Source organism: uncultured Psychroserpens sp. (genome assembly GCF_947492715.1).
In the GTDB taxonomy this organism is placed as follows: Bacteria; Bacteroidota; Bacteroidia; order Flavobacteriales; family Flavobacteriaceae; genus Psychroserpens.
In genome coordinates this window covers 1-57,671 of the sequence record NZ_CANLNS010000011.1, presented here as the reverse complement: position 1 = coordinate 57,671, position 57,671 = coordinate 1, and the positions used below count along the sequence as shown (strand labels likewise).

Below are 57,671 nucleotides of genomic sequence, written 5' to 3'. Positions count from 1 at the left end.
ATCGTCTACACCAATAACATCAAATGCAACCATAGCCACTTGAAAAGCCGTTTCTAAAGCCACCATTGTTGTATGCCAAACAAACATAAAACTACCTGATAACTCTCCCGAAGTTTGACCTTCTATTCTACCGTATCTCACATTGTTGGCATTAGTAAACGACAAGAAATTATTTCCACTATTTGGCGTTCCTCCAGAAATTCCAGTTAACTCAATTGAAATACCTTGTCTACTTCCTTTTACACGTAATGGATGAGCCGCCGAAAACAAATCTCCTCCAACTGCATCCATATTAGCATCAACAATAACTTGTCCGTTCAAGTTACTATTTGAATTCACCGTAAGCGTATTACTTAATGTGGAAGTCCCTGTAACCGCAAGCGTACTATTTAATGAAGTACCACCATCAACACTTAAATTCCCAGATAAACTAGCGAGGTTTCCATTATTCACATTAAACGCGTTATTAATATTTGTTACACCATCAACATCTAGGACATTTAAGGCAGAGTTCTGTGTTACTGAAATATTTTCGAAAATGCCATCACTAAAATTAGAGATCCCTAATACATTTAAATTTCCCTCAAGCAAAGTATTCCCAGATACTGTCAAATCTGAATATAAATTAGTATCTCCTCCAACTGCCAATTCGCCATCAAAACTCACCAAGCCATCAACTGTCAAATCTCCTGTAAGATATGTTGGGCTTTGATTGTTAACCGTTAAATTACTATTAAGGTTAGTGTCATTATCAACAGTTAAAGTTCCCGATAACTCTGTAGGACTCTGATTATTAACAGACAAGCTATTATTTAAATTGGTTGCTCCATCAACATCTAATGTTGAAGTCGCAATAATTTCTCGATGTCTAACGTAAGGAATATACGTTAGTTTTTGATTACTAAACTCTACCAGACCATTGCCATCAAAAAGATCTATCTCAACCTTTAACTGCTTAGGGTTATTCCAATAAATTTGTCCAAATAGTGTTGGGCTTTGTGATGTAACTGCACCTTGGCCAATCATGAGGTTAATCATTCCAAAAGGATCGGTTTCCGTTTGATGAGTTTCCTGATAAATAACTGAATTTGAGTCATCTAAAATAGTAAAGCGCACCTCTAGTGGGGCATTTGGCAAGTTGTTACTTTGAATATCTACTCCTGGAATCTCTTGAGGATTATTGTCAATAATAACCGCTTGATAATTGATTCCATCTGTTTGCGCAAATACAATAACGTGTAACATTAACATTAATAATAGTGTGGTCTTCTTCATGACGTTTTAATTTAAAATGAGCAGTTACAATTAGGCAGACTTATGATAATACCAAATCCAAATTGATGTGCCGTGAGTTTTAATTCTTCTTTATCTATAGCATTACCTTGGTCTAATAATGCCGTTTTTCCAATGGAATAATTTGCTGTAATAAGGGTGTTTCTTGAAATTGGATAGGTCATCATTAATCCGCCTCTTAAGAAAAAAATATGATTATTAAATTCTTCCTCTCCTACAAGATTGAATACCTGATTATTAACCGTTTGATTGCCCTGTATTAAAAATTCTGCTGAAACGTTTCCTTTCAGAAAAAAGGAAAAATCCCGAACTCTAAATAATCTAAAATCGAGACCTGCTTCCAAACCTATATAGGTAACATCCCATTCAAAGAAATTATCAAGGGTTCTATCACTTCCAATGGCGCCATATCCATTGTATGTCGCACCAATTGAAAAAAAGAATGTCTCTTCATTATTAATCACATCTCGATACCCCATTTTCAAATATGTATTGGATTTAGATTGCAAGTTTTCTAATCCCAATCCTAAAGAGTTTTTATAATCAAATGCTGAAATGGTCTTACCCAATTCTAGATAGAGTTGCTGCGTATAACCTAAGAATGAATTCGCTATTACTAATAAAAAAACAATACGTTTCATACCCTTATTTCCTAATCAGTTTAGCCACAAATAACTCGGTACGCATTTGTATTCGTAATAGATATTGACCAGAACTTAAATCTCCAAAATTTAAAACTAAGGTCTGAACTGGATTAAAAATTTCGTTATAAACTAGTCGCCCTAAGATATCATGCATGGTTACATTAACACGATCGAAAACCGGTTCTTGAAACTCTATACTAATTTGATTTACGAAAGGATTCGGATAGGTAAATCCCAATAGACTACCATCTAAGTTTTCTGAAATCAAAGACACGTTTACGGGCTGCAAAAACCCTTGACGTAAGCTATAGTTGCTAGCGTCGTAGGTTCGTATAACACTTTGTTGACCAATACTCTCTTGAATATAATAGCTTTTAGCATTAGCATAGACAACATGAGATGACCCTTGAATTCCTAGCGATTCTCGTTTTAAAGTTTGAGCAGATCCCAATGAAAAGATGAGCATTAAACTTGTAACAATCCAGTTTTGATGTGACATAATTAACATGTTTAATTTCATCTAAGGTAGGACAGCAAATCACTAAAAAAAAGCAAAAAAGCTCATGTCCACTCTTTGTCCACCCCTTAAATTTTAAATCAATGTGTACGGATTGTAAGTTTACAGTGTCATTAACTTGACAACCAGTTTTGTGGTGCCTTGCTCTGGTTAGACTTGTCGTTTCGCCAGTAGCAAGTCGCTACAAAAACCAATGACAACCAATTCATTATAAAAAATCTAATGATGGGATTGGCCAAATCCCATTAGTTTGTTTAAAAGAGTAAGTTCTCCAAATGCTTGCTCTTTTTTTTGTTGGTTTTTCTGAAATATTATAAACTTCCTTTATCTTTAAAAGCAATAAACTTCAATACTCAATTACGCTATGGACAAAGCACTAGAAACCATGATTAATAACATGCCTGAGAAAACTGGCAAATCACTAGAAGAATGGAAATCGATATTAAGAAGTAAAGCCTTTGCGAAGCATTCTGAAGGTGTCAACTTTCTAAAAAAAGAACATGGCGTTACTCACGGTTTTGCCAATACCATAGTCACACTATCTAAAGAAGAACAGCACACAGCTGATGATTTAGTGAGCAGTCAATACAAAGGCAAAGAGGTTTTATTTCCGATCTACGAAAAATTACTAACAGCGGTAAAAGATTTTGGAAATGATGTCACTGTTACACCTAAAAAAACAAGTGTTAGTGTTATTAGAAAACGTCAATTCGTACTCATAAAACCAGCAACAAAGACACGTATAGATTTAGGATTAAAACTTCCAGACAAGCCAACTACAGATCGTTTGGGGAACTCTGGACCGTTTGGTACGATGTGCACTCATCGTGTACAAATCACTTCTGAGAATGATGTAGATCAAGAACTTATTGACTGGATGAAAGAGGCCTACATAAAAGCGGAGTAATGATATGAGTTAACTAAATGCTAATGAAAAAAAACAAATCCATAGCAATACACGAAACTGCATTTGTAACATCAATGTTTCGATCATCCAATGAACAATTGAGTCAAGATCGCTTCGCTAAACTATGGAACAATCCGAAAACCGAAAAATGGATAAAGAACTATCTTAATGATGTGTCTACTGAAGAACCACTAACCCACTGCTTAAGGAATAGATATTTTCTTGACACACTCAAAACATTAATAGAAACACATCATATTGAAGTACTCATTAATTTTGGAAGCGGTTTTAGCATGTACCCTTTTCTTTTGAATGAGAATCTCGTCAACATAGAAATTGACAAACACGAAGTCATACGGTTTAAAACAAAAAAAATAAACGATTGGCAAAATAAAAACGTACTTCCTAAACGTCAAATCTACTCTATTGGTGTAGATTTTAGTGACCATTATGAAGATGATTTAAAAACGCAAATAGAAACTATCAAAGATGGTCGTAAATGTTTTATTCTTCTCGAAGGTGTTTTGTTTTTTTTAGACAGACCCTCTACCAATAGGTTATTTAACTTCTTTGATGCGATTCAAACTTCTGGAGATTTTATTGGAAGTGGTTCTTTTAGGGGTGAGCTTAAATCTACAATGGCCTATAAAAGATTGTTGAAATTTTTCGATAAACAGATAATAAACACAGGCAAAAATGAATACCAAACTATTGAAGATGACTTTTATAAAAGCATAAAGAATTATGAGCTTATAGATCATCAGGATTATTTCAGTTTATCTAAAACTTATAATAATTCTGTACAACTGAAACACGATTTAATTTTAAATGAGCATTTTTATTTACTAGAAAAAGAATACCAATAACATCTTAAAACTAAAAAAACAGCTTCTAGTTAACAACCTCTGCATACAAATCAAAATCTTCGGCTTCAATTACTTTAATTGTTGTAAACTCTCCTGTTTTTAAATAGGTTGATGTTGCATCAATTAAAACCTCATTATCTACATCTGGAGAATCATACTCTGTACGTCCCACGAAGTAATTTCCTTCTTTTCTATCGATTACTACTTTAAACTCTTGTCCGATTTTCGCTTGGTTCAATTCCCATGAAATCTGAGACTGAATTTCCATAATTTGATTTGCTCTATCAATTTTAACATCTTCAGGAACATCATCTTCTAAATTATAAGCATGAGTATTTTCTTCATGAGAATAAGTAAAGCATCCTAAGCGTTCAAAACGCATGTCCTTAACCCATTGCTTAAGTGTCTGAAAATCCTCTTCTGTTTCACCAGGATAACCAACAATAAGGGTGGTTCTAATCGTCATTTCTGGCACTTTAACTCTAAATTCATTGAGTAGTTTAGTTGTTTTTTCTTTGGTTGTTCCACGACGCATACTTTTCAGAATAGCATCTGAAATATGCTGTAACGGAATATCGAGATAGTTACATATTTTTGGCTCCCGATTCATAATGTCTAATACATCCATAGGAAACCCAGTTGGGAATGCATAATGCAAGCGAATCCAATCAATCCCATCTACTTTGACTAAGTGCTCCAATAGTTCGGCAAGGTTTCTTTTTTTATATAGATCCAAGCCATAATATGTCAAATCTTGAGCTATCAAAATAAGTTCTTTAACACCATTGGCCGCCAACTTTTCGGCTTCGATAACTAATTCTTCTATTGGTGTACTTTTATGTTTTCCACGCATTAAAGGAATAGCACAAAAACTGCAAGGTCTATCACAACCTTCTGCAATTTTTAAATAAGCGTAATTTTTAGGTGTCGTTGTTAAACGCTCTCCTATTAGTTCGTGTTTATAATCGGCTCCTAAAGCTTTTAATAATTGAGGTAATTCTGTTGTCCCAAAATATTGGTCCACATTCGGGATTTCTTTTTGAAGATCTGGTTTATAACGTTCACTCAAACAACCTGTCACAAATACTTTATCTACATCACCTGCCTCTTTCTTTTGCATAAACTCCAAAATGGTGTTAACGCTCTCTTCTTTTGCATTATTAATAAAACCACATGTATTAATTACAACGACGTTTCCTTCTTCTTCATGAACGACATCTTTTCCATTGGCTTTAAGTTGCCCCATCAATACTTCGCTATCGTATACATTCTTACTGCAACCTAGGGTTACGACGTTGATTTTGTTTTTCTTAAGTGATTTAGTTCTCATAGTCAAATTTCAGGCTGCAAAGATACATCTAAAATTGGTCTAATTGTAATTTTTAGGCGCAACTCGCATTTTAGATGCTTGTTCATACACATAAGCCCATTCTAGTAGTTGTTTTTCACGAAGGCGAGAGCTAATAAATGTTAATCCCTCTGGCTCACCTTCTTCATTATACCCCATAGGTACAGTTAGGGCAGGATATTCTGCTACTGCCGCATAACCTGCATGATAATTATTTATAGATAATATACCATCTAAGTTGTGAGTTTTCATTGGTTCATCGAAAAAGCGTTTTCCATTTGCTTTTAAAACCGCTTTTATTTCTTTAAATTCTTCATCAGTTGCAGCATCGTCAGAAACACCTTGAAATAATCGTTGTCCATAAGGCATAACACTAAGACTATCCTTACGATTAAAATCCATAATATCTTCGATTGATGTATACTCTAAATAAGGATTTCCGTAGTCTTTAAGATAGCTTACTAAATCTGTTTTCATATCGAGATTAAGTAATCTCAAAAATCCTGGAAGATTAATATCAAGGGCTTTAATTTCAACAATTTCTGCACCTTGTTCCTTTAACACTTCAACCGCCTTAGCATAAAGCTCATCCTCCATTAGACCTTTAAAGGCGCCAAAGCGTTTCCCTTTAACTTCAAATTCTTTCCAAGCATCTTTCCAATAAAATCCAGGTTCCCACAAGGCATAAATAGACTTTGAATCTGATTTATCTTCTCCAAAAATTGCATCTAATAGAATGGCATTGTCTATAACATTTTTGGTCATTGGTCCAGCCGTATCTAATGTTGATGAAATTGGTACGATACCTCCTCTACTCACCAAACCAATAGTTGGTTTCAGTCCTACTATAGAATTTTGGCTCGCAGGTGATAGAATAGAACCCGATGTTTCACTTCCAATAGCTGCAACACAAAAATTAGCTGCCACAGCAACACCACTTCCAGAACTGGAGCCTCCTGTATCCATGATTCTTCTACCATACGGATTTAAAGTTTGCCCTCCAACAGCACTATAACCACTTGGACAATCTCCACAAAAGAAGTAAGCCCATTCGCTTAAATTGGCCTTTCCAAGAATTAGTGCTCCCTTCGATTTCAATTGTTTAACAATAAACGCATCTTCCGTAGTATTATCTTTTAAGGCTACTGCACCTGCCGTTGTAGGCATCTCGGCTGTATTAATATTATCTTTTAAAAGAATAGGCATTCCATAAATTGGATGTCTGTCTTGCCTTTTGTTTTGTTGAAATGCTTCATCTATAGCTTTTGCTTGGGTAACAACATTAGCGTTAATAGCAATTACAGCATTTAATGATAGATCATTTTCTCTATCAAATTTTCGAATACGATATAGATAGAATTTAGTTAATAGTTCATAGCTAAGTTGTCCTTCTGAGATATACTTTTGAAGCGCAGGAATATCCTGATCAATAACAAAGGGTTTCAATGTAAAGTAATCATCTTCAGTAAAATCTTTTAAGTCTTCATCGATTACATCCCATAATTCTGCATTATTGATGTATTTTGAATCTAAAACTTTGAATTCTCTAAAATCTTTGGTTGAAATCGCGCTAAGATCATTAGCGTCTTCGTCTGTTTCGATCGTTTCAACATCAGGAGAGCTGTCTTTTTTTTCTTCGGAAGGTTTGCAGTTGTAGGTTATAAAAAGGAGGCAGAAAAGAAGTATATATCGCATGGTTTGTATTTTTAATAAAAATACGGAAAAATCAGCTGCGTTCTTCAAATGAAATAATAGTTCCTTTTTCGATATAATTTTTTAAACCTTGTAGTAGTTGAGACCAGCAAAATGAAGAATTTCTAAATTCATGATTATTCTCTGGCCAATTGATATGAGAAAACTTAAACAAGGTCTTATTGTCATGCGTTTCTAAAGTAATCCCAAAGGTTGTTGGATTCCAGTCGGCATCGGCCTTAGTTAATTTTAAATAAAAATGATTATTAGTTTCAACTTTTGACACTTCAGCAAACCAATTATAATCATCTGTGAAGTTAAGATTATAAGTTGCTCCTAGTTCTGGTTGTCCAGACGATTTAAGCGTCCACCAACGATCTAAATGTTCAGGTAATGCAAACGATTCAAAGACTTTTTGCTTTGGTGCATTAATATAAAAATCGAAATAAATACTATGCATAAGGATTAAAACTATTTATGAATTCATAAATATAACCTCCTTTAAAGATAAACAAAACGGAATAGATAAATAATTTACGAACAACAGAAGGGTTATAGCTGTTGCTTTTTAACTCCTATAACTTAAGTGTACGCTACATTTTGTAAATAATACAGAACATGAATAAGGGCCAGAGCAAATGTCGCAATCAACAACATTCTCAAAACTTTTTCGCTTTTCATGCATTAGCTTTTTACTTGAAAAAACTATCTACAAACTCATACTTATTAAAAACTTGTAAATCCTCAATACCTTCTCCAACGCCTATATATTTAACTGGAATTTGAAACTGATCACTAATACCAATAACAACACCGCCTTTAGCAGTTCCATCTAGCTTCGTAACAGCCAATGTAGTCACTTCAGTTGCCGCCGTAAACTGTTTGGCTTGCTCGAATGCATTTTGACCTGTAGAACCATCTAAAACTAATAACACATCATGAGGCGCATCTCCTACTACCTTTTGCATTACACGTTTCACTTTACTCAGCTCGTTCATTAAGTTTACTTTATTATGCAAGCGTCCGGCTGTATCAATTATAATCACGTCGGCATTCTGGTTAACTCCAGATTGCAAAGCATCAAAGGCTACACTTGCAGGATCACTGCCCATTTCTTGTCGTACCATTGGTACGTCTACGCGATCTGCCCATACCTGAAGTTGATCAATCGCAGCTGCTCTAAAGGTATCTGCTGCTCCTAAAACAACATTTAGTCCTTTCTTTTTAAATTGATAAGCCAATTTACCAATTGTTGTTGTTTTCCCTACTCCATTTACTCCTACCACCATTAGAACATAAGGTGTTTTAGAGCCATCTTCTTGTCTAGGAAGTTCCGGAATGGTATAATCTGTGTCTTCACCAGAATTAGTTTCAGATAGCAGTCCTGCTATTTCTTCACGTAAGATTTTATTTAATTCTGATGTTCCTAAATACTTATCTTTAGCAACGCGATCTTCTATGCGTTCGATAACTTTGAGGGTTGTGTTCACCCCAACGTCACTTGTTACTAATACCTCCTCTAGATTATCTAATACGTCATCATCTACTTTAGATTTACCAGCAACCGCTTTATTTAGTTTCGAGAAAAACGATGTTTTCGATTTCTCTAACCCTTTATCTAGGGTTTCTTTTTTTTCCGAAGAAAATATTTTTTTAAAAAAACTCATTCGTTATACTTATTTATAAGTTCTAGTCAAATGTCACGCCGAAAATTTTTACTGCTATTTTGGCAGAAAACTGATCAAATATAGACATAAAAAAACTGCTTTCAAATATGAAAGCAGTTCATCATTAAACATGATATGTTTAAATTATTTTTTCTTTAAAAAATCATTGACAAACTCAGGTGCCATTACTGACTCAACAAACATGTAAGCACCTGTTTTTGGTGATTTTACCATTTTAATTGCTTTTGTAAGTCTTTTAGATCCTGTTTGTAATGATGCTACTGCTTTCTTTGCCATGACTCTATATATTTTGAGAGATAACTCTAATTTATGTATTAATTGAGTTTTCTTACGAAAATCTCTTATTATTTAATTTCTTTGTGAACTGTCATACGCTTAAGAATTGGATTAAATTTCTTAATCTCCATTCTATCTGGCGTATTCTTTTTATTTTTTGTAGTAATGTAACGAGAAGTTCCTGGCTTTCCAGATTCTTTATGCTCTGTACATTCTAATATAACCTGTATTCTATTTCCTTTTTTTGCCATTGTACGTGTCTTTAACGCGTTATGCTATTATTTTAAAAATCCTTTGGATTTAGCTTCTTTGATTGCAGCAGAAATACCTACTTTATTGATAGTTTTTAATGCTGAAGTTGATACCTTTAAAGTTACCCACTTATCTTCCTCAGGAATATAAAAACGTTTTTTGATTAAGTTAGCGTTAAATTTACGCTTCGTTTTATTCATCGCGTGAGATACGTTGTTCCCAACCATCGCTTTCTTTCCTGTAAGTTCACAAACTCTTGACATTTCTTTCTAACTTTAATTATGTTTCTTTAAAACAGGGTGCAAATTTAGTAAAACTTTGTAATATCAACAAACTAAAACTACTACTTTTTTAAAATTTCTTTTTGTAGCATTTCAAAAGCCTTATTTGCCGCTTTATTTATGACTTTTATACGATGATTTCCGAAGCTAAATTTTTCGGAATATACGGCCTCTTTTGTTGCAATTGCGATATATACAATCCCTAGATCTTCAGCTGTATCATCTTTCGTAGGACCAGCGTTACCCGTTGTTGCCACAGCAAAATCTGTTTGCAACTGCTCTCGAACATTCATCGCCATTGTTTCGGCAACTTGAGCGCTTACTACAGAAAACTCATCTATAATATGTTCTGGAACCTTGAGCAAATTAACTTTAACTTCTTTGGTGTAACTTACTATACTTCCTTTAAAATATTTTGATGCGCCTGGATTTGCTGTAAAACGTTCAGCAATTAATCCTCCTGTACAACTCTCGGCAGTCGCTACAGTTTTTTCTATTGTCGTGAGCTGTTTACCAATAACAGCTTCTATAGATAAATCTTCTTCAAACCCAACAAAAATGTCTTTAATTTGAGGCAATAGTGTTGCTATTTGATTTTCCATTTCTGTTTCAATGGTTCTTTTTTCAACTCCCTTAGCCGATAAACGCAATCTTACACGACCCAAACTTGGTAAATAAGCCAGTTTAATAAACTCTGGCAATTCATTTTCAAAAGTTTCAATGCGTTTGGCCAACGCGCTTTCGCCCATTCCGTAGGTTAAAAAAGTTTTATGCTGAATATATGGGAATTGAAATCGTGTTCTTAATTTGGGGATAACTTCATCTTTTATTAAGGCTTCCATCTCATAGGGCACACCTGGTAATGATATAAAAACTGTATCATTGTGTTCTAACCACATTCCTGGCGCACTGCCATACCTATTCATTAATACGTCTGCTTTGGAAGGCACAAGAGCTTGATCCAAATTGACCTGCATAATAGGCTTCTTTACATAAATTTCCCAAATTTGTTCTATGTTCTTTCTAACAGAAAGGTCTTCAACCAAGGTATCATTGAAATAATCGGCTAACGTTTTTTTCGTGATGTCATCTTTTGTCGGTCCTAATCCTCCAGTAATAATAACAATATCGGCATTTGCTTCGGCTTCGGCAAGCGACTTTAATATATGGGTTCGGTCATCTTGTACGGAAGTAATTTGATAAACCGAAACGCCAATGGCGTTTAGTTGTTTTGCTATGAATGCCGAATTTGAATCTACAATTTGACCAATGAGAATTTCATCACCAATGGTAATAATTTCTGCCTGCATTACAAACTGAAGTCTTGTTTGAGTTCTGCTGTAGCATTTTCTACTGCAGTTAATACATGCTGTAATTCTGTTGAGCAATCTTCTCCTACTCTTTCAAATTTCCCCCAATCTTGCACAACAATAAGATCTTGAAGTACGCCTAGTTCGAATAAATCTATTGTTGGTTTCATTTTATGAGCAGCCTGATAGGTATTGAAAAAATCCTGTTCTGAGACTGCTTTTTTTAGCCTTTCGGCATCTTCAGGTACTTCATCTAAAAATGCTTCGGCTAATGATTTGATAAAATCGGCATCATTATCTGCCAATTCACGTACTCTATCTAATTTGTAATGTTGTTCCATTTATTTTACTGTAATTGAAAACAATTGCTTGTCTTCTATATATCCCTTTAATTTATCGTTAGCAAGAACTTTGCCAACTCCTGCTGGCGTTCCTGTAAATATAATATCTCCAATCTTTAAAGTAAAATATTTAGAGACATATTCTATGATTTCATCAATTTTCCAAAGCATCAAACTGGTATTTCCTTCCTGTACGATAGCATCGTTTTTATACAAGCTAAAATTAATATTGTCAACACTTTCAAAATCTGACTTTGGCAACCAGTTACCAATGACAGCCGCTCCATCAAAGCCTTTAGCTTTTTCCCAAGGCAATCCTTTTGATTTCAATTGTGTTTGCAAATCTCGAGCTGTAAAGTCAATACCTAGTCCGATTTGATCATAATATTTATGAGCAAATTTTTTGGCAATGTGCTTCCCTACTTTATTAATCTTAACTAAAATTTCGACTTCGTGATGAATATCATTCGAAAAATCTGGAATAAAAAAGGGTTGCTTCTTTAATAAGATAGACGTATCTGGCTTTAAAAAGATCACAGGATCTGTAGGTCTTTCGTTTTCTAATTCTTTAATATGTTCGGTATAATTTCGACCTATACAAATGAGTTTCATTAGAATCCTTTAAAATAATTTATTATTAAACCCTCTAAGTTTTATTGCAGTAAGTACCTTTTTAGTATATAATGGGAAATCGGCATTAAGAAGCCATCCAAAATATCCTGGTTCGGTTTCTAAAACGTCTGTTACGCGTTTTCCTTTATGTTTTCCAAAAGAAAAGCATTCTTGTCCGTCTTTGTCAAAAGCAATAAATCCTGCAAAATCTGCAAATTTCTTTCTCGAACTAAATTCGGCAAGAAAACTTGTATCATTTTTGAGTTCATCGTAGCGATCTAACTGTCCTTTTAAAACTTCATAAGTGGCTAAAGTGTCAGCTTCAGCAGAATGTGCATCTTCTAAATCTTTGCCACAATAGAACTTATAAGCTGCGCTCAATGTTCGCTTTTCCATCTTATGAAAAATGGTTTGTACGTCAATCGACTGTGTGTTTTTCATATCAAAATCCACATCGGCACGCAACATCTCTTCAGCCAATAATGGAATATCAAATCGGTTAGAATTAAAACCTCCCAAATCGGAATCCTTTATCATATTGTGTACAATTTTTGAGATATCCTTAAACTCAGGTTTATCTGCAACATCTTCATCTGAAATCCCATGTACTAAAGTGACATGAGGAGGAATTGGAATAGTTGGGTTGACACGTTGGGTGTAGGTTTCCTCCTTTCCATCAGGATAAACTTTCAGAATAGAAATTTCAACGATACGATCGTTGGTAATATTTATTCCAGTTGTTTCCAAATCGAAAAAACAAATAGGTTTTTTAAGGTTTAACTGCATGTCATCAATTTTTGGGTAAAGATAAATAGAATAAGTGGAAGAAGATATTTTGACCTTAAACCTTTTAGTGAAAATTGAATATTATTAAAAAAATTTGCGTAACCAAATAGTTACACTTATATTTGTAACCAATCGATTACATATAAATATGAGAAGAGACGTTTTTCAAGCCATTGCAGATCCAGTAAGAAGAGATATTATTGAGTTAGTATCTAATGGGTCATTAACTGTAAATGATGTCGCACAGCAATTTGAAATTAGTAGGCCTGCTATTTCAAAGCATATAAAAATTCTTAGTGAATGCGGGATTATTGACATTAATCAAAAAGGCAGAGAGCGCTTTTGTCTCATACAGCCTCAAAATTTATTGCCTGCCTTTTTATGGATTGAACAATACAAAAGATTATGGGAAGATAAAATCGACTCATTTGAAAATTACTTAACAACATTACAATCAAAAAACAAACAGAATGAATGATCCTAACAAAACCGTAACCATACAGCGAACATTTAATGCACCTATAGAACTTGTGTGGGAAGCTTGGACCACGCCCGAGCATATTGCTAAGTGGTGGAGTCCTAAAGGAATGACTACAAAAATTATTGAACACTCATTTACAGTAGGCGGAAAATGGAAATATATTATGCCTATGCCAAATGGCAACGAATTTACGGCCGAAGGAATATATACTGAAATTGTCGAGCTAGAAAAGATTTGCTCTTTAGCCAATTTTAAACCAATGACCGAGGGCGTTGAAATTCAATCGATTTTCAAAAAAAATGGACAAAAAACCGAGTTCACTTTCCATGTAATACATCCTACAGAAGCCTATAAAATTGCGCAAGAAAAAATGGGCATTCAAAATGGATGGGGATCAGTGTTTAATAGATTAGATGAATTTTTAACCGATAAAAAATAGACGCAAATGAAAACAATGAATTGTAAACAATTGGGAGGTGCATGTGAGAAAGAGTTTCATGCCGATACATTTGAAGCTATTGCCGAACAAAGTAAAAAACACGGCATGGACATGTTTCATGAGAAAGATGAACCACATTTAAAGGCAATGAAAGATATGCAAGAACTAATGAAATCACCTGAAGCTATGAAAGTCTGGCTTGACAGCAAACGAAAAATGTTCGAAGAACTTCCTGACAGCTAATAAATAACATGCCTTAAAAAGAAAAGCACAATCTTAAGATTGTGCTTTTTATATTCAGGTTCCTATTATAAATAGGAAAATTAAATCTCTCTATTTGGGTCCCAAGCTTCTAAATAATCTTTAACCGCTTTTACAAATTGGCCACCTAATGCACCGTTAACAACTCTATGATCATAAGAGTGCGACATAAACATGCGGTAACGAATGCCTATGAAATCACCTTCAGGTGTTTCTACAACAGCTGGTACTTTTCTAATAGCACCTAAAGCCAATATACCCACTTGAGGTTGATTAATAATTGGAGTTCCCATAATACTTCCAAAAGTTCCAACATTAGTCACTGTATATGTTCCTCCTGCAATATCATCTGGTTTTAGTTGATTCTCTCTTGCACGACTAGCCAAATCATTTACTTTTTTGGTCATTCCAACCAAGTTTAATTGGTCTGCGTCTTTAATAACTGGCACAATAAGATTTCCATCTGGTAAGGCTGCTGCCATCCCCAAATTAATATGTTTTTTCTTGATTATTGAATCACCTTGAACCGAAATATTCATCATTGGAAAATCTCGTAGTGCTTTTGCTACGGCCTCCATAAAGATTGGTGTAAACGTTAAGTTCTCTCCCTCTCTTTGTTTAAATTCGTTCTTAACTTTATTACGCCAGTTCCAGATTTTAGTGACATCGGCCTCTATAAAACTTTGAACATGTGCCGATGTTTGTACAGACTCAACCATATGATGTGCAATAAGTTTACCCATTCTGGTCATTTCTATAATTTCGTCATCACCGCTTGCAACAATTGGCGCAGGAGCCGCTTTTTTAGCTACACCGTTAGCCTGTGCTGCCACAGGTTTTGAAACCTCTTGAGTGGCTACCTTAGCAGGAGCTGGTTGAGAACTTCTATTATCTACATAAGAAAGAATGTCATTTTTAGTCACACGTCCATCCTTACCAGAACCAGCAATAGTATCTAATTCGGTTTGAGAAATCCCCTCTTGCTTAGCTATATTTCGTACCAAAGGTGAATAAAAACGATCGCCCGTACTAACAATGGGAGCCACAGCCTCTTGAGCGGCAGTAACCGCTTGTGAAACCTCTGCAACAGCTGCAGGTTCGGCAACTTCTTGTTTTACTGGCTCGGTTTGTGTCGCTTCTGAAGAGCTAGCAACATCAGCTTCAGTTTCTATTACGGCAATGGTTTGCCCTACTTGCACAACAGCATCAACGTCAAATAATTTTTCTACCAAAACACCATCTACTTCACTAGGCACTTCACTATCAACTTTATCTGTTGCAATTTCGAAAACAGCTTCATCTGCTTCAATAGTGTCACCTACGTCTTTCAACCAAGATGTTATTGTTGCCTCTGCAACACTCTCTCCCATTTTTGGAAGCTTAAGTTCAAATTTTGCCATATCTGTAATCTAAGGTCAATAATTGGTTTGTTGATTGCAAAATTAATGAAAAATCAATACAATTATTGAGATTATTTCAAATAATTATTCTCTAGAAGTTTATCACCTCGCCTCTACTTTTAGAGTGGTCACTTCCAATGATAAAGTTAGAATTTTTTGGTAGAATTTTAAACGTGGTCGTACAATTTTTAGGAGCATTAGACAAGATATCTATGATATCCTTAAAACTCAGGAGGTTATTGTCTAATATATATTCTGTTTTCTCTTCATATAATGAGAAATGAGGCTGTACTTTTAAATCGGATTTTAAAACAGTATCCAGATCTGTATTCATTTCCGAAGACACTAATATTGTCTGATCTAACTTGGCTTTCCTTGCTTTGGTGGTACGACCAAATAACGGACTTAACTTAATTCCGAACCACACCAAGGTATCAAAAAATAGATTTGACTTAAAGTGCTTATTATAAAATATTTGCATGGCTCCATAAAACCGTTTAGCATAGACCTTATCTTTAAGTGTGCTTTCACCTTTAAAATGGACTATTGCAACGTCTCCGTGATAGCTATTAAAATATCCTGCTTTCTGTACTTTATAAGACAAATCAATATCCTCTCCATACATAAAATAGTCCTCATCAAAACCATTAACATTAGAATAAACTACTTTGCGCATTAACATAAAAGCACCTACAAATACAGAAACTTTAGCCGATTCTTTTTCATCGACATGTGAAGCATAATAGGATGTTGACCAACCTAACATCTTTTTAATAGCTACAGAAGGTGTTGGAATATTACGCTTACTTTCTGGTAAGAACTGCCCTTTACCATCTATGAGTCTGCATCCTAAAATACCTTGTTTGAGTTGGTCATCAAACTTATTAAGTAAACGTTCGAAAGTATCTTCGGCAACTATAGTGTCTGGATTAAGAATACAAACATAATCTCCTTTAGCCTTGGCAACACCGATGTTATTTCCTTTTGAAAACCCATAATTTGATTGATTTTCAATAAGGGTCACTCTGGGAAAGCGCTTTTTTATCATCTCGCAACTATCATCTGAGGACTGATTATCAACCACAATGATTTCGCTATCAATATGCACCAATGCCGCTTCTACACTTTTTAGACAGAGCTCTAAAAAATAACGTACATTATAGTTTAATATGACAACAGATAGCTTCAAATAGTAATTAAGATTTTAAAGAGACCTCGAAGGGAATTCTGTTAATAATACTACGACCAAGTGTAACCTCATCTGTATACTCTAATTCGTTTCCTACAGAAATCCCACGAGCAATCGTGGATGTCTTTACATCGAAACCTTGAATTTGCTTATAGATATAAAAATTGGTTGTATCGCCTTCCATAGTGGAGCCTAAAGCAAAAATTAATTCGTTAATTTTTCCTTGTTTTATCTTTTCAACTAATGACTGGATATTTAATTCATTTGGTCCGATACCATCCATTGGAGAGATCTTTCCACCTAAAACATGATATAAGCCTTTAAACGAACTGGTATTCTCTATAGCCATAACATCTCTAATATCTTCAACAACACAAACCACATCATTAATACGATTAGGGTTAGCACAAATTTCACACGTTTCAGTATCACTTATATTATGACAACTTTGACAAAACTTGATTTCGGTACGCATATCACTTAATGCTTTAGCAAAATTTAAAGTATGTTCTTTAGGCTGACGTAAAAGATGTAAAACTAAACGTAATGCTGTTCGCTTACCAACTCCTGGTAATTGTGACATTTCGTTAACAGCGTTTTCAAGTAATTTTGAAGAAAATTCCATAACGGCTAATTTACAATTTGTAAAGTAATTTTAAGTCTGATTGCATAAAAAAACCACTACAACAAAATCATAGTGGTTTTTTTATTTACAATACATTTTGCTTAATCGATAACAAGTTTTTTGGTGACAAACCCATTAGCATTATTAACTTTTACAAAATAAAGTCCTGAAGCATAGTTTGAAACATCTATTGATGTTGGTTCAGAAATATTTTTGTTCTTAGTAAAGTACATCAACTTACCAAGTGCATCGTATATTCTAACTGAAACAGGTTCATTTTTATCCCAGCTTAAAGTTACGTTGTTTTTAGCGGGATTAGGGTGCACTTTAAAGGACTCTAATTCAAATTCTGAAACGCTAAGCGTTGCATCAAAAACTTCAGATCTCCATAATCCACGACCATAAGTTCCTGCATAGATTTTATTATCTGCAGCATTGATTTCTAATTCACTGATACGTACATTAGGCAAACCATTATTAAAAGGCACCCAAGTATTACTCGTTGTATCGTCTATGTAGTAAACACCATAATTCATCCCTACATAAACTCCGTTATCATCATTATCCTGAAACTCAACAGCTAATGCTACAAAATTAGGCAACCCTGTTCCTAAGGCATTCCAAGACACACCATTATCTGTGCTTAAAAACACTTTTTGAGAACCAAATCCAGAAGAAGACACTGCTACTTTGGAAGGATCTGTAGGATGTACTGCTATATCTGTAATAGACCCTGTAAACCCAAGATCTAAATTGGTAGATTCTAACCAAATACTTCCTCCATCTGTAGTTCTATAAAATGTATCATTAATTGCTATATACATATTGTCGTTGTTGGCAGGAGAAATTTTTAAATGATCAATATCTAATCCATAATTTGGAGATATTGAATTCCACGTTCCTCCACCATCTGTAGATTTATAAACCTCATCAAAAGCGGCATAAATAACATCTGCGTCAATTGGATCTTGTTCAAAAGGTACAATCCAATTCCAGTTATTTTGACCTCCTTTCCCGTCTGGTTGAGAGATTCCAACTAAATTTGCGCCTCCATTAAGTGTTTTATAAAACGTTCCAAACTGACTTGTTCCGTACATAATCTGAGAGTTGTTTTTATCTATAAAACTCTCCATTCCATCTGCCCCAAGCCAATCTGTCCAATTTCCGTTAACATCCATTACAGAAGACCCATTGTCTTGTGCACCTCCTGTGACTACCACAGGATCTGTTTGGCTTATTCCTATTTTATAAAACTGACGTATACCAATTCCTGTTGTTAAATCTGTATAGTAATTACTATTAAGGTTTCCTGTATCATTTGCCACGAAACATCCACCATCGGTTCCTGCATATAATTTATATCCATCTGTTGCATTTCCTATAAATTCTAGAATATCTACATCGGCATGACAATATCCAATGTTTGCAAACTGCGCACCTCCAACTGTCCATTGTGATGAAATAGAGAAAGAAATGCCGCCGTTTGTAGATCTCCAAGTATTAACTCCTGCAATATGAACTTCATCAATATTACTAGGATTAATAGCAATATCCATATCTCTAGGAGCTTGACCAACACCAGCATCATTAACATCGTTAGGATCTGAGCTGTAACCAAAGTAATTTTTACCAGAATGATTTAGTGTTGAAAATGAAATTCCAGAATTTGAAGACTTATACAAATTACTGAACGCTCCTCCACCAGATTCTAACACATAAACAACAGAAGCATCTGCTGCAGATACTCCAATCATTTTAGGTCCGGTAGTTGCAACGGTAGGAATTTCTGTAAAAGTACCTCCTCCGTCACCAGACCTGTATAAACTAGACCCAGAAGCAAATACGATATTTGTATCACCAGGTTTGAATTCCACGTCATAAGCGCTACCACCAAAAACTTGAGTCCAATTGAGTCCATCATTTGTTGATTTATGAAATCCACCTCCTTGAGCAGTACAGTACATTTTAGTACTACTTGGTGTTGGGTCAATTAATATTTTGTTTACGTTTCCGTTTCCTATATCAGAATAAAAATTCCATGTTGCCCCAGAATCTGTAGATCTAAAAATTGTACCTCCAGTAGATCCCCAATAATAATGTGTTGGGTTTTTTGGATCTATAGCTAATGCATATACATCAATGTTAGACAGGTTATCTGTTAAAACCGTCCAGTTTTGTCCACCATCTGTAGAACGCCAAATACCACCGGTTTCTGCACCAACTATAATAGTTGTTACTGATGATGGATCTACAGCAATTGAAGTTACTCTACCAACACCTGGATTCCATCCAGAAGTCGCATTCCACGATGTAGGTCCCATTTCTTCCCAGGTTCCAACCGTTGTTCTTGCCAATTGATTTTGATTGGCATTTTGCGATGCAATGTAATTTTCTAATTCTTCCTGAAAATATTCAGGTGATTTAAGTTTTCCTGTGGCATCCATATTACGTTCTGCATTATAGAGCCACCTGCGGTAAGATTTGTATCCTGTTCCTCGTCCTGTGCCAGCATTCTCAAAATGAGATTCTGCAGCCGAAACGATTTCAGCAACAGTGTAGGTACCTTCAGCAATCATGTCTTTATAGTCTTGTGCAACTGCTGTAATGGAAAAAGAAGCGATAGTTAAAAAAGTAAGTATCTTTTTCATTTCAAATAAATTTAGGTTAAAATTACCCTAAAAAAAAAGTCATCCATGTCAACTTTTATTTACGTTTAATTTTAATTAGTTAATATTGTTTGCAATTTTTTAGCTAAAATAAGATATTTCGGCCAAAAACCTGTTAAAACCTCAATTATGTCGACGAACGCCATCATTTTTCTCATCCTAGCCTATTTTGGCGTACTTATTCTAATTTCTTATTTTACTGGGAAAGAAGATTCAAATGATGCCTTTTTTAAGGCTAATAAATCGGCTCCTTGGTATTTAGTGGCTTTTGGAATGATAGGGACTTCATTATCTGGTGTGACCTTTATTTCGGTTCCAGGTGCTGTTGAAGCGAAACAATTTGGGTATTTTCAAGTAGTTCTAGGGTATTTTTTTGGTTATTTGGTTATTGCCTATGTATTGCTTCCGTTATACTATAAAATGAATCTCACCTCCATTTATACGTATTTAAAGGAACGTTTTGGAAAAGTAAGTTACAAAACAGGATCGATAGCTTTTTTAATCTCTAGAATCGTTGGTGCATCACTTCGATTATTTTTAGTAGCAAAAGTACTTCAATTGCTTGTTTTTGATAAAATTCTAATTTTCGATCAATACACTATACCTTTTCCTATAACGGTTGTAATTACGGTCGCTCTTATTTGGCTTTACACTTTTAGAGGTGGTATTAAAACTATTATTTTTACTGATACTCTTCAAACACTATTCATGCTAATTTCTGTGGTTGTTACCATTTCATTTTTAGCAAATGCCTTAGATCTTAATAGTATTTCTGAAGTCTATAATAATGTAAAAGCTAGCAAGCTAAGTAAAGTCTTCTTTTTTGATGATTTTAATGATGCACAATACTTTATTAAAAGCTTTTTAGCCGGTATATTTATAACCATTACAATGACAGGTTTAGATCAAGATATGATGCAAAAAAACTTAACCTGTAAGAACTTAAAAGATGCACAAAAAAACATGGTTAGTTTTAGTGTAATTTTAATATTTGTAAATATTCTATTTTTAGTTTTAGGGCTTTTATTAACTCAATACGCACAACAACATGGCGTCACTGCAAATAAGGACGATTTGTTTCCAACTATTGCAATGTTACCAGAAATTGGTGTTATCACGTCTGCTTTCTTTTTACTAGGCTTAATTGCTGCGGCATATTCTAGTGCCGATAGTGCTTTAACTTCATTAACAACATCATTTTGTATTGATATTATTGAATTAGATAAAAAGCCAAAAGACAGTCAAAAAAGAGTTCGAAAACAAGTACATATACTTTTTAGTTTCATTCTAGTATTGGTCATTATTTTATTCGACCTCCTATTTACTGATGTTTCTGTAATATGGGAATTATTTAAGGCAGCTGGATATACTTATGGTCCATTACTTGGTCTCTTTGCTTTTGGAATTTTAACCAAAAAGCACCTAAAAGATAGTTATGTATGGATAATTGCTTTAATAGCTCCTGTAGTTTCTTATTTAATAAATATGTTCTCGGTAGACTTATTAAATGGTTATCAAATTGGATTTGAAATTTTAATAATTAATGGACTTCTAACCTTTTTAGGATTATTGTTTATTACTAAAAAATCTCAACTTAATACTGATTAGTTGAAAGTAAAACCAGAGTACAGGCTTCTTCAAAATAAATACCTGCCTGTCTTAATACATTCTGAAATTCTGAGTTCTCAGTCCCAGGGTTAAATATAATACGTTCGGGTTGTAACGATATGACGTAATCATAAAATGCTTTTTGACGCTCAGGATTAAGATAAAGCGAAATAGTATGAATATCTTTATAAGGCATCAAATGTGTATCTATTGTTACCCCTGCAACTATCCCATCACGTAAACCCAAGGCAACAACATCTAGACCGTAATTAACTAATCTGTTAATTGCGATGTTAGAATAACGTGCTGGTTTTAACGATGCTCCTAGCACCAAAGTTTTTTTATTCATAGCTCTATAATTTGGTACAAAAATAAAATACCAGAATTTAATGCGTCTTCTCAAATGTTAAAAAGATGTTAACTAGTGTTAAAAAAAGTAACACCTCACCAAAGTTGTCGTCTATGAGATAACAACCGTTTTATTTAAACAAAAAAGACTAATCAATCAAATCAATCAAAAAATGAAAAAAATCACGCAATTGTGCATTTTTCTATTCACTGTAATAGCATTTGCAACACCATCAAATTTAGACTCAAACCTAAGAGATGGAACCGTATCCGGAAGAGTAATGGATGCGCAACTTAAAGAACCGTTACCCTATGTAAATGTCGTTATTAAAAGTGCTTCAGGAGAAACGATAACTGGAGGAATAACAAAGGATAATGGTACATTTGAAATCGAAAAAATCCCTGAAGGAAAAATCGTTGTAAGTATTCAATATATAGGATACAAAACGGTATCAAAAGACGTTACCATTGGTAAAGGAAACTACAAAGTTAAATTGGGAGACATTTTCTTAGAGGAAGATGTTGCTGGTTTAGACGAGGTTACCGTAATAGCAGAAGTATCGACCATTCAACAAAAGGTAGACCGTAAGGTAATTACTATTGGAAAAGATTTAGCGGCCACTGGTACTGCATCAGAACTTATGGTAGGAATTCCTTCTGTGAGTGTAGATTCTCAAACAGGTGACATTGCACTAAGAGGAAATCAAAACGTTCGTGTTATGGTTGATGGGAAACTATCAAATATACCAACAGCTCAGTTACTAAAGCAAATTCCATCAAGTGCTATTAAATCTATTGAATTAATTACTAATCCATCTGCAAAGTATGATCCAGATGGTATGAGTGGTATTATTAATATTGTACTCCATAAAAATACCATGGTTGGATTTAATGGTAGTGTAAGTACTAACTTTAGCTACGAAAGACGTCCAAAGTTCAATAGTGCTTTAAATATGAATTACAGAAATGGTAAATTCAACTTATATGGGAACTATAGTAATAACATTTCGAAGAATTTCAATTTCGGTTTTATTGATAGAATAGACCAAAACACACTTCAAAATGTGACCGTTCTTGATAACAGAAAATCTCATGTATTTAAAGTTGGAGTTGATTTCTATATCAATGATAAGAACACGCTTTCAGTATTTACCAATCAAAATTTATTTGATGGAGGAACGGATGCTGAAACTGGTATTCTTTTTGGTAATAATACATTCCAGAATCAACTTATTACCAATGACGGAGACAATACATCTCAACAATACAATTTCGATTATAAATTAGATTTTGACAAAGAAGGGCAAAACATAGAGTTAGAAGTTGATTATAACATTTTTGATGGGGATGCCAACACAAATAACCTCTTTTCTGGAAGTGCTAATAATAGACCAAACTTCTTTGAGCTTACAGATACAGAAAGAGAACGTACATCGATTAATCTTGATTATGTAGACCCATTATCTGAAACAACAAAACTTGAAGCCGGATTACAGGCTAGGTTATTTAATAGTGCTATTGAGTACGAATCTGATGGTCGTTCGCAAAACGCAAATGGCGATTACATTCCTTCTTTAACTAATTTTGATTATAGTAGAAATATCTACTCTGCCTATGTAAATTATAGTAAAAAAATCAACAAATGGAGCATCCAATTAGGTTTGCGTGCTGAAACTGTTAATGTTGAAACCTTAGCTGAAGAAACAGACTTACAAACAAACTTAGTTACCCTAACTCCTTTTGACAATGATTATTTTGAATTGTATCCTTCGGCGTTTGTAACATTACAAGCTTCAGAAAAGAACTCATTTCAGTTTAGCTACAGCAGACGAATTGATAGACCTGGTGTTGGCCAAGTGAATCCATTACCAGAATTTAATACACCTTTAATTTCTAAGTTTGGTAACCAAGACTTATTACCTCAGTTTACAAATTCATTCGAAACGAATTACACGAGAAGATTAAAGAAAGGAACCATTACAGCTGGTGTATTTTACAGAAGAATTAAAGACGAAATTTCAACAATAGTTTTTGTAGATAGAGCAGATTTTAACCGATTAATTTTAACAGATGATAATTTCCAAAATACATCATCTTATGGTTTAGAAATCTCTTCTAACTATCGTCCAACAAAATGGTGGTCTATTAATGGAAGTTTTGACCTCTATGCGCAAACACAAAAAAGCATTAGTGAACGTTTAACTGCTCCTGCAGAAACGGCAACAGAGGCCGATATTGTATTAGAAACTGTAGAAGTTGATAACGTCGCTTATAACTTTAGAATCTTCAACAACTTTAGAGTTAGTCCAAAATTATCATTTACTGCTTTTGCTTTTTATAGAGGCGCAAATGAAAATATCCAATTTGATCAGGATGCGATGCATTTCGTAAACCTTGGAATGCGTTATAGCTTCTTAGAAGGCAATAGAGCAACCTTCAACTTTGGTTACAATGATGTGTTTAATACTATGAAATTCTCTGCAGATTCTGGAAGACCTTTTAGACAAAATGTAGAATTCAACTGGGAAAGCAACACATGGAATCTTGGATTTAGCTACCGATTTGGTGGCGGAAAATATCGTGCTAAATCTCGTAAAAACAGAGATAACGATGAGAAATCTGGAGGAGGTTTCTTATAGAGAACAAGTAAAGTTTAGTAACCTACATATAATAGTTGATGGTTAGTGTTAATGTTTGGTTATTAAATAAGAAAACCCAAGGCTTTTGTCTTGGGTTTTTGTTGTTATAAAGAATTTCGAATGCTACTGTAATGTTTTATCTGTATCTACGACTTAACACTTGTAAACAACATAAAGTTAGTTTTTTACATGTTAGAATTTTAGAGAAACAAAATTGATTAGTAGCAAAAAAAATCCGAAGCCTAAACGTTTCGGATTTTTTTATGAATCATCGTTTTGTTAATTGATGTTAAAAATGTTAATAGATAAAATAAAACACACTTTTTAGCGTCTATAGGTTGTGATAAGTTTTAAAGCTAATCAGTTTAAAAAAATCACTCTTTTATAGTTTTAGTGTTTTTAGTAAAATTGGTTAATAGCAGAAAAATCCCAAAGCAATAGCTTTGGGATTTTTTGTATTAAGATTGTTTCTTGGATCGCCTAGCTATTCCTAAAATTATTAAAATCGCTCCACAAGCCAGTCCAATATACTTATATTGAGTAGCATCGTAAAATTTAAATAGTATTAAAAATCCAAAAATAATGGCAGCGAGTCCACCTCCTAAAGGTCCTCTTTTAAAGAATTCGACATGATGTTTTTTATATGATTAGGTATTGAATATAGTCAGAAGTTCTAAATACACCTAATATCTAATCAAAAGACTTCATAAACGCTTTAATCTATTTCATATTTAAAATCCCAAAGCTGTGCTTCGGGATTTCTTTTATTATAATTATCAAAAACAATGCTTAACCCTTGTTTTATTAGTCCGAGAGAAAGACCTGTTTCTTACTAGATGTAAAAACAAACAAAAGGTTGCTTCAAAACACAATTATTTTTTTAATTACCATTTCATAATAACACTTCCCCATGTAAAACCGCTACCAAAAGCTGCCAACACAACTGTATCTCCGTCTTTAATTTTACCTTCTTCCCACGCTTCGGTTAAGGCAATAGGAATTGAAGCGGCAGTCGTATTACCATACTTTTGAATATTATTAAATACTTGATGATCTTCTAATTTAAATTTACGTTGAATAAATTGAGCAATGCGTAAATTGGCTTGATGTGGAATTAGCATATCTACATCATCTACTTCGAGTTGATTTTTCATCAAACCTTCCATAATAACTTCACTAAAACGAACAACGGCATTTTTAAACACAAACTGCCCATTCATATATGGGAAGTAACTCTCATCATTAGGATCACTTTCGGCGATAATATCATTCACCCAACGCTTACCCATTCCTGGTGCAATTAATACCAATTCTTCGGCATGCTCACCTTGCGAATGCAAATGTGTTGATAAAATCCCTTTAGTCGTATCTTCTTCCCTAGTTAATACTGCGGCACCAGCACCATCACCAAAAATTACAGTGACCCCTCTACCACGCGTTGTTTTATCTAAACCATGAGAATGTAACTCACTTCCAATAACTAACACGTTTTTATACATTCCTGTTTTAATAAAATTATCTGCAACAGAAACAGCGTATACAAAACCAGAGCATTGGTTACGCACATCTAAGGCACCAACTGTTTTAATATCTAAGGCATGTTGTACTTGAACACCAGGACCTGGAAAATACATGTCTGGACTCAAGGTTGCAAAAATGATAAAATCAATATCATCTTTATCAATACCTGCACGCTCTATAGCAATTTTGGCAGCCTTCACTCCCATTGTTGCCGTAGTATCACCAGAGCCTTTAACAACCCAACGACGTTCCTTGATTCCAGTTCGTTCCTGAATCCATTCATCGTTTGTATCCATCATTTTGGATAAATCATCATTGGTCACCACATTGTCAGGAACATAATGTCCCAAACCTATTATTTTGGAATTGTACATAGTAATCTTAATATTAAATAAGTCTTGCAATTTAACCATTTCAGTAGTACCATCTTTTAAACTCAAACCTAATTCGTTATGCATGCATAGTATCTCAAAAATGTCAGTTTGTCACCTTAATGTTCTTGGTACTTTTTTTGTCTTAGACATAATGAACATAAAAATTAAACATTGTCATTTCAAAGTGACACTTAAATTATAATTTATCATGACAAAAGGAAACATTAATGTATCGGTAGAAAATATTTTCCCGCTCATTAAAAAATTCTTGTATAGCGATCACGAAATCTTTTTACGTGAGTTAATAAGTAACGCCACAGATGCTACACTTAAGTTAAAACACTTAACAAGTATAGGTGAAACAAAAAGCGAGTATGGAAATCCGCAAATTGAAATTAAAATTGATAAGGACGCAAAAAAATTGCACATTATTGATCAAGGTTTAGGGATGACTGCCGAAGAGGTTGAAAAATACATCAATCAAGTGGCATTTTCTGGAGCCGAAGAATTTTTAGACAAGTACAAAGATTCTGCGAAGGACTCTGGAATTATTGGACATTTCGGACTAGGATTTTATTCTGCCTTTATGGTTGCCGAAAAAGTAGAGATTATTACTAAATCTCACAAAGATGAACCTGCAGCTCATTGGACTTGCGATGGTTCTCCAGAATTTACTTTAGAAACAGCCGATAAAACCGAAAGAGGGACTGAAATTATTTTGCATATTGCAGAAGACTCTACAGAATTCTTAGAAGAAGGACGCATTAGTGAACTCTTATTAAAGTATAACAAGTTTATGCCTGTTCCAATTAAATTTGGAATGAAAACTGAAACACTTCCAAAACCTGAAGATGCAAAAGAAGAAGATGCCACGCCAACTCAAGAAGTAGATAATATCATTAATAACCCTAATCCTGCTTGGACAAAACAACCCACAGAATTAGAAGAAGATGATTATAAAAATTTCTATAGAGAATTGTATCCAACACAGTTTGAAGAGCCATTATTTAACATTCATCTTAATGTAGATTATCCGTTTAATTTAACAGGAATCTTGTATTTCCCTAAAATGACGAATGATCTAAACGTCCAAAAAGATCGTATTCAACTTTACCAAAATCAAGTATTTGTAACCGATAACGTTGAAGGTATTGTTCCTGAGTTTTTAACAATGCTTCGCGGTGTAATTGATTCTCCAGACATTCCATTAAATGTGTCTCGTAGTTATTTACAAGCCGATGGTGCAGTGAAGAAAATTTCATCATACATCACTCGTAAAGTGGCAGATAAATTGAAATCTCTGTTTAATGCTAATCGCGAGGATTTCGAAAAGAAATGGGACGACATCAAAATTGTTATTGAATATGGAATGCTTTCTGAAGAGAAATTCTTTGATAAAGCAGATGCCTTTGCTTTATATCCTTCGGTTGATGGTACCTACTATACGTACGAAGAATTATATAATAAAATCAAAGCGAAGCAAACTGACAAAGATGACAAACTTGTGATTTTATATGCTTCTGATAAAGATACTCAGCATTCGTATATAGAAGCTGCAAAAGCCAAAGGTTATGAAGTATTGCTATTGGATTCTCCAATTGTGTCACACCTCATTCAGAAACTAGAAACAACTAAGGAAAAAATTTCTTTTGCTCGTGTTGATGGTGATCATATTGATAATTTAATTAAGAAAGATGATACCACAATTTCTAAATTATCTGAAGAAGAAAACACCAAATTAGATGAATTGTTGAAAGCAGTTATTCCTGCCGAAAAGTTCACAGTACAGTTAGAAGCTATGGATAGTGATGCATCGCCATTTATAATTACGCAACCAGAATTTATGCGCAGAATGAAAGAGATGCAGCAAACTGGCGGAGGCGGTATGTTTGGTATGGGTAATATGCCAGAAATGTATAACCTTGTTGTGAATACTAATTCTGAATTGGTTGGTGAAATACTAAACACAAAAACCAAAAAGAAACAAGAACGTTTAATCAATCAAAGTTTAGATTTAGCACGTTTATCTCAGGGCTTATTAAAAGGCGAAGAGTTAACTAACTTTATCAAGCGCAGTTATGATATGATTAAGTAAACATAAAGTCATTTACAAATAAAATATCAAAACCATCTTGTTTCGTCAAGATGGTTTTTTTTTCTAACTAAACAAAAACTAGAGTTTACTCATTAAAAGGTAGCGCTCGCTAAACACCTGTTTTTTTACATACTTAGTATCCATAGGTTTGAATGTATAATAACATTTAAAGACGACACCATGATTAAACCATTCAACTTAGAGATTAAAACACCTTGTTCTGAAAATTTCAACCAATTTACAGCAACTCAAAAAGGTGGATTTTGCCAGTCTTGTGAAAAAGAAGTTATTGATTTCACAAAAATGAACGCTCAAGACATCAAAACTTACTTTAAAAATAAAAGCAATCAGAATACTTGCGGAAGATTTAACAGCAACCAATTAAAAACTTACAATCAAGCGCCTAAGCAAGAAAAAAAACTAAGTTTTATTAGTGCTATTGGTCTTGCGTGTTTATCATTTTTTTCATTTGGCACACTACAGGCTCAAGACATCAAAAAGCAAACCCCCAACACAAAAACCGATGATTCTAAATTTACGGTTAAACAACAAGAAAAAGAGTTTTTTGTAAAAGGAACTGTTTTTGACGAATCTTATCCTTTACCTGGCGCAAGTGTTATTTTACAAGGAACTACAAAGGGCGTACAAACAGATTTTAATGGTAATTTTAAGTTTCCGGATAAACTAAAAAAAGGAGATGTGCTCGTTTTTACTTATGTAGGCATGAATTCCCAAAAAGTTGTTATTACAGATAAGCACACAGCATACAATATTACATTACAAGTAGACATGACTGCTACAGAATGTGTTCTTATGGGGAAAGTTGCTGTAAAAGAGGTCTACAAGTCTAAGAAAAACTAATAGTGTACAATTAAATAGGTATTCATGAAAAGGCTCATTCCCACTTTAATTTTTATTTGTCATATATCTTACGCTCAAGTTTCAGATTTTAAAAACATAGATTTCACAAGAGCAGACAATATTGCAAAACTTAATAAAGGTGCGAACCTAGATAATTTGGCAATACTTGCGCATAATCTTACCTCAACGCTTCCAACTCAAGTTGAAAAGTTTAGAGCTATTCATACTTGGGTTTGCCATAATATTAAGGCCGATTCTAATCAGCATGATATTGTTGCCAGAAAAAGAAGAACCCTAGAAAATGACAGTATTGCATTTATGAAATGGAATAATTCATATAAAAAAATAGCATTTCAAAAATTATTAAAGCGTAAAGAAACCATGTGTACAGGCTATGCTTACCTCATTAAAGAATTGTGCTTTTTAGCAAATTTAGACTGCGTTATAGTTGATGGTTATGCAAGAACAATTGACTCTAACATTAAGAAACTCGAATCGCCTAATCATTCATGGAATGCTGTTAACTTAGGTGGTAAATGGTACTTAAGTGACGCCACTTGGTCTAGTGGATATATTAAATCTGGAAATGTTTTTGTGAGAGATTATAATGAAGGCTACTTTTTGGCAGACCCCATATTATATGCAAAAAGCCATTATCCGTTAAACAAAAAATGGCTGTTAGATGATTCACTCATCAATAGTAAATTTGTGGCAGGACCTTTAGTTTATGCCGAAACTTTTAAACAACATATTACACCTTTATATCCAAAGAAAATGAATGTTGATATAAACAAAAATACAGAGATTAGTTTTAGCTTCAAATCTGAAAACCCAATCTCAAATAAAAAGATAGCCTTAGTAAAAATTAATAGAACCCATGAAACGTCTTTAACTATTTCCGATTTAAAAAATGAAAACGGATTAATCTCATTTAAACATCTATTTAAACATAGAGGCACTCACGATGTTCATTTAAAAATTAACAATGATATTGTAGCCACGTACACAATACATGTTAACAAAATGAAATAGTTAAATCGTTATGTGTTATTTACTAAAAAAAGCCAAAACACATGTTTTGGCTTTTTAGTGCAAATACTCCAAAGCTATTAACCAACTTTAGATTTAACGTAGTCTTCTACTTGGTCTGATGGTATTTCCTTTACATCTACAATAAAATCACCATTAGCACCAGAGATGACAATCTTTGGGGTAAATTGCCCAGGAAACGATCCATGCACTTTATAAGGTGTTGTTCCTTGTCCTATAGGCCCTGTCCAACCCATAGAATCAATTTTAAGTCCACCAACAAAGTGCTCATCACGCTTTAAGGTAAATCCGTACGAAAAATTTTGAGCGTCACCTTCAACTTCAATAACAAAAATTCCAGGTGTGCGCAAACCTGTCCATAAATACGTTGCTGTTGTCTTACTTGCATCTACTGGTTGTTTCATATAAAATCCCATAATATAATATTTTAGAGTCACCTACTCTATTGCATTGGCTTTTCGGTTATCGCCAGTATTAAATACTAAAAACAGCTTTTAATACAATTCAAATTTCCAAAATCACCTGTCTAGATTTTAGAGCGCAATCACTTATTTTTCAAATGAGTAATATTACCTACAAACAAAAAAGATATACGCGGTTTTTAATTCAATTCTACGCCATAAATTGTTAGTATTATGCATCTGTATTTTAAGTTATATTCAGAAAAAACTTAACTTGTTTCCAGCAAACATGTTATAAATGTCGAAATTACCATTAAACACTTCTTATAAATACCATCTACTTATTGGTTTAATTATTAGCTTATGGCTCGTTCTATTTTTAATTCTTATTGCGCCTTTTGATATTGCCGAGCTCACTTTTGCTGCCCGTTTAGAAATTTTACCAACTTATGGTCTCATAAGTTTTCTTGCCTATACTATATTGATTCCTATTCAAAATTGGATATTCAAACGTTTTAAGACTTGGACCATTGGTACTGAATGTATTTTTATTGTCCTATTCAATATTATTCAAATCTTTATCTGTTATGGATATTATAAGTCTAGCATTGTTAATGGCAACTATGATTTTCAAAAATTCGGACTTGAAATTTATCTTCCCATATTTTTTATTCTACTGCCTATAATTATTTTTTTAAGATGGTTTTTAAACAAAAAAGTTCCTAATCAAACACACAAAAAGCTCATTTTAAGAGGTGATAACAAACATGATGTTATACAATTGTTACCGGAAGAACTCATCTGTATATCAAGTGCAGATAATTACATTGAAATTAATTATGCAAAGCATGGAGAATTGCACAAGAAGTTATTACGTAATACATTAAAATCTGTTCAAAACGACATTAATGGTTTATTAAAAGTACATCGTTCTCACCTCATTAATCCTTCTCATTTCATAGAATGGAAAGGAAACAACACTATAATTTTAACACTTATGGAAGTCCCGGTGTCAAAACGTTATAGAGACGCCATTTTAGAAATGAATCAATCGTCCCTAAAAACGAATACTTTGTCCCAAAGTCAATAAATATGTGGCTTAAGGTTAAACGACTTATTAATTTTGATTTGAATTAATTTTTAAACTTCACATCATGACAAAGACATTTTATATAACAATTTTCATAGCATTCCTATCATATTACTCTAGTACTCAGGAAAAAATTAAAGCATCCAACGCTTTATTAGAATCATTAATAAACGATAATGTTGTTGTTGGTGCCTCTGGAGGGTTTTCAATTGATGGTAAAACCCAATGGAAATCTGCCGTTGGTTATTCTAATAAAAACGAAAAAATCGATTTTAATTCGGGCAGCCGAGTGAGAACGGCTTCAATCGCAAAATCGATGACAGCAGTTGCAATTATGCAACTTGTTGAAAAAGGACTCATTGATTTAAATGCGCCATTAGATCGTTATATTCCTGAGTTTATTCAAAACGGTAAAACCAAAATCACAACAAAACACTTATTATCACATACATCTGGAATAGGTGATTACAAAAATGATAGAGAAATTGAAAACAAAATTAATTACCAAACACTCTCGGAAGCCTATGATGTATTCAAAAACCGCAAATTACGTTTTGAACCTGGTACTGAGTTTTACTATACCAGCTATGGTTATGTTGTTCTTGGTATGTTAATCGAAAATATATCTGGACTATCTTATAAAGATTATATGCAACAGCACATTTGGGACGTACTAAATATGTCCAATACAGGCATTGAAATGGTAGATACAAATGAAGAAAAATCGAGAGTGATATACCATCGTGATAACAGAGGAAAGATTAAAAGAGCCAAAATTAATAATCTAAGTAATCGCACTCCAGCTGGAGGTTTATATTCTACAGTAGACGACCTTATTTTATTTGGCAATGCGCTCTTAAACAACAGTTTAATTAGTGCTGAAACGTTCAAACTCATGACGCAACATCATAGTCTAGAAAAAATAAATAATGGTTACGGTCTTGGATTTTACCTGTATGGAAAACAACCAGAGGAAGGCAGTATTATTGGGCATAATGGTGCTCAAAGAGGGACGTCTACACAGTTATTTGTTGTTCCAAGTAAGAACGTTGTTATTGTTGTGGTATCTAATACATCTGGCGCAATTAAAGAGGTGCAAACCGTTGCAGGAAACTTAATCAACATTGCACTTCGAGAAGAATAATTATGTCATGTCATGCGAAATCTCATAACAAAACGAAAAAAAGCATGCCTAGATAAAGTTACTTTTCTTGTTAATATAGACCGATTAACTAATATTTAGAGAGAATATCGACTCTAGCATACACATCTTAAAGGTTTTACGTAATTTAATGTGACCAACAACAGTATGAGTGCGAAGTGATAATTCAAAAATCAACGACATTTTTAAAGATCTTTCTTTTTCCGAAGAAGAAATTAAGATCATAGAATCTGTATTCCATAAATCCACCTATAAAAAAGGAAGTATTCTTTTAAGCGCGAATGATATTGTAGACAAACAATACTATATTTATAGTGGTTGTTTAAGGTCTTATCATATTGATTCGCACGGAAAAGAGCACACTGTCCAGTTTGGAGTTAAAGATTGGTGGATCAGCGACTATACAGCTTTCTTTTCTACATCCAAATCAATATTGAATATTGAAGTTTTAAGAGATGCCACACTGTATAGGCTCTCCAAAGAAGACAAAGAATATTTATATGCAAAAATCCCTCAGGTCGAATCGTTTTTTAGAAAAAAACTAGAACGTGCTTTCGCTGCTTTCCAAAAGCGTATACTATCCAACCTATCACAAACGGCCACAGAACGTTATATAAGTTTCATCAATAAGTATCCTAACATTGAGCGCAGTGTAAAAAATTATCATATTGCTTCTTATCTAGGAATTACCACAGAAAGTTTAAGTAGAATAAGAAAAGAATTACTCGCAAATTAAATTTCTTATCATACATCAATTTTTTTAAACATTTTTCATTCTAATTTTGCACAAATAGTAAGATTGACATAACCCTATTGTAGATCCCTATGATTAATAGCTATGAAAGCACAAGTAGAAGACACTTGTGCTTTTTTTTTATAACTTTAGATACTACATACTAAAAGTTTAAAAGCCAGCTATAGATGAAAACATCAAAATCGAGACGTCAGTTTATTAAAAAAGGAGCTTTAGCTACTCTGGCTATACCTGCATTTAGCACAGGTTTATTGGCTTGCAATTCTAAAGAACAAAAGGCCATTACTAATATAGCTAAATCCGAGAAAAAACTCAATATTCTAATCTTAGGAGGAACGAGTTTTTTAGGACCTCATCAAATTGCTTATGCCATCTCACGCGGACATAAAGTATCTACATTCACTCGAGGAAAAACCTTACCGACAGTCCATAAAGACGTATTTAAACACGTAGAGCAACTTGTTGGTGATCGAGAAGACAATCTTAAAGCATTAGAAAACAGAACATGGGACGTCGTCATTGATAATTCTGGTCGAAAAGTAAAATGGACAAAAGACACTGCTAATCTTTTAAAGGATAATGCAGGTTTATATATGTATACCTCTTCTACAGGTGTGTATTATCCCTATAAAGGAAATCGCATTACTGAAGACACAAAACTTGTTCTTGAAATGCCAGAAGGTCTAACTCCAGACGAAAAGTATGAGCAAGATTATGGGATTATGAAAGGAAATTCTGAGCTCGAAGCGATTAAGGCCTTCGGAAAAGAACGGGCTATTATTATAAGACCCACGTATATGGTTGGACCTGCAGATCGAACCAATCGTTTTCTTCATTGGCCACTACGTTTTGCTAAAGGAGGTGACATATTAATTCCAGGGAAACAAGGAGATTTTGTACAATATGTTGATGTAAGAGATGTTGCCGAATGGTATATTAGATTGGCCGAAAACAAACAATATGGAACCTACAATGCCGTAGGTCCAGAGGCATCTCAAAAAATGATTGAGTTTGCAAAGCAAGCATCAAAAACTTTTGATGTCCAATCATCGTTTACTTTAATAGACGATTATGAGTTTTTAAAAAATAATGGAATTTACTATATGATTCCTTGGGTAATGCCAGAAGGGGACCATTACGGGTCGGCAAGAATTGCACACCAAAAATCAATAGATGCTGGGCTCACCTATAGAGATTTAAAAACAACGATTAAAGATACATACGACTGGTGGAAATCTGATGCTGTATCGCAAGAACGTAGAACGGCATATGAGAATGATGTTAATTCTGTTTTAAATAAAGAAAAGAACTTATTATCGGAGTGGAGTCTAATTAAGAATTAATAATTCGCTCGCCAATAAAAATCTATTAAAAAACCACCTCGCATTTCGCAAAGGTGGTTTTCTACTTAATACTAACTAATTTATCAAGCTCTGTTATTTTCTATTTTGTTTTCAGATAGTTTAGCCAAAGAGAACGCTCCTACTGCCATAACTAAATCTCTAACTGCCACGTCTATGTAATGCCCACTAAATACTAATGTCAATGCTATTACGATTAACCAGCCCATAACCACCAAAGCACCAATTTTTGGCTTTAAGAACACCAAAATTCCTGCGATAATTTCGATGATTCCTACAATCATCATAAAAGTACCTGCTTCCAATGGTATTAACTCTGAAAATCCAGAGGAAATATACTGACTCCAGTCGGTTAATATATTTACAAACTTGTCTAAACCTGCAATAATAGGAACAAGACCAAACGTGTATTTTAAAACTGTTTTCACTAACTCTACATTTGAATTCATAATGTTTTGGTTTTATAATTTTTAAATTTGTTTCAGGCTTTAGATAAAGGACCTATCAAAAGGTTACAAAATTTTGTAACTATTTCTGAATATTTATATCTAAAGGAAAAAGGCACATCAATGGAAGTCATCAAAATCAATGATTTTAATCATCATACCTTATCAGAATCGAACATTATTAAACGCATTCTGTCTGGAGAAAAAGAACTCTTTGAGATTTTATTAAGACGAAATAATCAAAAGCTATATCGCGTCATTCGAGGTTATTTAACCGACGCTGCTGAGATTGAAGACATCATGCAAAACACGCATTTGAAGGCTTATGAAAAGTTATACCAATTTAAGCATAATGCAAGTTATTCAACTTGGCTTATTAGAATTGGCATTAATGAAGCGCTTGCTAGACTAAAGACAAAATCTAAACTATATCATTTAAATACACCTCAACAGTTAAATAGTAATTCTATTTTGGAACAACCAGACACAACACAATTAAATCCTGAGAGTAGAATTATCAGACAAGAAACGCAACAGCTTTTAGAGAATGCGATTGACAAATTAGATAGTAAATACAAGACAGTCTACATTCTAAAGGAAGTAGAAGGCATGACTATAAAAGACATCGCTATATGTCTTGATATTTCAACAGCGAACACTAAAGTAAGGTTACATAGAGCAAAACATATGCTCAAAGACAAACTATTTGAGGTGACGACAAATGTCGATATTTTTCAATTCGGATTTAGTAAATGTGACCAACTTACAGCTCAAACTATGGCCATTATTTTAAAGAATTAAAATAAAAAAAGACCCCTGACATATTCTGACACATGCTCAAATATCTTTGCACTACGTTTAACAATTAAATCAATTTAAAAAATGAAAAATGCAGTGAACTGGTTTGAAATACCAGTAAAAGATTACGAAAGAGCTAAGCAATTTTATGCTACAGTTATGGACTCTAAAATTACCGATCTTCCCATGCCTGAAGACAATATGAAGTATGGTGTATTTGAATATGATGAAGATAATAATGGTGTTGGAGGTGCTATCATTGAAGGTGAAGGTCAAAACCCAACAACTGACGGAGCTACAATTTATTTAAATGGTGGAGAAAATCTTGAAACCGCTCTAAACAAAGTAGAGGCCAATGGCGGAAAAGTAATGATGCCCAAAACAGACATTGGTCAGTTTGGTTTTATTGCACAATTCCTAGATACAGAAGGGAATCGTGTTGCATTACATTCTATTCTATAAACTAGTGTTGGCTTATCAATCAAAAAACAAAGAGATAGTGAATTGCTATGTGGTTCACTATCTTTGTGCTTATGTCTCAATTATCAAGACTTATCTCTATATTAACCCTATTGCGATCTAAGCGATTGCTAACAGCTAACGAACTTGCAAGCAAGTTTAATGTTAGTGTTAGAACAGTATACAGAGACATTAGAAAACTTGAGGAAGCTGGTGTCCCAGTAATGACTATAGAAGGTAAAGGCTACTCACTCATGGAAGGCTATACTGTAGCTCCTATTCAGTTTACCGAAAAACAGGCCAATGCACTCATTACGGCAGAACACCTTGTTAATCAAACAAACGACTCTTCATTTGCCAACGATTTTAAAGAGGCTCTTACCAAGATAAAATCTGTATTTAAGACCTCCGTTCAAGAAAAAAGTGAACGCCTTAAAAGCAAAATCTATGTTTTTGACTCTAATTACGAAAACATCACTAGTAATGCCCTTTCTGAAATACAACTTGCCATTACCAATTTCAACTATGTAGAAATTTACTACCGAAAAGCAGAGGATCCTAATATCACATTTAGAAAAATAGAGCCCTATGCCTTTTATGTCACACAGCATAAATGGATTTTGATTGCTTGGTGCCATTTAAGACACGATTATCGAGCTTTTAGAGTAGATCGTGTTCAGAATTTTAAAATCTTAACCGAGACTTTTGAAGATCGAAAATTTAATCTGCAAACCTATTTTCAGTCTTGTCCTTATGATACTAAATAAGATACTACCCAACGGTTAAATCAAAAAACTCAAATTAGTTAATCGACAAATCCATGCTATTTACAGCATCCGAAATCTCATAACCTAGACGATAGCCTTCTGTACAATCTATACGCATATGAACACCCAAAGGAATTCTAGAGAATGCGTTTTCTTCTGCCATATCACTTAAAGCGTTATATGCTCTTGGCGCACCTCTAAATTCAGTTTCGCCTTCATGTGTTCTATCTGTAAAGTTAATATCATTTCCAAATACGTTTATCATTATTCCCGCTGCCGCTGAGGCAAATGTGGAATGCCCAGAAGGATACCCAGGAAACGAGGGATTTGGCCAAAAAATTAATCGATACAAATTGGTCTCATATTCTGAATCGATAAATTCTTCGATATATACATTTGGTCGCATCACCATATACTCATATTTATCTGCCCAACAGGATACAGCAGCATCATTAAGTGAAAAACCTAATTTCAGAAAAAGTTCTAATGTTAATTCAGAATCTAAATCAAATTGTTCGACAAGTTGTCCAGCAATTGAAAATTGCCTGCCTGGAGGACTCATCATTAAGCCTTCAACATCATTAGACCAAAACTCTGCAATCCATAAATCGTCATTATCCTCTACTTTTGCAGCATTATTTGATTCATAAACTTCATACATTTCATTGTAATATGAACTGTTAGTCGTTTCATTATAAATTATTGATGGCGGATTGGTTGTAGTTTCTTCAGAAGAAATCACAAAAGTTCTCACAGATTCCCAATATGGAAACAAAGCTCTTTCCTCGTCTGCACTGTAGGTCCAAAAACCATCACCAACAGGAGGCTCATATGATAAAGGTTGTGGCTCTAATATCTGCTGTTCGGCTTCTATATCTGTTTGGCTATAGGCAATGACACGTTCGGCTACGTAATTTCCCCAATCCCTCGAATCTTGTAATAAATCATTTGACAAACCTGCAGAGAATTGAGTGTCCTTTTCTTCTTCTAATTGCCCTATTAAGGTCTCAAGACCTCCTGTAACATTATACATGAAATGTTCCATCACGCGACTATAACATGTGTTTAATGCAATGTTTATATCTATATCAATGGCACGTTGACTATCATCAATAGTCAATTCCAAGAATCTAGCCTCGTTAGATGCATATCCTTCCATGTCATAGACACAAGTTTCGTAAGCGGCAAGGTGAATATAAGCAAGCGATCTTGCTGTGGCGGTTGGTCGCATACCAAAAGCCGATCGATCAATTTCGAGCCATAGATTATTCCAATCAATTATAAGTTGGGTTGTTTCATTTGTGATGCCTTCTGGTTCAATAACCGCAAAATCATCATTATCATTAGCGCAGGAAACGGAAAGTCCTAATACCAATAAGACTATTGGCATCCATTTTAAGTTTGGGTTTTTCATAATGTTAGAGTTTAAGTTAGAAAAAAAGCATAGCATTAATTAAATGCACCAATCACTTTAAAAATTAACCTGAATGAAAATTAGCAAAAAGTGAAGAGTTTAATTGTATAATCTCGACCTACTATAGATTTTAATTGTTTAAAAGCCTTTTTGAATTTATCATGAAGCATTTAGTAACTAAAACATGACCATATCATTTAAGGCCAAACCATAGACATAAAAAAGCACTATTTTTATATCAGTCCCGGCTAATAACCTGTAACTAAATTTCTATTCAGTCGTCAAACAATAAGTTAAACCATATTCAATTAAAATCAATCACGATGAAAACCAACCAACCCATATTAAAAGCACTCTTAGTTAGTCTTTGCTTTATCCTTACCTTCTCTACCACTGCTCAAAATTTAAGCGCCGAAATTGATGCTTATGTTAATGAACAATACAATTCTGAAACTCCTGGCGCCTCCATTTTAGTTGCAAAAGATGGTAAGGTCATTTATAAAAACGGTTTTGGAATGGCCAATTTAGAAGTTGATGTAAAAGCCGCTCCAAAACATGTATTCGAAATAGGTTCTATAACCAAACAATTTACAGCGGTCTCTATTTTAATGCTTGAAGAACAAGGCAAACTAAGCGTCAATGATGAGATTACCAAATACATTCCAGATTACCCAACACAAGGCAAAACTATTACGATTCATCATTTATTAAATCATACGTCTGGTATAAAAAGTTATACCAATATGCCAAGTTTCATGACCGAAGCAAGAACAGATATGACGCCAACAGAACTTATTGATAAATTTAAAAATGAACCTATGGAGTTCGATCCAGGAACAGCCTTTAACTACAACAACTCTGGCTATGTTCTTTTAGGTTACATCATTGAAGTGATTTCAGAACAAAGCTATGCCGATTTTATTCAAACCAATATTTTTGATAAGGTTGGTATGACAAATTCTTATTATGGTAGCATGACAAAATTAATACCTAATCGTGCTAGTGGATATTCTGAGGCTGACTCTGGATATCAAAATGCCAATTATTTAAGTTTAACCTTACCATATGCAGCCGGGTCGATTATGTCAACAACAGAAGACCTACTAAAATGGCAAAATGCTATTAGTGCCAATGTGCTCATTAAAAGGAGCTCTTTGGAAAAGGCTATTAATGGATCCCAATTAAATTCGGGTGAAGCCATTCCTTATGGCTATGGTTGGATAAAAGGTAATGTCAATGGATCCAGAACAGTAGAGCATTCTGGTGGTATTTTTGGCTATTCTACCAATGGTATTTTTCTCCCTGAAGAAAACGTCTATGTTATTGGGTTATCAAATTGTGATTGTGGTAATATAGGTGCAACTGTGTCTAATATCGCTGCTATGGCCATTGGAAAACCATTTCAGAAAATAGAAGATGCCATAAGTTTGTCCGAAAAACAACTTAGCAAGTGGGTTGGTGCCTATCAATATGATGGAGGTATTGTACGACATATCACCCTAAAAGACAACCAACTATACAGTCAACGAGAAGGTAGTACAAACTTAAAAATCTACCCAATGACTGAAACTAACTTTATCTTTGATGGTGGTGATACCTCGTATGATTTTTATACTGAAAATGGAGAGCGTATGGTAAAAATGACCGCTAATGGAAATGCAATAACTGGTAAAGGAATAGATAAGGCTCCACCAGCACAACGTGAAGAAATTACTCTAGCACCAGAAGTTTTAGCCAATTACATAGGAACCTACGAATTACAGCCAACATTTCATATTACTGTAAGTGTTAGGGACAACAAAATTTATGCTGTTGCAACGGGTCAAAGTGAAGTTGAACTGTTTGCTTCAGAAAAAGATAAATTCTTTTTAAAGGTCGTTCCTGCCGAAATCCATTTCAAAAGAAATGACAAAGGAAACATTGAGAGCTTAACACTTCACCAAGGTGGACAACAAGTTCCAGGAAAAAAAGTAGACTAATTGATGAAACATCAACGTATAAAAAACCATCCTGAAATATCAGGATGGTTTTTTTATAACAGAGATAAAAGCTGTAAATTAGGGCGTCAATAATCTGCAACACAATGGGACGTATACATCTTTTCGAATTTGAAGACCAGCAATGGTTTCCATCATTTCTAAGAAATTACGGAACAGATTTTTTGCAATTTTTATCAAACAAAGCCAAAATTTATAAGCCTATTGTTCCTGTTCTTGAAGAAGGACTTAGAAACAGTAAGACAAATCAAATTTTAGATTTGGCTTCTGGAGGTGGTGGTGGTTTGCTATGGCTTAATTCTGAACTAAAAAAACGTATCCCAGAGCTTAAAATTCTTTTAACCGACTTTTATCCTAATATTCCTGCTTTTGAATATACCAAAACAACAACAGATAACATCGGTTTTATAGCAAGCTCAATAGATGCCAGAAATGTTCCAGAATCATTAGAAGGTTTAAGAACACAATTCTTGTCATTACACCACTTTAAACCTAAAGATGCCGTTAAAATTTTACAAAATGCGGTCGACAGTAATAATGGTATTGCAGTTTTTGAAGCTCAAGAGCGTAGTTTTCCCAGTATTCTGGCTATGATTTTTTCACCACTTAGCGTGCTATTTACAACACCCTTTATTCGTCCGTTTAAAATTGGCCGAATCATTTTCACCTACCTCATCCCTATTGTTCCTTTATTTGTACTCTGGGATGGTATTGTGTCGTGTTTAAGAACATATTCTGTAAAAGAAATGAAATCGCTGGTAAATAGACTAGAGGATAGAGACCGTTTCAATTGGAAAATCAATAAAGTAAAATCTGGTCCAGGTGTTATATTATTTCTCCTTGGAACCCCTAAAAATTAAACTGTATTATGTTAAAAAAAACAATACTCATCATTGTACTTTTCCTTGCCTTCTCTACTCAGGCAAAAGCACAATCTATCGAAAACCTCAAAGAAATCAACCTTGTCTGGGATAAATTCTATAAGGCTTTTAGCACACTCAACTATAAATTAATGGCAGATATTCACTCCAAGAAACTAGTACGGATTTCGGGAGGAAAAAACATCATCGATTATGAAACCTATATTAATAATTATAAAACGGGTTTTAAAAGAGATGCAAATAACAACACTACTAGTAATATTTCTTTACGCTTTTTTGAGCGCATAAATACGAAATCTACAGCCAGCGAAAGAGGTGTTTATCAATTAGTACGCAATAAAGGAAAAGCAAATGAGCAAAAGTACTATGGCCAATTTCACGTAATTTTTGCTAAAGAAAATGGTGAATGGAAAATCACCATGGATTATGACTCTAGCGAGTTTGACACTATAGATAAAGAAGATTTTGACAAAGCCTATGCGATTGACGATTTCGAAAAATTCATAAAAGAGTAATATGAAAATTACATCAACCAATATAGCCAAACCACACACTTTTATTTGGAATGGCAAAGAAGAAAAAACGGGCATTTATAAAAAACCTACCTCTGCTCCAATTTTCCTTGAAAAAGAGGCCGTAAAAGGTGATGAAATTTCAGACCGAAAAGTACATGGCGGCGAATTTAAAGCGTGCTATTTATTTTCTACAGACCACTATCCATATTGGAAAAGTAAATATCCAGATTTAGAGTGGACCTATGGGATGCTTGGTGAAAATCTCACTGTAGAAGGTTTAAACGAAAAGGAACTAAGTATTGGTGACATCTATAAAGTGGGCGATGCAATTATTCAAATTACTCAGCCTAGAGAGCCTTGCTATAAATTTGCTCTAAAGTTTGAATCCCAAAATGTGCTTAACGAATTTATTGCCCATGGTTATCCAGGCACATACGTACGTGTTATAAAAGAAGGCATGGTTGCTCCGGGCGATGCTTTTGAACTTATAGAACATGTGAAAGACAGCATCTCTACTTATGACTTTTTTCAGTTGTTATATGCTGAAAATAAAAACAAAGATCATATCAAATCTGTTTTAAACAATGAGGCCTTACCACTTCGAAAACGAAAGCGTTTAGAACGTTTTTTATAAGGTTCACAACATGGCTTAAACCCACTTAATATCTAGAAAAAACATAAGAAACACATCAGTAAAATAATAGCTACCTTTGCATAAAATTTAGTGCATGTCATTTAAAGACTTAAAACTCAATAAACCTATCTTAAGAGCCATTGCCGAGGCTGGTTACGACAACCCTACGTTAGTACAAGAACGCACAATTCCGGCTGTTTTAGATAGAAAAGACGTTATTACTTCTGCGCAAACTGGAACAGGAAAAACCGCTGCATTTGCCTTACCAATTTTACAGTTGTTATTTGACAAACAAGACGCTCCTAAAAAAGGAAAAAAAATAAAAGCGTTAGTGATAAGTCCAACACGTGAACTTGCCATTCAAATTGCCAAGAATTTCTCTACCTATTCTACGTATACAAATTTGCGATCTGCCGTTATTTTTGGAGGGACATCTATTGAACCTCAAAAAGACATTTTAGCAAAAGGTGTTGATATTTTAGTTGCCACTCCTGGTCGTTTGCTAGATCTTCATAAACAAGATGTAGTAAATTTAGATTATGTAGAAACCTTTGTTTTAGATGAGGCCGATCTTATGTTGGATATGGGTTTTATTGATGATGTGAAAAAGATTGAACGCCTTTGTCCTGAAACAAAACAAACACTTTTGTTTTCGGCAACAATGCCTTATAAAGTTGAGCAATTGGCCAATTCTATTTTAACGGCTCCAGAACGGATTGAGGTGACACCAACATCTTCGGCAGCAAAAACAGTAAGTCAAGTACTTTATTATGTGCCTAAGCGAAATAAAATTGAGCTCTGCCTGCATCTATTAAGAAATGAAATTAAAGGGAGTATTCTCATATTTAGGCGTACAAAGTTTGGTGTGGATAAGCTACATCAGACCCTAACAAAAAATGGATATTTGGCTGAACGTTTACATGGAGACAGGTCTCAAAATGAACGTCAGAATGCACTCGCCGATTTCAAACGTGCTAAAGTTAATATTCTTATTGCAACCGATGTTGCTGCTCGAGGGATTGACATTAACGAATTAGATGCTGTCATAAATTTTGACCTCCCAAATGTTCCCGAAACCTATGTTCATCGTATTGGTAGAACAGGTCGTGCAGGACATATTGGTCATGCATATTCGTTGTGTTCTGCAGACGAAAAGACTTATATAAAAAGTATCCAGCAACTTATAAACGTTCAGATTCCAATTGAGGAACATCATCCTTATCCATTAGATCCAAAGGTGAAGCCTATTGTTCATAAAAAGAAAGGTAGTAAATACAAGAAAGGAAGAAAGAGCGAAGCATCTAAAAAGAAAAAGAAGCGCTGGTATTAAAAGAGTTTACAATTGAAAGTCGAAAAATTTAGTCCAGAAATTAACAAGGTATACTTTATAAAAAGTCATACGCTTATTCACATTTTATCTGGAAAAGGGAGTATTCAAGTTGATTTCAAAACCTATTTCGATTGGCAGCAAAAAGCGATATTTTTAGAAAAAGGACAGTACATCAAATTTCAATCTGATGATTTTACGGTTAGAAGGATTGAATTTTCAAACGATACAAAATTTCATAACCCAGACATCAGAGTTTTGTTTAAACATCTCATTTCTTTAGGTTATATAGATTTACTAGAATGTGCAGAATGTGAGACCTTTTTGTCTACATCTGTGCTTACAGATAACTCTGCCGATATTATTGATATTTCATCAAAACAATGGTATTGGCAAAACCCATTTAAAGCTAGTAAAGAAGAGTATCAAGTGATCTTTGATGCTAAAGAGATCATTGATAAAGAATATGTGAACAAACTTACGAGTCATGATCTTGTTGGATTAATTAATGATCGTGGTTATAATGCACAAGCTCTTATAAAGGATAAAGTTGGTTTATCGGTAAAGAACCTAATGGGCTCTAAGCGATTACATGAAAGCCTCAAAGAAGTGGCCTTTACAGATAAAAACATCCAAGAAATCTCTTATGATTTAGGCTTTAAAGACGATGCCTATTTTAATCGTGTGTTTAAAAAATCGACAGGACAAACACCAAAGGCTTTTAGAGCTCATTTCGATTTCGAGAATAGAGATCAATTTGCGCAAGATATTCTTGAGCTTCTTAAAACCTATCATACACAAGAAAGAAACTTATCATTTTATGCCGATAAAATGAACCTTTCAATAAAAACACTATCGACAAAGGTTCAAGCTAAAATGAACACTTCTCTGGGGCAACTCATTAGACTAGAACTTATTAATACTGCTAAACTAATGATTTTAGCCGGTGAAACTATAGCCTCTATTTCACACCGATTAGGTTTTGAAGAACCTAATCACTTCTCAAGATTTTTCAAACACTATTCTGGACAAACACCAACCGATTTCAAATCTAAAAAGTACAATTCTTAGTCTTTTTTTTGTAGCATCTAAAGGCCACATTCGGTTCATCTTTGCAGTGTATTAATTCACTAAAAAATTAAAAAGATGAATATTAAAGAACAAGTAACAAAAATGGATGCTATTGTTTCAACAGGAGCAGTAGTAGACGCCGTAAAAACATTTTTCGCAGATAGCGCTAGCACTTCAGATCATGGTCAAGGTGGCACAACTGCAGACAAAGCAGCAATGATAGCAAAAATGGAAGGCTTTACGGCAGGAATAGCAAATGTAAATGGTATCACCTTACATCATACTATTGTAGATGGTAATGTATCAGCTTCAGAATTTACATTCGATTTCGACATGAAAGATGGTAGTAAAATTTACTGGCATGAAATCATTCGTAGAATTTGGAACGATCAAGGACAAGTTATTCAAGAAGAATACTTTAACGCAGAATAAAACTATTAAAAACAATAACAATGAAAAATTTAATAAAAACATCAATTTTAGGACTTGCACTATTAGTAAGTTCAATAACATTTGCCCAAGACAGAATGGCAAACAATGTAGATAACAGCACAATTCATTTACAAGGTTATAGCCCTGTATCTTACTTAGATTTGGGCATTGCTCAAAAAGGATTAAAAGAATTTAAGTCTGTACATGAAAAGATTACATACTATTTCACGTCTGCAGAACAAAAAGCAACATTCGACAAAAATCCAAATAAATACAAACCTCAATATGGTGGATTCTGTGCATTTGGAACTTATGCTGGAGCAAAGTTTAGACCAGATCCAAACAAATTTATTGTAAAAGACGGTAAATACTTTCTTTTCTTATATGATCTTAATTTAGACGCACAACAACTATGGCTAAATGAAAAAAACCATAATAAACTTGTTGCTGGGGCAGATAAAAACTGGAAAAAATTGAGCAAAACTCATAACTAAGTTATGGGTGTAATCTATTAAAATAAAATATCATGAAATTTATCACTAAGAGAATACATGCCTATTTAGATTATCCTGTGGCTGTTGCTCTAATCATACTGCCTTTCGTACTAGGATTAGGTAACTCAAATGCATTGGCTTTACAGTTGTCTGTAGCCATAGGGATTGCAGCGTTAATTTTAACAATACTAACAGACCATCATTTAGGGGTGTTTAAAATTTTGTCATACAAATTTCATCTCGTTGTAGACTTTTTAGTAGCTGTAGTTTTTATACTAGCACCTTTTATTTTTTCTTTTGAAGGTATAGATGCTTATTATTACTGGATCAATGGAGCTGCTGTTCTAATTGTAGTAAGTTTACATAAACCAGAACCAGAATTTATAGTTTAAACAAAACCAGCATATGGTTACTTAAAAAGCACAAGTATTGAGTTACTTGTGCTTTTTTATTGCTTTTATTACTCGAAGATGATTTCTATGAGATAATAGTTTGGAATATTAAAAGCGGTTCCCCAATCTTCTGGTTTATGCTTACTTCCTGACACATCACAGTACTTTTTCCAACCGGTTTCTTTATCAATATAAGGTAAAAAATAGCCCATAATTAAAGTACCTGTATCTAAATTAACAGGCATAGGATCACTAGTTTTTAAAAAGTCGTGCAAGGCATACTTATCTTTTGGCGCCTTAATATCGTACAATCTTGGTGTAGAAAAACGATCGAACATAAAGTTCATTTTAATCGTATTATCAATTTGCGTTTTCACATAATACTTAAATTCAAAAATCGAATCATTAATAGCTGGTATGTAATCATATCTTCCACTATCTATAATCGTATCTGTTTTAGCAAGTTTACCATTGGTGTATTCTTTTACGAATAACTTATAGTTTTTACCTTTTAAGTCGTTTCCTGTAAACCTCAATTTAATGGTTTCGACATTTTGAAACCTCAATAAGTCATGTATTTCTTTTTGATCAGACCCATATTTGGTTTGTAATTTAATGTCACTTTTTTGCGCGTTTAGTGTGCCGAAGCAAATGAATGCAACAGCTAGAATAATGAGATGTTTCATTTTAAATATTTATTATTTGTTAGTAATGGTACGATGGAATTTTGAAAGCCAAAGCGTTTTTATTTTAAGATGCTTTTCATCTTTCTATTCCGTTAATTATTCTTTTGGTATAATGAATGTATCATTGACAGTATAGATTATGCCATGGACAATATCAAAGTTAATAGCTCCAGAAAAATGACCTTCTCCTTTAGCCTTTCGTTCTACCATATTGAACTTTTCGCCATTTTTTGTAGGCTGCATAGTTACTGAAACGTTATCGAAATGATTAACCGTATTGTTTCCAATAAATTTCATACTAAAGTCATAAGTTTCCGGATAGAAAAAATGAATTTTAGAATATTCTGAAAGGAGATCGAAACGTTTGAAGTTTTTGCCCCAATTATAAAACCAATATTCACTATTAAAATCGGTAATTGAAGTCTTTTCTTGAATCTCGCCAATTTCAATCTTTGAAAATTCGGAGGTGATTTTTACATCACGTATACTTCCTATTAAACCTTGACTCACATTATTAAATTCGTAGCTCCCTCCTACTAAGCCTTCCGACTTAAAACTGGCATCAATAATTTTAAATACGTTATAATCATTTAATAGTTCTTTGGCATTAAAATAGCCTCTTTTAAGTTCAACAGACAGCTCATTAATGGTATTCTCCCGCATAGTAACTTGAGCGTTTTTTCCATTAATTTTTAACTTCAGAAATGATGGTATTTTAATCACAAAATGATTTCTCATTATTTTCACATCGCCATTTCTAATATTCCGTAATTTCCCATCTTTATCTCTAGTCTTAAAGCGATTATTTAAATATTTTAACGAATTGGTAAACTTCCCAAACCTACCATGAGACCTAACCTCTCTAATGATTGAATCTCTTGATTTTCTAACGATAGAATCTCTTGATTTTGAAAAAATATCGTCCTCAATAACCAATTCATTAACGCTATACACATAATTTACAGCTGATAATTGTGATGTGCTATTTGCAACTAATGTGACATGATTATCAAACATAGTCGCTTTTACTTTGAGTTCATCTAAGTTCTTTTGCATCTCCTTTTTGGAATAACCATCAAACTCTAAGGTATAATCAAAATGTATTTTGCCATCTCTAGATTCTTCAATTGCTACAGTTATGTTGTCTAAATTAAAAATTACCGTTGTGTTTTTATTGACAGAAAAACTTTCAGAATAGACTGTTTTCTTTTGTGCAAAAACTGATACTGATGTGATGAGTATCAGCAGGCAGATTTTAAATGTTAATCGTTTCATATTGTTCTGTTTTTTGATTTAATAAATTGATATGTTGTTGTATATCCTTTAAAAGCTGAAGTCGTGTTTTTAGGTTATCAACTAAGGCTTCAATAACTAGAATATTATTATTGTCTGCTTTAAATTGTTTAGAAATCTCCTGATAATCTGCATCTAAATCGTCTAATTTGTCCTTGTAGCGTTTTACCAATTTTTCGTCATTAGCAACAGCTACAAACTTTCCCCACTCTTTATCTATACTTGCTAAATACTCTTTTTCTATACTTTCAATTTGATGTTCTAAAGACGACTCATTAACAATCTCATTAGCAACGGTCTTATTTGCCATTTTAAATACTGTGAATGCCAGTGCTAAAAACAACACTGCAATAGCTGCGATTTTGAGAATATAATTCATCTTTAACCCTGACTTACGTTGTGGTCTCGCCGCTTTAAGTTTCTCATAAAACTCTTGTCTATGATGTTTTGGTAACTTGTGATCTGAAACCTCATCATCTCGAAATAAATCTCTAATATCCTGTTTCATTGTAATGTGTTTTTAAAAGTTCTTGCAGTTTTAATCGACCGCGTCTTAAATGTGTTCTTGATGTTTTTACTGGAATATCAAGAATCTTTGAAATTTCGTCATGATCATAGCCTTCTATGAGATAGAGTTTAACCACAACCTGATGCTTATTAGATAATTTTTCAATAGCAGCCTTAATTTGTTCTTTGCTTATCTCAGTGTCGAAATCCCAACCATTTGATTCGTCCTCTATGGTTAGATTGGCAATATCAGAATCTGTAAATGCCAATCGCTTCTTTTTGAGTTCATCAATGCATTGATGAATCACAATTCGTTTTAACCAAGCTCCAAACGTGTAATCTTCTTTAAAACTTTCAAGTTTTGCAAAAGCCTTTAAAAAGCTATCCTGCATGGCGTCTTTAGCATCTTCTTTATTTAAATACCTACAAGCTATCTGATACATGGCATCGCAGTACAAGTCATAGATTTGCATCATAGCTTTTTCATCTCCTTTCTTGCAGCGATTAATTAAAATAGTATGCTCTTTAGACATTAAGTTTTGGTTAGTGTTCAAAATTAAAAACGAAGGAAATACTCTAGGGTTTCAAAATTCTTAAAAAAATTTTATAAAAGTCTGTATATTTAAACTCAAATTCAACCAAATGAGTCAAGATTACAATAATCCTGGTTTTAAAAAATTACTCCAGAAACTTCAGGAAGAAAGTTGGCAGCTAGAACTCATTATTTCTGGTTTTGCCATTTTTGGATTATTTACAATTTATGATCCCATACAAAACAGTGTGCATGAGGCCAAAAACACACAACAGATTTACAAGTTTTTTATTTCGTTAATTGCTCAGATTTCTTGCGCTATTCTTATATTTAATTTGATTCTGCATGTACTACTTCGCGGTCTTTGGATTGGTGCCTTGGGCCTTCGTTATGTCTCTGGAGATATCGATTATGATGTGCTAAATTATAGCGAACGCTTTACCAAATACCTTAAAAAGAAAGTAGGCTCTTTTGATAAATATATTGGTACGTTGGAAAATTATTGCAGTATCATTTTTGCAATTTCGTTTTTACTCATTTTCTATGTACTTGCCATTTCCTTTACAATAGTCTCTATTGCATTAATTGGAAATTATGTCATAAGCAGTGATACTTTGCCTGGTTGGATATCTAAAGGTATTGGTATTCCTTTAATGTTATTTATATGCATTGGCATGCTTATTACTTTTATTGATTTTGTGACTTTAGGGTATTTAAAAAAGAAAAAATGGATTTCTAAAATCTACTTCCCAGTATATTGGGTTTTTAGCATTATCACCTTATCCTTTCTTTATCGTCCGTTGGTTTACAACTTCTTAGATCATAAATTTGGAAGGCGACTAAGTTTTATTCTTGTCCCGTTTTATTTATTGATACTAGCTATAACGTCTTTTCATTATGAAAGTTCAAACTACATTCACGCCAATATTCGTTCTAATACGATTATTGCTAATAATGAAAATTACGACGATCAATTGGCTACTAACAAAAAATTTACTGGAGATGTCACGATTCCGTCTAAAGTGATTACGACGTCGCACTTAAAGATTTTTATGTTGTATCATGAAAACATTGAAGATCGTGTTTTCGCTTTTAATAGTGGTTTAAAACCTAAAAGAGATAAGAGAGGCCTACAAAACAATATGGTTAATGTAAATTTTGGTGGCTCAAATCGCGATAGCCTCAGACGAGAATATTTAAAAACCTTTAATTATATCTATACTGTTCAAATAGATTCTACGAGTTATCCCTCAGAATTTATACTCGCACAAAATTTCAAAAATGAACTTGGTTTCGAGACTTACATAAGTCTCGATAGTTTATCTAAAGGTAAGCATGTACTTAGTGTGAGTAGGTTACGTATTAGAAAGAAAGACACCATTAATTGGATTGTAGAACGCATTCCGTTTTGGTACTTCAAAGACTAATTACGCCTCAAAACGTTTATCGAAATAATGTTTTAAAAACGGGATTTGAATGCATAGCATGACTATAAATAAAAGTACCGAATAAATTACTGTTGGTGAGATATCTAAACTTCCTAGAGGATTATTAAATTCTAAATTTGAAAAGCGTTCCATACCAATTTTATCGAGTAAACCGCTATCAGCTGTAGACGATCCAAAAATACTATAGACTATAACTCCAATGATTGCAATTGCCACTATAAACCAAACCCGCTTTGAAATTAAAGGCACATAGGTTGTAACCTTAGAGGCACTCAACTGTTTTATTTGAGACATTACTGTATTTGTAAAATCAAACGACGGACTTTCAATTGCCGATTTACCAATCACTTTACGTGCTAGATTGTCTAAATGTTTATCTGCGTTCTCGTTCATAATGTTCAATTATTTCTGGTTCTAATTGCGACTTTAATATTGTGGCTAACTTCTTTCGGCATCTAAACAATTTCACTTTAATAGAATTTGCTGAGATACCTACAATTTTAGAAATTTCATCTAAAGATAAGTCATCAAAATAATATAAGGTCAATAAAAAGCTATCTTCACTTGGTAGCGTATTAATACATCGCTGTATGGCTTCTTCGCGTTCTCTAGCTTCAATTTTATCTAATGCATTGTCAATGGTTTTGACTTCATGGGCTGTAAACTCATTAATCTCAACGTTGTTTAAATGCTTTTTATTCTTTTTAATTCGGTCTAAACAGGTGTTATAAGCCACTCTATAAATCCATGTCGATAACTTTGAGTCGCCTTTAAATTTATCAATAGACTTATAGGTTTTGATAAATGTATCTTGAGCAACCTCTTCTGCTTCCTCCCTATTCTTCAGCATTCGTAATGCCAATGTGAACACCAAATCTTTATACATATCAACCAATGTCGAAAAGGCATTTGTATCGCCATCGATGATTTGATTGATGAGTATTTGGTCTTTGTTGGTGGTCATTTTTACATTAAGACGACATCATTAACCATATGGTTACAATTTCCGAAGAAAAAAAAATATTCAAAAGTTTGTAACCTAAATTCAAAAGCCGTCGTCATAAGCTCAGAACACTTAAAATTAATCAATTAAAAACGAAACACTATGGAAGCAATTTTAATCCCAATCTCATTCTTTATAGCCTTATTTGGAATATTCTACTTATATCTATCTACTAGAAATAAAGAACGCTTAGCACTTATTGAAAAAGGTGCAGATGCTACAATCTTTATGAAAGGTAAAGGACATACTGCTCCTATTTGGAAAGTACTTATTCTTAACCTTGCCTTATTACTAATGGGTATTGGTATTGGGACATTCATCGCGTCTCTGCTTGACAACTATACCTCGTTAGATGAAGATGCTGTTTATCCGGCAACCATCTTTTTCATGGCAGGAGTTGGACTATTTGTAGGCTTTAATATGACCAAAAATTTAGATAAAGAATAACCGATATCTAACCAATCAATCTTAAACCACTGTTAATGCGCAGTGGTTTTTTTATTTACATGGACTTAATGTGTATATTTAGGCATAATGAACTCAATGCTACACATACACACATGAAATACCTATTATGTTACGTCCTGCTGCTCGCTGGAGTCTTTTCTAGCACTGCTCAAACTAAAATTATAGACGTAGAAACAAAATACCCAGTATCTTACGCAACAGTGTCCTTTGGGAACGGCCAAGGCCTCTTTGCCGACGATGATGGCCTTTTTATTTTCACTAAAAAACTCTATCCAGATATTGATTCGTTGCACATTTCGGCATTAGGTTATAAGGACATATCACTAGCTACTGCAAATTTGCCTAAAACCATTACGATGGAAGTGGAAGCAGACAAGCTAGATGAAGTTATTGTTAATGCTAAAATTAACCGCAAGTTTAAAAAAGAGACTATAAAACCTTATCTAGATGATGACTATTACAAGTGTTGGTTGCCAACTATAGAAAGTGAAATTGCTGTGTTTTTCCCTAACGGAAACACAAAACTTAAGAAAATTACATCTGTTTTATTTCCTATTACTTTAGAATCGCGTGATTGGAAAAAGCGAAAACGTGCTAATGCTGATAAACGTAAGTTCTCTACCCTTTTTAAAGTGAAATTCTATAAAAACGACAATGGTTTTCCTGGAGATGTGATGACCTATTCGAATATTGTGTTTAGAGTGACCGAAAAAAATGGTGATGAATTTGAACTTGATGTTTCGGATCACAGTTTATTTATTCCAGAGGATGGTTTTTTTGTATCAATACAAGTGCTAGGCTATACCGATCAAAATGGGAAGCTGCTTCCTAACAAAAAGTATAAAGAGATTAAAGGAAAACGAGGCACTGTAAAGATTCCAACTAACTTTAGACCGTTACTACCTTTTACAGATGAAATTGCAACCCACAATACGTTTATAAAGCGTGTTTTTATAAGTGGTAATAATTGGGTGCAGTTTAAAAAAGGAAATGGTATAGAGTCTAGTTTATTACGCACAAATCTTAATAATTATGGTGTAGGCATTAATTACAACGCCTATAAAGATGAGTAGCCCTTGGCATTTATACCTTATGGCTGGCCTATATGCTGTTGCTGGCTTCATGCATTTTGCAAAACGTAAACTATACATGCGTATTATGCCACGCTATTTGCCAAACCATAAGCTATTGGTGTATTTAAGTGGGCTTGCAGAAATTGTATTAGGTATTGGTATATGCATCCCTAAATTAAACGTTATTTCTATTTATGGTATTATTGGGATGTTAGCTGTTTTTCTACTTGTACATTTCTATATGCTGTCTAGCAAAAAGGCATCTGCTGGTTTTCCTAAGTGGTTATTAATTTTACGTATTCCGCTTCAATTTGGCTTGATGTATTGGGCTTGTTGGTATTTGTAGCGCAATGATTGAGTATGTTGTAAAAAATCTTGTTTAGTATATTTTCTATATTTTAGTTGTTTATATTTCAAATAACTACCATGATACGGAAAAGATCACTTGATAAAAAACAACGGTTAATTCTAAATAACTTTTTTAAATACCTTCGAGGAAAGCGTTATAGTATGAATACTATAAATACTTACATCTATCTTGTGGCCGATTTTGTTGAATTTAATACTGAAAAATCTATTTCACAACTCAATAATAAAGATGTAGAATTATTCATCGAAAATGCCATGTCTACCCGACAATTTTCAATAAGTACGCAACGGCAATTCATAAGCGCTTTGAAGTTATTCATAGTATTTTTTCCTGATTCTCAAATTACTAATTTGCAGTTAACTCGACCAAAAAAGTCTAAAAAATTGCCAGAGGTTTTATCTACTAGAGAAGTCTTACGACTAATCCAAGTAACTCAAAATTTAAAGCATCGTGTAATTATTAGCACGCTGTATTCGAGTGGATTACGTGTAGGAGAACTTATAAACTTAAGATTGACTGATATACATATAGGAAGAATGCAAATTCATATAAAACAAGCGAAAGGCAGAAAAGACCGATATGTAGTACTAGCAAATAGCTGTTTAGAACTATTCCAAAGTTATTTTTTAACCTACAAACCAAAACATTATTTTGTTGAAGGCCCAAAAGGAAAGCCATATTCTGCAAGTAGCATTCGTAAATTTTTAAAGCGTTCTTGTTTATTAGCAAATATTAACAGAGCCATCACACCTCATAAATTACGTCATAGTTATGCGACTCATTTATTAGAACAAGGCGTTAGTTTAAGACATATCCAAGATTTATTGGGACATAGTAAACCAGAAACAACTATGATATACACACATCTAGCCAGAAAAGATTTATTGCAAGTGAAAAGCCCATTAGATCAAGCCATTGAGGATTTAATACAAAACGGTAATGAGGAACAAAACTTCCCGATTATGGGAGAATAACACCCAGAAACGTGTATATTTATCCTCATATAACACGTTAGCCAACATTTATGAAACCAGAGAACTTCAATATATTTAGAATAAATGAAAAGGACGAAAAAAAACTTTTCAAAACGGCTTTAGTTTTCTTTGACACTTCATCATTGTTAGATTTTTATTATTATTCAGAAGAGAATTCTCTCGAAATTTTTAATAAAACATTTAAAGCACTTAAGAACCGCGTTCTAATTTCTAAACATACTGAATTTGAATTTCTTAAAAATAGAAACACTGTATTACAAAAACCTATAAAAACCTATGATAGTTTATTGAACATCAATAAAACCCAAAAAGATAGTGGCCATATAGATAAAATTGGTGATATAATTAAAGATACTCAAAAGCAATTAAATAAAAATCTTTTAGGTCAATTCAATACTCTAAAAGAAAAGACTACTAAGGCTGATAAACATCCATTTATTGAACCTAAAGTCTATATTGAATTTGAAAATAAAATCTCATTGCTAAATAAATATTTAGAAACGTTTGAAAAGAATTTTTCTTCTTTTAAAGATACAATGCAGGAGGAAGTTGACAAAAAAAAGAAATTACTTCAAAAGAGCTTAGAAAAAGACAAAATACTAGAACAATTAAAAAAAAGTATATCCACTACAGATGGACTAAACTTTAATGAAATACTTGAATTAGTTAAAGAAGGTGAAATTAGATATAAAAATGAAATTCCACCTGGATACTTAGATGATGAAGATAAAATAGGTACTCAAAAGTATGGTGATTTAATTGTATGGAAAGAACTTCTAGAGGAAGCTAAAAGAAAAAATAGCGATACAATATTAATAATAAACGATTTTAAAGAAGATTGGTGGAATTTAGATAAGGAAGGTAAGCCTAAAGGACCTAGATATGAACTTATAAAAGAATATAACGATTATACAGGAAAGCGATTCTGGATGTACGGCATAAACGAGTTTCTTCATAAGTCAAAACTCTATCTCGACACAAAATTAGAAGAAACAGTAATTGAAGAAGTTAAAAGTGTAATCAGACCTTGGTCACAAGAGGAAGAGGGAATAATTGCAGATTGGGTTTTTACATATTTTGACGAACCAGCAATGCTTAGTTTCAATCCAATACAAATTGACAATGGTGTGGATTACGAATTAACAACAATGGATAAAAAATCCACCTTTTTTCAACATAAAATAAGTAAAAAAGGAAAGTATTCAAATTTATTACTTGCAATAAGATATGCACAGGACAATTACAGAAAGTTAAAGTCGAAATTTAGTTTTAAAAAGTATGTGCTAGTTTTGGAGGGTAGCACTTTTGATATAGCTAATCAACTGAATAATCAAACTGCTAAAAAAAACATACAAAAATTATTAAGAGATACATCAGTTAATATTCAAGTTTTAATTATACATATTGAGAAACGAGATGTAAATGTTTTATTCGATTCATTAAACGAAAAAAACGTTGGCTAACACCGTATATAATTTATTGCTAGTTCTAGACTACTTACGAAAATCCTCGCGGATTTTCTATTAGGTTTTTATTTGCTAAATTACGTGCTAAACCACGCAACAAACCATATACAAACACGTTAGGTACAATTGCAACTTCTCACTCTTGTAACTTACTCATACTCTCTTTACGTTAGCTTATTTCGGCGAAAACTGATTACTCAAAATTCCTTGCGTTAGCTCGTTTACTGCTTTATGTGCTTACTCTTGCTCACTTTACCTTAGATTGGTTGTGGTAACACGTTCTTACTCTATTGTGTTGCAACAGTACATAACAACGTGTATAGTTCATTGCTGGTTGTGTGTGTACTCGGAAAATCCTACGGATTTTCCTCTGGTTCGTTTTCTTTTACTAATTTAGACATAGCCAACGCAACTAACCATACACGAACACGTTAGCATACATTTGAAATGAAAATCCGTCATAACATATTATTTTTCATTTTAATTGCAATAAGCTGCGGAGTTACTAATGGAATTTCAGAAAATAAAGCAAAAAAGATTGCAGAAAGATATCTTATTGAACAAGGTTGGGCGAACAAAAGACTGGACAAAAACTCAACTGAAATTGACATTAAAGGTCTTAAATTAAATGGTTCAATTGATGAGCATTTGAACTTAAGGTATAACACACTAATTCCAAAAGCTGTTTATTCGAAAAAAAAAGATGATTTTTGGATAATTGGATTTCGTTACAATCAGAACCAAAACGGAATTAAGAATACGGACAAAAATATTGGAAGAGCTGTAAAAGTATCTCTAAACGGAACCGAATGTCATATGATTTGGGAGATGTATGACTTGACAAAATAAGCGGAATAAAAACGTATGCTAACACCGTGTATAATTCATTGCTAATACTCGCCTACTTACGAAAATCCTCGCGGATTTTCTATTCGGTTTGTATTTGCTAATTTAGTTGCTGAAACACGCAACGAAATCATACACAAAACCGTTGTGTACAATATCCACGAAACTCTAAAATGAAAAAAACACTGATTCTAATATTGACTTTTTTACCTCTAACTT

At 33.6% G+C, this 57,671-nt stretch carries 62 protein-coding genes (1 of these 62 running past the window's edge); 33 read left to right on the top strand and 29 right to left on the bottom strand.

The window, feature by feature from the left end:
- The 3 genes in view from Q0787_RS18790 to Q0787_RS18780 are tightly spaced (at most 11 nt apart) and all read right to left on the bottom strand, a layout consistent with a single transcriptional unit that may run on beyond the window.
- Positions 1-1,275, bottom strand: partial view of a hypothetical protein gene (locus Q0787_RS18790; protein WP_298904855.1) — the 5' portion only. Its footprint begins 978 nt before the window's first position; only the first 1,275 of its 2,253 coding nucleotides appear in the window; the start codon lies at positions 1,273-1,275; its stop codon lies beyond the left edge, outside the window.
- 11 nt (positions 1,276-1,286) lie between these two features.
- Positions 1,287-1,934: a hypothetical protein gene (locus tag Q0787_RS18785; protein ID WP_298904852.1), complete on the bottom strand. Its 648-nt coding sequence runs from the start codon at positions 1,932-1,934 to the stop codon at positions 1,287-1,289.
- A gap of 4 nt (positions 1,935-1,938) precedes the next feature.
- Positions 1,939-2,436 (bottom strand): T9SS type A sorting domain-containing protein, encoded by a 498-nt coding sequence (locus tag Q0787_RS18780; protein WP_298904850.1) that lies wholly within the window; start codon positions 2,434-2,436, stop codon positions 1,939-1,941.
- A 382-nt stretch (positions 2,437-2,818) separates the two neighbouring features.
- Between Q0787_RS18780 and Q0787_RS18775 the strand changes: the two genes are divergently transcribed.
- The gene (locus tag Q0787_RS18775) at positions 2,819-3,361 is read left to right on the top strand and encodes a DUF4287 domain-containing protein (protein ID WP_298904848.1); all 543 of its coding nucleotides are present in this window, start codon (positions 2,819-2,821) and stop codon (positions 3,359-3,361) included.
- A gap of 23 nt (positions 3,362-3,384) precedes the next feature.
- Positions 3,385-4,227 carry a class I SAM-dependent methyltransferase gene (locus Q0787_RS18770; RefSeq protein WP_298904846.1) on the top strand — a complete coding sequence of 281 codons (843 nt, stop codon included), beginning with the start codon at positions 3,385-3,387 and terminating at the stop codon, positions 4,225-4,227.
- 25 nt (positions 4,228-4,252) lie between these two features.
- Here the strand turns inward: Q0787_RS18770 and rimO are convergent, their stop codons facing one another.
- The 11 genes from rimO to Q0787_RS18715 form a co-directional block, all read right to left on the bottom strand.
- Positions 4,253-5,557, bottom strand: coding sequence for a 30S ribosomal protein S12 methylthiotransferase RimO (rimO, locus tag Q0787_RS18765; protein WP_298904843.1), 1,305 nt, complete (start codon positions 5,555-5,557; stop codon positions 4,253-4,255).
- A gap of 39 nt (positions 5,558-5,596) precedes the next feature.
- Positions 5,597-7,270, bottom strand: a complete 1,674-nt coding sequence (locus tag Q0787_RS18760) for an amidase family protein (protein ID WP_298904839.1) — start codon at positions 7,268-7,270, stop codon at positions 5,597-5,599.
- A 31-nt stretch (positions 7,271-7,301) separates the two neighbouring features.
- Positions 7,302-7,727, bottom strand: a complete 426-nt coding sequence (locus Q0787_RS18755; protein WP_298904837.1) for an SRPBCC domain-containing protein — start codon at positions 7,725-7,727, stop codon at positions 7,302-7,304.
- A gap of 232 nt (positions 7,728-7,959) precedes the next feature.
- Positions 7,960-8,934 carry a signal recognition particle-docking protein FtsY gene (gene ftsY, locus Q0787_RS18750; protein WP_298904834.1) on the bottom strand — a complete coding sequence of 325 codons (975 nt, stop codon included), beginning with the start codon at positions 8,932-8,934 and terminating at the stop codon, positions 7,960-7,962.
- A 144-nt stretch (positions 8,935-9,078) separates the two neighbouring features.
- Positions 9,079-9,231 carry a DUF4295 domain-containing protein gene (locus Q0787_RS18745; RefSeq protein ID WP_298904831.1) on the bottom strand — a complete coding sequence of 51 codons (153 nt, stop codon included), beginning with the start codon at positions 9,229-9,231 and terminating at the stop codon, positions 9,079-9,081.
- Positions 9,232-9,299: 68 nt separating this feature from the next.
- Positions 9,300-9,482 (bottom strand): 50S ribosomal protein L33, encoded by a 183-nt coding sequence (rpmG, locus tag Q0787_RS18740; RefSeq protein ID WP_072764828.1) that lies wholly within the window; start codon positions 9,480-9,482, stop codon positions 9,300-9,302.
- Between the two features lie 27 nt (positions 9,483-9,509).
- On the bottom strand, positions 9,510-9,746 hold the full coding sequence (gene rpmB / locus Q0787_RS18735; RefSeq protein ID WP_204346176.1) for a 50S ribosomal protein L28: 237 nt from the start codon (positions 9,744-9,746) through the stop codon (positions 9,510-9,512).
- Positions 9,747-9,826: 80 nt separating this feature from the next.
- A complete protein-coding gene (locus Q0787_RS18730; RefSeq protein ID WP_298904818.1) occupies positions 9,827-11,074 on the bottom strand; it encodes a competence/damage-inducible protein A in 1,248 nt (415 codons plus the stop codon).
- Positions 11,074-11,415 carry an Hpt domain-containing protein gene (locus Q0787_RS18725; RefSeq protein WP_298904816.1) on the bottom strand — a complete coding sequence of 114 codons (342 nt, stop codon included), beginning with the start codon at positions 11,413-11,415 and terminating at the stop codon, positions 11,074-11,076. The genes Q0787_RS18730 and Q0787_RS18725 overlap by 1 nt, the downstream gene beginning before the upstream one ends.
- Complete coding sequence (locus Q0787_RS18720) at positions 11,416-12,027, bottom strand: fumarylacetoacetate hydrolase family protein (protein ID WP_298904813.1); 612 nt, start codon at positions 12,025-12,027, stop codon at positions 11,416-11,418.
- Positions 12,028-12,036: 9 nt separating this feature from the next.
- Positions 12,037-12,813 carry a 3'-5' exonuclease gene (locus Q0787_RS18715; RefSeq protein WP_298904810.1) on the bottom strand — a complete coding sequence of 259 codons (777 nt, stop codon included), beginning with the start codon at positions 12,811-12,813 and terminating at the stop codon, positions 12,037-12,039.
- 148 nt (positions 12,814-12,961) lie between these two features.
- Here Q0787_RS18715 and Q0787_RS18710 point away from each other — a divergent pair, with 148 nt between their 5' ends.
- The 3 genes from Q0787_RS18710 to Q0787_RS18700 are packed head-to-tail and all read left to right on the top strand — an operon-like array spanning position 12,962 to position 13,976.
- The gene (locus Q0787_RS18710; RefSeq protein ID WP_298904808.1) at positions 12,962-13,291 is read left to right on the top strand and encodes a helix-turn-helix transcriptional regulator; all 330 of its coding nucleotides are present in this window, start codon (positions 12,962-12,964) and stop codon (positions 13,289-13,291) included.
- Positions 13,284-13,733 carry an SRPBCC domain-containing protein gene (locus Q0787_RS18705; RefSeq protein ID WP_298904806.1) on the top strand — a complete coding sequence of 150 codons (450 nt, stop codon included), beginning with the start codon at positions 13,284-13,286 and terminating at the stop codon, positions 13,731-13,733. Before Q0787_RS18710 ends, Q0787_RS18705 begins: the two co-directional genes overlap by 8 nt.
- Before the next feature lie 6 nt (positions 13,734-13,739).
- Positions 13,740-13,976 (top strand): DUF1059 domain-containing protein, encoded by a 237-nt coding sequence (locus Q0787_RS18700; RefSeq protein ID WP_298904804.1) that lies wholly within the window; start codon positions 13,740-13,742, stop codon positions 13,974-13,976.
- A gap of 80 nt (positions 13,977-14,056) precedes the next feature.
- Here the strand turns inward: Q0787_RS18700 and Q0787_RS18695 are convergent, their stop codons facing one another.
- The 4 genes from Q0787_RS18695 to Q0787_RS18680 all read right to left on the bottom strand — a co-directional run bounded on the left by Q0787_RS18695 (position 14,057) and on the right by Q0787_RS18680 (position 19,856).
- Complete coding sequence (locus Q0787_RS18695) at positions 14,057-15,394, bottom strand: dihydrolipoamide acetyltransferase family protein (protein WP_298904801.1); 1,338 nt, start codon at positions 15,392-15,394, stop codon at positions 14,057-14,059.
- 91 nt (positions 15,395-15,485) lie between these two features.
- Entirely contained in the window at positions 15,486-16,583 is a 1,098-nt protein-coding gene (locus tag Q0787_RS18690; RefSeq protein ID WP_298904798.1) for a glycosyltransferase family 2 protein, read from the bottom strand.
- Positions 16,584-16,590: 7 nt separating this feature from the next.
- Positions 16,591-17,208, bottom strand: coding sequence for a recombination mediator RecR (gene recR, locus Q0787_RS18685; protein ID WP_298904791.1), 618 nt, complete (start codon positions 17,206-17,208; stop codon positions 16,591-16,593).
- Positions 17,209-17,309: 101 nt separating this feature from the next.
- On the bottom strand, positions 17,310-19,856 hold the full coding sequence (locus Q0787_RS18680) for a T9SS type A sorting domain-containing protein (RefSeq protein ID WP_298904788.1): 2,547 nt from the start codon (positions 19,854-19,856) through the stop codon (positions 17,310-17,312).
- A gap of 147 nt (positions 19,857-20,003) precedes the next feature.
- Between Q0787_RS18680 and Q0787_RS18675 the strand changes: the two genes are divergently transcribed.
- Positions 20,004-21,482, top strand: coding sequence for a sodium:solute symporter (locus Q0787_RS18675; protein ID WP_298904785.1), 1,479 nt, complete (start codon positions 20,004-20,006; stop codon positions 21,480-21,482).
- Here the strand turns inward: Q0787_RS18675 and Q0787_RS18670 are convergent.
- Complete coding sequence (locus tag Q0787_RS18670; protein ID WP_298904781.1) at positions 21,469-21,831, bottom strand: CoA-binding protein; 363 nt, start codon at positions 21,829-21,831, stop codon at positions 21,469-21,471. The genes Q0787_RS18675 and Q0787_RS18670 overlap by 14 nt on opposite strands.
- Positions 21,832-22,003: 172 nt before the next feature.
- Here Q0787_RS18670 and Q0787_RS18665 point away from each other — a divergent pair, with 172 nt between their 5' ends.
- Positions 22,004-24,469, top strand: coding sequence for a TonB-dependent receptor (locus tag Q0787_RS18665; RefSeq protein WP_298904778.1), 2,466 nt, complete (start codon positions 22,004-22,006; stop codon positions 24,467-24,469).
- A gap of 884 nt (positions 24,470-25,353) precedes the next feature.
- Here Q0787_RS18665 and Q0787_RS18660 read toward each other — a convergent pair.
- A complete protein-coding gene (locus Q0787_RS18660) occupies positions 25,354-26,364 on the bottom strand; it encodes a 3-oxoacyl-ACP synthase III family protein (RefSeq protein ID WP_298904882.1) in 1,011 nt (336 codons plus the stop codon).
- A gap of 208 nt (positions 26,365-26,572) precedes the next feature.
- On the opposite strand from Q0787_RS18660, the gene htpG reads away from it, so the two are divergent.
- The 3 genes from htpG (at position 26,573) to Q0787_RS18645 (ending at position 30,352) form a co-directional block, all read left to right on the top strand.
- A complete protein-coding gene (gene htpG / locus Q0787_RS18655; RefSeq protein WP_298904775.1) occupies positions 26,573-28,459 on the top strand; it encodes a molecular chaperone HtpG in 1,887 nt (628 codons plus the stop codon).
- A gap of 180 nt (positions 28,460-28,639) precedes the next feature.
- On the top strand, positions 28,640-29,320 hold the full coding sequence (locus Q0787_RS18650; RefSeq protein WP_298904773.1) for a carboxypeptidase-like regulatory domain-containing protein: 681 nt from the start codon (positions 28,640-28,642) through the stop codon (positions 29,318-29,320).
- Between the two features lie 24 nt (positions 29,321-29,344).
- Positions 29,345-30,352: a hypothetical protein gene (locus Q0787_RS18645; RefSeq protein WP_298904771.1), complete on the top strand. Its 1,008-nt coding sequence runs from the start codon at positions 29,345-29,347 to the stop codon at positions 30,350-30,352.
- 77 nt (positions 30,353-30,429) lie between these two features.
- Here the strand turns inward: Q0787_RS18645 and Q0787_RS18640 are convergent, their stop codons facing one another.
- Positions 30,430-30,786 (bottom strand): hypothetical protein, encoded by a 357-nt coding sequence (locus tag Q0787_RS18640; protein ID WP_298904769.1) that lies wholly within the window; start codon positions 30,784-30,786, stop codon positions 30,430-30,432.
- A 283-nt stretch (positions 30,787-31,069) separates the two neighbouring features.
- Between Q0787_RS18640 and Q0787_RS18635 the strand changes: the two genes are divergently transcribed.
- From Q0787_RS18635 to Q0787_RS18620, 4 genes are all read left to right on the top strand, one after another.
- A complete protein-coding gene (locus tag Q0787_RS18635; RefSeq protein ID WP_298904767.1) occupies positions 31,070-31,861 on the top strand; it encodes a LytTR family DNA-binding domain-containing protein in 792 nt (263 codons plus the stop codon).
- 64 nt (positions 31,862-31,925) lie between these two features.
- Positions 31,926-33,005 carry a serine hydrolase gene (locus tag Q0787_RS18630; protein WP_298904765.1) on the top strand — a complete coding sequence of 360 codons (1,080 nt, stop codon included), beginning with the start codon at positions 31,926-31,928 and terminating at the stop codon, positions 33,003-33,005.
- A 169-nt stretch (positions 33,006-33,174) separates the two neighbouring features.
- Positions 33,175-33,759: a Crp/Fnr family transcriptional regulator gene (locus Q0787_RS18625; protein ID WP_298904762.1), complete on the top strand. Its 585-nt coding sequence runs from the start codon at positions 33,175-33,177 to the stop codon at positions 33,757-33,759.
- A gap of 185 nt (positions 33,760-33,944) precedes the next feature.
- The gene (locus Q0787_RS18620) at positions 33,945-35,120 is read left to right on the top strand and encodes an NAD-dependent epimerase/dehydratase family protein (RefSeq protein ID WP_298904759.1); all 1,176 of its coding nucleotides are present in this window, start codon (positions 33,945-33,947) and stop codon (positions 35,118-35,120) included.
- An 83-nt stretch (positions 35,121-35,203) separates the two neighbouring features.
- On the opposite strand, the gene Q0787_RS18615 is transcribed toward Q0787_RS18620, so the two are convergent.
- Positions 35,204-35,587, bottom strand: a complete 384-nt coding sequence (locus Q0787_RS18615; RefSeq protein ID WP_298904756.1) for a hypothetical protein — start codon at positions 35,585-35,587, stop codon at positions 35,204-35,206.
- Positions 35,588-35,707: 120 nt separating this feature from the next.
- Here Q0787_RS18615 and Q0787_RS18610 point away from each other — a divergent pair, with 120 nt between their 5' ends.
- The 3 genes from Q0787_RS18610 to Q0787_RS18600 all read left to right on the top strand — a co-directional run bounded on the left by Q0787_RS18610 (position 35,708) and on the right by Q0787_RS18600 (position 37,608).
- Complete coding sequence (locus tag Q0787_RS18610) at positions 35,708-36,385, top strand: RNA polymerase sigma factor (protein ID WP_298904753.1); 678 nt, start codon at positions 35,708-35,710, stop codon at positions 36,383-36,385.
- Between the two features lie 81 nt (positions 36,386-36,466).
- Positions 36,467-36,844: a VOC family protein gene (locus Q0787_RS18605; RefSeq protein ID WP_298904750.1), complete on the top strand. Its 378-nt coding sequence runs from the start codon at positions 36,467-36,469 to the stop codon at positions 36,842-36,844.
- A gap of 71 nt (positions 36,845-36,915) precedes the next feature.
- Positions 36,916-37,608: a YafY family protein gene (locus Q0787_RS18600; RefSeq protein WP_298904747.1), complete on the top strand. Its 693-nt coding sequence runs from the start codon at positions 36,916-36,918 to the stop codon at positions 37,606-37,608.
- Between the two features lie 34 nt (positions 37,609-37,642).
- Here the strand turns inward: Q0787_RS18600 and Q0787_RS18595 are convergent, their stop codons facing one another.
- The gene (locus Q0787_RS18595) at positions 37,643-39,022 is read right to left on the bottom strand and encodes a vanadium-dependent haloperoxidase (protein ID WP_298904746.1); all 1,380 of its coding nucleotides are present in this window, start codon (positions 39,020-39,022) and stop codon (positions 37,643-37,645) included.
- Positions 39,023-39,345: 323 nt separating this feature from the next.
- Here Q0787_RS18595 and Q0787_RS18590 point away from each other — a divergent pair, with 323 nt between their 5' ends.
- The 9 genes from Q0787_RS18590 to Q0787_RS18550 all read left to right on the top strand — a co-directional run bounded on the left by Q0787_RS18590 (position 39,346) and on the right by Q0787_RS18550 (position 46,765).
- Positions 39,346-41,001: a serine hydrolase gene (locus Q0787_RS18590; protein WP_298904745.1), complete on the top strand. Its 1,656-nt coding sequence runs from the start codon at positions 39,346-39,348 to the stop codon at positions 40,999-41,001.
- A 104-nt stretch (positions 41,002-41,105) separates the two neighbouring features.
- Positions 41,106-41,879, top strand: coding sequence for a hypothetical protein (locus Q0787_RS18585; protein ID WP_298904744.1), 774 nt, complete (start codon positions 41,106-41,108; stop codon positions 41,877-41,879).
- Between the two features lie 8 nt (positions 41,880-41,887).
- Entirely contained in the window at positions 41,888-42,415 is a 528-nt protein-coding gene (locus Q0787_RS18580) for a nuclear transport factor 2 family protein (RefSeq protein WP_298904742.1), read from the top strand.
- A 1-nt stretch (position 42,416) separates the two neighbouring features.
- Positions 42,417-43,049, top strand: a complete 633-nt coding sequence (locus Q0787_RS18575; RefSeq protein ID WP_298904740.1) for an MOSC domain-containing protein — start codon at positions 42,417-42,419, stop codon at positions 43,047-43,049.
- 94 nt (positions 43,050-43,143) lie between these two features.
- Positions 43,144-44,379 carry a DEAD/DEAH box helicase gene (locus Q0787_RS18570; protein ID WP_298904737.1) on the top strand — a complete coding sequence of 412 codons (1,236 nt, stop codon included), beginning with the start codon at positions 43,144-43,146 and terminating at the stop codon, positions 44,377-44,379.
- Positions 44,380-44,391: 12 nt separating this feature from the next.
- Positions 44,392-45,447 (top strand): AraC family transcriptional regulator, encoded by a 1,056-nt coding sequence (locus tag Q0787_RS18565; RefSeq protein ID WP_298904735.1) that lies wholly within the window; start codon positions 44,392-44,394, stop codon positions 45,445-45,447.
- Positions 45,448-45,522: 75 nt separating this feature from the next.
- Positions 45,523-45,879, top strand: a complete 357-nt coding sequence (locus Q0787_RS18560) for a hypothetical protein (protein WP_298904733.1) — start codon at positions 45,523-45,525, stop codon at positions 45,877-45,879.
- Between the two features lie 20 nt (positions 45,880-45,899).
- On the top strand, positions 45,900-46,373 hold the full coding sequence (locus Q0787_RS18555) for a YHS domain-containing (seleno)protein (protein ID WP_298904731.1): 474 nt from the start codon (positions 45,900-45,902) through the stop codon (positions 46,371-46,373).
- Between the two features lie 32 nt (positions 46,374-46,405).
- Complete coding sequence (locus tag Q0787_RS18550) at positions 46,406-46,765, top strand: hypothetical protein (protein ID WP_298904728.1); 360 nt, start codon at positions 46,406-46,408, stop codon at positions 46,763-46,765.
- Positions 46,766-46,833: 68 nt separating this feature from the next.
- Here the strand turns inward: Q0787_RS18550 and Q0787_RS18545 are convergent, their stop codons facing one another.
- The 4 genes from Q0787_RS18545 to Q0787_RS18530 all read right to left on the bottom strand — a co-directional run bounded on the left by Q0787_RS18545 (position 46,834) and on the right by Q0787_RS18530 (position 49,784).
- Complete coding sequence (locus tag Q0787_RS18545) at positions 46,834-47,451, bottom strand: hypothetical protein (RefSeq protein WP_298904725.1); 618 nt, start codon at positions 47,449-47,451, stop codon at positions 46,834-46,836.
- A gap of 96 nt (positions 47,452-47,547) precedes the next feature.
- Positions 47,548-48,726, bottom strand: coding sequence for a hypothetical protein (locus Q0787_RS18540; protein ID WP_298904723.1), 1,179 nt, complete (start codon positions 48,724-48,726; stop codon positions 47,548-47,550).
- The gene (locus Q0787_RS18535; RefSeq protein ID WP_298904720.1) at positions 48,707-49,252 is read right to left on the bottom strand and encodes a hypothetical protein; all 546 of its coding nucleotides are present in this window, start codon (positions 49,250-49,252) and stop codon (positions 48,707-48,709) included. The genes Q0787_RS18540 and Q0787_RS18535 overlap by 20 nt, the downstream gene beginning before the upstream one ends.
- Positions 49,236-49,784, bottom strand: a complete 549-nt coding sequence (locus Q0787_RS18530; protein WP_298904719.1) for an RNA polymerase sigma factor — start codon at positions 49,782-49,784, stop codon at positions 49,236-49,238. Before Q0787_RS18530 ends, Q0787_RS18535 begins: the two co-directional genes overlap by 17 nt.
- Positions 49,785-49,893: 109 nt before the next feature.
- On the opposite strand from Q0787_RS18530, the gene Q0787_RS18525 reads away from it, so the two are divergent.
- Positions 49,894-51,210: a hypothetical protein gene (locus Q0787_RS18525; RefSeq protein ID WP_298904718.1), complete on the top strand. Its 1,317-nt coding sequence runs from the start codon at positions 49,894-49,896 to the stop codon at positions 51,208-51,210.
- Here Q0787_RS18525 and Q0787_RS18520 read toward each other — a convergent pair whose 3' ends face one another.
- Positions 51,211-51,624, bottom strand: a complete 414-nt coding sequence (locus Q0787_RS18520) for a hypothetical protein (RefSeq protein ID WP_298904715.1) — start codon at positions 51,622-51,624, stop codon at positions 51,211-51,213.
- Entirely contained in the window at positions 51,605-52,195 is a 591-nt protein-coding gene (locus Q0787_RS18515) for a sigma-70 family RNA polymerase sigma factor (protein ID WP_298904713.1), read from the bottom strand. Before Q0787_RS18515 ends, Q0787_RS18520 begins: the two co-directional genes overlap by 20 nt.
- Before the next feature lie 141 nt (positions 52,196-52,336).
- Between Q0787_RS18515 and Q0787_RS18510 the strand changes: the two genes are divergently transcribed.
- From Q0787_RS18510 to Q0787_RS18485, 6 genes are all read left to right on the top strand, one after another.
- Positions 52,337-52,681: a DUF6249 domain-containing protein gene (locus Q0787_RS18510; protein WP_298904712.1), complete on the top strand. Its 345-nt coding sequence runs from the start codon at positions 52,337-52,339 to the stop codon at positions 52,679-52,681.
- Positions 52,682-52,794: 113 nt separating this feature from the next.
- On the top strand, positions 52,795-53,775 hold the full coding sequence (locus Q0787_RS18505) for a hypothetical protein (RefSeq protein ID WP_298904711.1): 981 nt from the start codon (positions 52,795-52,797) through the stop codon (positions 53,773-53,775).
- Positions 53,768-54,121, top strand: coding sequence for a hypothetical protein (locus tag Q0787_RS18500; protein ID WP_298904710.1), 354 nt, complete (start codon positions 53,768-53,770; stop codon positions 54,119-54,121). Before Q0787_RS18505 ends, Q0787_RS18500 begins: the two co-directional genes overlap by 8 nt.
- A gap of 80 nt (positions 54,122-54,201) precedes the next feature.
- The gene (locus Q0787_RS18495; protein WP_298904707.1) at positions 54,202-55,119 is read left to right on the top strand and encodes a site-specific integrase; all 918 of its coding nucleotides are present in this window, start codon (positions 54,202-54,204) and stop codon (positions 55,117-55,119) included.
- Positions 55,120-55,169: 50 nt separating this feature from the next.
- The gene (locus Q0787_RS18490) at positions 55,170-56,603 is read left to right on the top strand and encodes a PIN-like domain-containing protein (protein ID WP_298904704.1); all 1,434 of its coding nucleotides are present in this window, start codon (positions 55,170-55,172) and stop codon (positions 56,601-56,603) included.
- 450 nt (positions 56,604-57,053) lie between these two features.
- Positions 57,054-57,455 (top strand): hypothetical protein, encoded by a 402-nt coding sequence (locus tag Q0787_RS18485; RefSeq protein ID WP_298904701.1) that lies wholly within the window; start codon positions 57,054-57,056, stop codon positions 57,453-57,455.
- Positions 57,456-57,671: the final 216 nt, after the last annotated feature.

Excerpts from the sequence above, each read along its gene's own strand:
- Q0787_RS18785 (WP_298904852.1), bottom strand. The coding sequence starts at position 1,934 with ATGAAACGTATTGTTTTTTTATTAGTAATAGCGAATTCATTCTTAGGT.
- Q0787_RS18780 (WP_298904850.1), bottom strand. The coding sequence starts at position 2,436 with ATGTCACATCAAAACTGGATTGTTACAAGTTTAATGCTCATCTTTTCA.
- Q0787_RS18775 (WP_298904848.1), top strand. The coding sequence starts at position 2,819 with ATGGACAAAGCACTAGAAACCATGATTAATAACATGCCTGAGAAAACT.
- Q0787_RS18770 (WP_298904846.1), top strand. The coding sequence starts at position 3,385 with ATGAAAAAAAACAAATCCATAGCAATACACGAAACTGCATTTGTAACA.
- rimO (WP_298904843.1), bottom strand. The coding sequence starts at position 5,557 with ATGAGAACTAAATCACTTAAGAAAAACAAAATCAACGTCGTAACCCTA.
- Q0787_RS18760 (WP_298904839.1), bottom strand. The coding sequence starts at position 7,270 with ATGCGATATATACTTCTTTTCTGCCTCCTTTTTATAACCTACAACTGC.
- Q0787_RS18755 (WP_298904837.1), bottom strand. The coding sequence starts at position 7,727 with ATGCATAGTATTTATTTCGATTTTTATATTAATGCACCAAAGCAAAAA.
- ftsY (WP_298904834.1), bottom strand. The coding sequence starts at position 8,934 with ATGAGTTTTTTTAAAAAAATATTTTCTTCGGAAAAAAAAGAAACCCTA.
- Q0787_RS18745 (WP_298904831.1), bottom strand. The coding sequence starts at position 9,231 with ATGGCAAAGAAAGCAGTAGCATCATTACAAACAGGATCTAAAAGACTT.
- rpmG (WP_072764828.1), bottom strand. The coding sequence starts at position 9,482 with ATGGCAAAAAAAGGAAATAGAATACAGGTTATATTAGAATGTACAGAG.
- rpmB (WP_204346176.1), bottom strand. The coding sequence starts at position 9,746 with ATGTCAAGAGTTTGTGAACTTACAGGAAAGAAAGCGATGGTTGGGAAC.
- Q0787_RS18730 (WP_298904818.1), bottom strand. The coding sequence starts at position 11,074 with ATGCAGGCAGAAATTATTACCATTGGTGATGAAATTCTCATTGGTCAA.
- Q0787_RS18725 (WP_298904816.1), bottom strand. The coding sequence starts at position 11,415 with ATGGAACAACATTACAAATTAGATAGAGTACGTGAATTGGCAGATAAT.
- Q0787_RS18720 (WP_298904813.1), bottom strand. The coding sequence starts at position 12,027 with ATGAAACTCATTTGTATAGGTCGAAATTATACCGAACATATTAAAGAA.
- Q0787_RS18715 (WP_298904810.1), bottom strand. The coding sequence starts at position 12,813 with ATGCAGTTAAACCTTAAAAAACCTATTTGTTTTTTCGATTTGGAAACA.
- Q0787_RS18710 (WP_298904808.1), top strand. The coding sequence starts at position 12,962 with ATGAGAAGAGACGTTTTTCAAGCCATTGCAGATCCAGTAAGAAGAGAT.
- Q0787_RS18705 (WP_298904806.1), top strand. The coding sequence starts at position 13,284 with ATGAATGATCCTAACAAAACCGTAACCATACAGCGAACATTTAATGCA.
- Q0787_RS18700 (WP_298904804.1), top strand. The coding sequence starts at position 13,740 with ATGAAAACAATGAATTGTAAACAATTGGGAGGTGCATGTGAGAAAGAG.
- Q0787_RS18695 (WP_298904801.1), bottom strand. The coding sequence starts at position 15,394 with ATGGCAAAATTTGAACTTAAGCTTCCAAAAATGGGAGAGAGTGTTGCA.
- recR (WP_298904791.1), bottom strand. The coding sequence starts at position 17,208 with ATGGAATTTTCTTCAAAATTACTTGAAAACGCTGTTAACGAAATGTCA.
- Q0787_RS18680 (WP_298904788.1), bottom strand. The coding sequence starts at position 19,856 with ATGAAAAAGATACTTACTTTTTTAACTATCGCTTCTTTTTCCATTACA.
- Q0787_RS18675 (WP_298904785.1), top strand. The coding sequence starts at position 20,004 with ATGTCGACGAACGCCATCATTTTTCTCATCCTAGCCTATTTTGGCGTA.
- Q0787_RS18670 (WP_298904781.1), bottom strand. The coding sequence starts at position 21,831 with ATGAATAAAAAAACTTTGGTGCTAGGAGCATCGTTAAAACCAGCACGT.
- Q0787_RS18665 (WP_298904778.1), top strand. The coding sequence starts at position 22,004 with ATGAAAAAAATCACGCAATTGTGCATTTTTCTATTCACTGTAATAGCA.
- Q0787_RS18660 (WP_298904882.1), bottom strand. The coding sequence starts at position 26,364 with ATGTACAATTCCAAAATAATAGGTTTGGGACATTATGTTCCTGACAAT.
- htpG (WP_298904775.1), top strand. The coding sequence starts at position 26,573 with ATGACAAAAGGAAACATTAATGTATCGGTAGAAAATATTTTCCCGCTC.
- Q0787_RS18650 (WP_298904773.1), top strand. The coding sequence starts at position 28,640 with ATGATTAAACCATTCAACTTAGAGATTAAAACACCTTGTTCTGAAAAT.
- Q0787_RS18645 (WP_298904771.1), top strand. The coding sequence starts at position 29,345 with ATGAAAAGGCTCATTCCCACTTTAATTTTTATTTGTCATATATCTTAC.
- Q0787_RS18640 (WP_298904769.1), bottom strand. The coding sequence starts at position 30,786 with ATGGGATTTTATATGAAACAACCAGTAGATGCAAGTAAGACAACAGCA.
- Q0787_RS18635 (WP_298904767.1), top strand. The coding sequence starts at position 31,070 with ATGTCGAAATTACCATTAAACACTTCTTATAAATACCATCTACTTATT.
- Q0787_RS18630 (WP_298904765.1), top strand. The coding sequence starts at position 31,926 with ATGACAAAGACATTTTATATAACAATTTTCATAGCATTCCTATCATAT.
- Q0787_RS18620 (WP_298904759.1), top strand. The coding sequence starts at position 33,945 with ATGAAAACATCAAAATCGAGACGTCAGTTTATTAAAAAAGGAGCTTTA.
- Q0787_RS18615 (WP_298904756.1), bottom strand. The coding sequence starts at position 35,587 with ATGAATTCAAATGTAGAGTTAGTGAAAACAGTTTTAAAATACACGTTT.
- Q0787_RS18610 (WP_298904753.1), top strand. The coding sequence starts at position 35,708 with ATGGAAGTCATCAAAATCAATGATTTTAATCATCATACCTTATCAGAA.
- Q0787_RS18605 (WP_298904750.1), top strand. The coding sequence starts at position 36,467 with ATGAAAAATGCAGTGAACTGGTTTGAAATACCAGTAAAAGATTACGAA.
- Q0787_RS18600 (WP_298904747.1), top strand. The coding sequence starts at position 36,916 with ATGTCTCAATTATCAAGACTTATCTCTATATTAACCCTATTGCGATCT.
- Q0787_RS18595 (WP_298904746.1), bottom strand. The coding sequence starts at position 39,022 with ATGAAAAACCCAAACTTAAAATGGATGCCAATAGTCTTATTGGTATTA.
- Q0787_RS18590 (WP_298904745.1), top strand. The coding sequence starts at position 39,346 with ATGAAAACCAACCAACCCATATTAAAAGCACTCTTAGTTAGTCTTTGC.
- Q0787_RS18585 (WP_298904744.1), top strand. The coding sequence starts at position 41,106 with ATGGGACGTATACATCTTTTCGAATTTGAAGACCAGCAATGGTTTCCA.
- Q0787_RS18580 (WP_298904742.1), top strand. The coding sequence starts at position 41,888 with ATGTTAAAAAAAACAATACTCATCATTGTACTTTTCCTTGCCTTCTCT.
- Q0787_RS18575 (WP_298904740.1), top strand. The coding sequence starts at position 42,417 with ATGAAAATTACATCAACCAATATAGCCAAACCACACACTTTTATTTGG.
- Q0787_RS18570 (WP_298904737.1), top strand. The coding sequence starts at position 43,144 with ATGTCATTTAAAGACTTAAAACTCAATAAACCTATCTTAAGAGCCATT.
- Q0787_RS18560 (WP_298904733.1), top strand. The coding sequence starts at position 45,523 with ATGAATATTAAAGAACAAGTAACAAAAATGGATGCTATTGTTTCAACA.
- Q0787_RS18555 (WP_298904731.1), top strand. The coding sequence starts at position 45,900 with ATGAAAAATTTAATAAAAACATCAATTTTAGGACTTGCACTATTAGTA.
- Q0787_RS18550 (WP_298904728.1), top strand. The coding sequence starts at position 46,406 with ATGAAATTTATCACTAAGAGAATACATGCCTATTTAGATTATCCTGTG.
- Q0787_RS18545 (WP_298904725.1), bottom strand. The coding sequence starts at position 47,451 with ATGAAACATCTCATTATTCTAGCTGTTGCATTCATTTGCTTCGGCACA.
- Q0787_RS18540 (WP_298904723.1), bottom strand. The coding sequence starts at position 48,726 with ATGAAACGATTAACATTTAAAATCTGCCTGCTGATACTCATCACATCA.
- Q0787_RS18535 (WP_298904720.1), bottom strand. The coding sequence starts at position 49,252 with ATGAAACAGGATATTAGAGATTTATTTCGAGATGATGAGGTTTCAGAT.
- Q0787_RS18530 (WP_298904719.1), bottom strand. The coding sequence starts at position 49,784 with ATGTCTAAAGAGCATACTATTTTAATTAATCGCTGCAAGAAAGGAGAT.
- Q0787_RS18525 (WP_298904718.1), top strand. The coding sequence starts at position 49,894 with ATGAGTCAAGATTACAATAATCCTGGTTTTAAAAAATTACTCCAGAAA.
- Q0787_RS18520 (WP_298904715.1), bottom strand. The coding sequence starts at position 51,624 with ATGAACGAGAACGCAGATAAACATTTAGACAATCTAGCACGTAAAGTG.
- Q0787_RS18515 (WP_298904713.1), bottom strand. The coding sequence starts at position 52,195 with ATGACCACCAACAAAGACCAAATACTCATCAATCAAATCATCGATGGC.
- Q0787_RS18510 (WP_298904712.1), top strand. The coding sequence starts at position 52,337 with ATGGAAGCAATTTTAATCCCAATCTCATTCTTTATAGCCTTATTTGGA.
- Q0787_RS18505 (WP_298904711.1), top strand. The coding sequence starts at position 52,795 with ATGAAATACCTATTATGTTACGTCCTGCTGCTCGCTGGAGTCTTTTCT.
- Q0787_RS18500 (WP_298904710.1), top strand. The coding sequence starts at position 53,768 with ATGAGTAGCCCTTGGCATTTATACCTTATGGCTGGCCTATATGCTGTT.
- Q0787_RS18495 (WP_298904707.1), top strand. The coding sequence starts at position 54,202 with ATGATACGGAAAAGATCACTTGATAAAAAACAACGGTTAATTCTAAAT.
- Q0787_RS18490 (WP_298904704.1), top strand. The coding sequence starts at position 55,170 with ATGAAACCAGAGAACTTCAATATATTTAGAATAAATGAAAAGGACGAA.
- Q0787_RS18485 (WP_298904701.1), top strand. The coding sequence starts at position 57,054 with ATGAAAATCCGTCATAACATATTATTTTTCATTTTAATTGCAATAAGC.